This window comes from Devosia enhydra, from assembly GCF_900119845.1.
Lineage (GTDB): Bacteria > Pseudomonadota > Alphaproteobacteria > Rhizobiales > Devosiaceae > FPKU01.
Genome location: NZ_FPKU01000002.1, coordinates 343,381 through 398,929, shown reverse-complemented (window position 1 = coordinate 398,929; position 55,549 = coordinate 343,381). Strand labels below are relative to the sequence as shown.

The following is a 55,549-nucleotide window of genomic DNA, read 5'->3' as shown; positions in this document are numbered from 1 at the left end:
GTTCGCCGTCGGCGTCACCGCCATTCTGGGCAGCAAGGCGCTGCTGCCGTCCTCGACCCGTCATGTCGCGCGGCCGATGGTGGGTGTGCTGGCGGGCAGCGCCTTTACCGCCGAGATCGTCGCCATCATGGCGCTGTGGTGGCCGGTCATTCCCACCATCATCGTCTACACGCTGGTGACGGCGGGGCTGGGCACGCTCTTTTTCATGCGTGCCTGCCGCTATGACAAGCCGACCGCCATCTTTGCCGGCTTTCCCGGCGGGCTCAGCGAACTGACCATGGTCGGGGCATCGATGGGCGCCGATGTGCGGCGCCTCGCGCTCGTCCATACCGCGCGGGTCATCGTCGTCATCTTCTCGATCCCGCTGATCGTGCAGGCCTGGGTCGGCACCCCGCTCACCGGCACGGCTCCTGCCGCCGCAGCCGGGCACGAGGAGATCATCGGACTTCTCGATTGGGCCATCCTCATCGGCTGCGCCTTTGGCGGCTATCTCCTGCGCAAGCTGTTCCGGCCGCTGGGCGGCGCCATGGTCGCCGCGCTCGTTCTCAGCGCCATCGCCCATGGCACGGGGCTCACCGCCGCCCATCCTCCGGCCTGGCTCGTTGCCACGGTGCAGGTGGTAATCGGCGCCACCGTCGGCTCGCGGCTGGGAGGTGCATCGCGGGGAGAACTCGCCCGCAGCCTGATGCAGGGCGCCGTCTGGGCCGTCGCGCTCATCGCCATCGCCGCCCTCACCGCCTTCATCGCCACCCGCTTCCTGCCCTTCGACGCCCCGACATTGCTGCTCGCCTTCTCGCCGGGCGGGCTCGCCGAGATCACGCTACTGGCCTATGCCATCGGGCTCGAAGTGGCCTTCGTCGTTACCGCCCAGGTCTGCCGCGTCGTCGGCACGCTGGTGCTGGCGCCGCTGATTCTCACCCTGACCGGCGGGGGCAGTCCCCCAGCCGATCCGCCCTCCACGCCATCCCCCGCCGACCGCCAGAAAGAGGATTGACCATGACGCTTACCCGCCACCTCGTGCCGCGCGGCGCCGATGTCACGCTCGAAGTCTTGAAAGAGGGCGAAGGCCCGCTGGTCGTCATGCTGCCCTCGCTCGGGCGGCCGGCCACCGATTTCGACCCCATCGCGGCCGAAGTGGCAGCGGCCGGATACACGGTGCTGCGCCCGCAGCCGCGCGGCATCGGAGCCAGCGTCTCGGCCGAGCCGTGGCGCGACCTGCATGATTGCGCCGCCGATATCGCGACCATCATCGAAGCCTTTGGCGACGGCCCGGCCTTCGTCGCCGGCCACGCCTTCGGCAACCGTGTCACCAGAATGCTCGCCACCGACCGGCCAGACCTTATTTCGGGCATCTCGATCATCGCCGCCAATGTCGGCATCGCGCCCAGCGGCCCCAAGATGCGCGCCGCCATCCGCGCCAGCGCCAATCCCGACCTGCCCGCCGAGGAGCGGCTCGAGGCGCTCCGCTTTGCCTTCTTTGCGCCGGGCAACGACCCAACCGGCTGGCTTGAGGACTGGTATCCCGAGGTCCTCGCCGCCCAGCGCCATGCCGGCGACCAGACCCCGCGCCACGAGGATTATGCCGGCGGCAGCGCGCCGCTCCTCTATCTCCAGCCCGATACCGACCCCCTCGCCCATGTCGAGGATGCCGAGATCTTCAAGCGCGAGCTGGGCGACCGGGTGACGGTGGTCGTCATCCCCAATGCCAGCCACGCCGCCCTGCCCGAGCAGCCCGGGTTCATCGCCCGGGAACTCCTCGCCTTCATGGCCCGCGTCCATCCGGCGGGGCGGGCAGCATGACCGACCTCCGCTGGACCGAGCATCAGGGCGTCAGCCTCCACTACAAGCTCTCGGGCGAGGGCCGCAGCCTCGTGCTCATCCATGAGCTCTCGGGCACCAGCGACAGCTGGGACGAGGTGATCGCAAAGCTTGCGCCCGGCTACCGCATCCTGCGCGCCGACCAGCGCGGCACGGGGCTGTCGGAGAAGGTGCGCACGCCCTTTTCCATCGCCGACATGGCCGCCGATACCGCCGCCATCATCCGGGCCGCCCAGCTGCCCCCGCCCTACACCATCGCCGGCATCGCCTCGGGCGCCGCCATCGCGGTGGCGCTCGCTGCGCTGCTGGGCGGAAGCGTCGAATCCCTTCTGCTCTGCTCACCAGCGCTCAAGGCCAACCCCGAGCGGCGCGGCTATCTGCTCGGGCGGGCCGCCACGGCCCGGGAGGAGGGGATGCGCGCGGTGGTCGATCTCGTCTTCGAGCGCTCCTATCCGCAAAGCGCCATCACCGACCAGCATGTGCATGACGAGTATCGCGCCCGCTTCCTCGCCATCGACCCCGTCTGCTACGAGATGGCCAACCACATGCTGGCCGATGTCGATGTCAGCGCCGAGATGGCTGGGCTCGCCTGCCCCGTGCTGGTGCTGGCGGGCAGCAAGGACCTGCTGCGACCTGTCGCCCATGTCGAGGCCGATATCGCGCCCATCCCCGATCGCCGGCTCGAAGTGGTTAAGAGCGGCCACATCATGATCCTGCAGGCGCCCGAGGCTGTCGCGAGCGCGCTGTCGGGGCTCTACCAGGCGAGTGGGGAAAAGGCGTAGCCGGTCTCTTCCGTGCCGGTCACGCGCCCGCGATAGGGCCAGCCGAAATGCATCGGCATGATGAGGGCGCCGCTTTCGGCCGCCTCCCTGAGGAAGGCCCGGCGCGTCTCCCGTGCCCTCTCGGGCAGGATGCAGTAGCGCGTGTTGAGGTCGGGGAAGCGGATCTGCAGGGGGCTGTGGAAGATGTCGGCTGAAAACACCGCCCGCTCCCCCCGCTTGTCATCGAGCCAGAGCGCTGCCTGCCCCGGCGTGTGGCCCGCCGCGTCCATGACATCGAAGAGATGGAGCAGCCGCTCGCCGGGTCGATAGGTCTCGACGAGGCCAGCCTCGAGCAGCGGCACGACGCTGTCGTCCCAGGCCCCGCTGATGGCGCCCTGTTCGCCGCCCGTAACGCGCCCCCGCCAATAGTCGAGTTCCGCCTCGGGCACATGGTGGCGCGCTTTGGGGAAGGCGGGCACCCAGCGCCCGTCCTGCGCGGTGGTGCAGCCGCCCACATGGTCGGCATGCAGATGGGTCATCACCACATCCGTGACGGTCTCCGCCGTCGCTCCCGCGGCCTCGAGCCAGGCGCCGGCCAGCGTATTGAGACGGTTCTGCCGCGCCGCCGGCCGGTTCTTGCCATTGCCCAGCCCCGGATCGACGAGCACCAGCCGTCCCGGCGCCTCCACCATCCAGATCTGGGTGGTCACGACCAGCCGGTCGATGGAGGGCTGGTAGTGATGCGGCGCCAGCCAGTCGGCCTCGCCCGCCAGCGCCCGCGCATCGAGATCGGGGAAGAGGAAGGTCGGGTCATGGGTCGGGCCCGATGTCTCGAGCACGCGGGTGATGCGCATGTCCCCGAACACGAAGCTCTGGCTCAGCATGGCGACAGGTGTCCTTCAAAAACAAGAGGGCCGGCACCGCAAGGCGCCGGCCCGGTATCAACGGCGTCCGACGGTCAGCGCTTGACGATCTCAAGGCCGGCGGCCTCGAGAATGCCCGCGAGCTGCTCGGTATATTCGGCGACGAAGGCGCTGGTTTCCTCAGGCGTGGTGAATGCGGCCTCAAAGCCGTTCTCGCTCACGTAATCCTGCCACTGCTGGCTCTCGGTGGCCTGCCGGATCATGTCGCTGTAATAGGCGACGGCTTCGGCCGGCATGCCGGGAGGGGCGACGATGCCGCGGATCTGCGGCAGGTTGGGCACGTTGAGGCCGGCTTCGGTGAGGGTCGGCACATCGGGGAAGGTCGGCAGGCGCTCTTCGGAAACGGCCGCGATCACCCGCATGGCGCCGCTGCGCACCTGCTCGGCGGCTTCACCGGGCTCGACGATCATCAGATCGACATGCCCGCCCAGCAGCGCGGCCAGGCGCTCGCCGCCCGACGGGAAGGAGATGAACTGCCAGTCGGCGCCCGTCTCCATCATGATGAGCTGGCGCAGCACGTTCTCGCGGGCCAGCACCGAGCCGCCCGACTGGCTGAGCTTGCCGGGTTCGGCCTTGGCCGCCTCGATGAAGTCGCCCAGCGTCTGGTAGGGCGAATCGGCCTTGACTGCGATGAGGCCGGGCTCGCGGATGACGAGGGCCAGCGGGGTCATCGAGCTCAGCGGGTTGGTGGCCTCGGCCGAGACCAGCGGGTCGGTGATCCAGATATTGGTGAACACACCGAGCGTGTTGCTGGTGCCGGCCTTGCTCGCCACATAGGCGGCCGCCGTGGTCGAGCCGCCGCCGGGCTTGTTGGCCACCTGGATGCGCACAGGCGAGAGATTGTTGGCCTCGATCACCGAGATCAGCGCGCGGGCGAACACGTCATTGCCCGAACCCGGGCCGGCATGCACGGCGATCTCGAGCGGCCGGTTGGGCACGAACTGGGCCTGCGCCGCCGGAATGGCGGCAAGGCCGACGGCAACGGCCAGAGCCGGTGCGAAGAGGCTGGATAGTTTCATGGAAAACTCCTCCCAGAGTTGGGTTTGGTTTGGTCTCAGGCGCCTTCGCTGATGGCGCGAACGCGGAAGCGGTTGATGAAGCCCACCATCGGCAGGATGAGGATGATGGCGGCCCCGATCAGCAGGGTCAGCGAGATCGGTCGCTGGAAGAGGCTGGTGATATCGCCCTGCGACATCATCAGGGACTGGCGCAGCGCCCGCTCCATCGCATCGCCGAGCACGAAGCCGAGGATCAGCGGAGCGCTTGGGAAGCCGAGCTTGGCCATGAGGAAGCCCAGAAGCCCGAAGGCGGCGAGCAGCTCGACATCGAAGATGCGGCCCGAGACCGAATAGGCCCCGATGATGGCGAGCCCGAAGATCACCGGGAAGAGCACCCATTTGGGTACGCGCAGCAACTGGGCGAAGGCGGGCACCAGCGGCAGGTTGAGCAGCAGCAGCACCACATTGCCCACATACATCGAAGCCACGAGGCCCCAGAAGATATCGGGCGATTCGGTGATCATCAGCGGGCCGGGACGCACGCCCCACAGGATCAGCGCCGAAAGCAGGATCGCCGTGGTGCCGCCGCCCGGAATGCCCAGCGTCAGCAGCGGCACGAGCGCCCCACCGGTATCGGCATTGTTGGCGCCTTCGGGGGCCGCGAGACCCTCGGGGGCGCCATGGCCGAACATTTCCTTGCGTTTGGAAACGGCCTTTTCGATGCCATAGGCAATGAAGGAGGCGATGGCCGATCCGGCGCCGGGCAGAACCCCGATGACGAAGCCGGTGATCGAGCCGTTGACGAAGGCAAAGCGCGAGGCCTTGAGCTCCTCCCAGCTGGGCAGAAGGTTGCGGAAGCCCTTGGGCACCGGGATCAGCCGGCCTTCGGCCCGGTTCTGGATGGTGGTCATGATTTCGGCGATGGCGAAGACGCCGATCGCGATGACCACGAAATCGAGCCCGCCCAGCAGTTCGGGCCGCCCGAACGTGAAGCGCGACTGCGCGGTGAAGAGATCGATCCCGACCGTCGAGAGCCACAGCCCCACGAGCAGCGCCAGCAGGCCCTTGAGCAGCGAGGCGCCCGAGAGCAGCACCACCAGCGACAGGCCGAACACCATCAGCGCGAAGTATTCGGGCGAGCTGAACGACAGCGCGAAGCGCGCCACGGCCGGGGCCACGAGGGTCAGCAGCACGATGCCGACGGTGCCGGCGATGAAGGACGAGATGGCGGCGATGCCGAGCGCGGCGCCGGCGCGGCCCTTGAGCGCCATCTGGTAGCCATCGATGCAGCTGACAACCGAGCTCGATTCGCCCGGCATGTTGAGCAGGATCGAGGTGGTCGAGCCGCCATATTTGGCCCCGTAATAGATGCCCGCCAGCATGATGATGCCGCCGGCCGGATCCATGTTGAGGGTGAGCGGCATCAGGATGGCGATGGTCGCCGCAGGCCCGAGGCCGGGCAGGATGCCCACCACCGTGCCGAGGAAGCAGCCCAGAAAGCACCAGACGATGTTCTGGGGTTGCAGGGCGACGCCGAAGCCGTGGCCGAGCCCGTAGAGAATATCCATCGGCTCAGACTCCCAGCGGCCCTGCCGGCAGGTCGACCTGCAGCAGGATGACGAAGATGACGTGGAATGCCGCGGTGATCGCGACCGAGGCGAGGATCGCCTGCAGGAACGGGCGCTGGAACACGCCCTTGATCAAAACGAGGCAGAAGAGCGTGAAGGCGATGACGAACCCGACATGGGGCATGGACAGCGTTGCCACCACAAAGGCGGCCCAGGTGAACATCGCCCGCCCGATGCCCGGCCAGTCGATGGCTTCGCCCGGCGTGATGCCGCGCAGGATGCGCGAGACGATAAGGCCCAGCGACAAGGCGATCATCAGCCCGCCATACCAGACGGGAAAAAAGCCCGGCCCCGGGCCGCTGGGGCTCCAATAGGCATAGCCGGACCCGGTCACGAACACGAAGCCGCCCAACCCGGCAAGCGCCGCGCCGGCGATGACGTCACCGTCCCGCAGCAAGGTTTGAAAGCGCATTGTCGAAGACCTCCGCGGTTGATTATGCACTGCACGGCATTCATGTCAACATAATCGCCGTTCTTGTATGCAGGATTGGTTTTGACGTGGCAAATCAAGCCGCCTATGAATGGGGGCATCGCCTTAGCCCGGCCAGACGGACAGGAGCCGCCTTGACCAAGACCTCACGCAACAGCCTTCGCGACCAGATCGAGGGCGAGATCATCGGCGGGCAGTACCTGCCGGGCCAGAGGCTGGACGAGCTCTCCCTTGCCGAACGCTTCGGGGTGTCGCGCACCCCGGTGCGCGAGGCCCTGATGCAGCTGGCCTCGATGGGGCTGGTCGAGATCCGGCCGCGTCGGGGCGCCATCGTCGCCCAGATCGGCACTGAGCGGCTGATCCAGATGTTCGAGGTCATGGCCGAGTATGAGAGCATGGCCGGCCGCCTCGCCGCGCGCCGCCACACCGATGCCGATCGTGCCCTGATCTCGGAGCGGCACGCCGCCTGCGCCGATGCGGTCGAGCGCAATGACAGCGCCCGCTATTACGAAGAGAACGAGGCCTTCCACTTCGCCATCTATGCGGCGAGCCACAACGAGTTCCTGCGCGAGCAGGCGACCGCCCTGCATCGCCGGCTCAAGCCCTATCGGCGGCTGCGGCAGCGGTTTCGCAACCGCATGCATATTTCCTTTGCCGAGCATCAGCAGATCGTCGATGCCATCTTCGCCATGGATGGCGAGAAGGCGAGCGAGGTGCTGCGCAACCACATCATCATCCAGGGCGAGCAGTTCTCCGACTTCATCGCCTCGCTCCAGATGGATGTGCAGGCAAGGCAGGCGGGAAGCGGCCCGGCCTGAACCCGTTCATCGTCCCGAACGCGCGACGAGGTCGGCGGCCCGATCGTCATAGCTCTTTTCCCGCTCCTGGAAGGCCTTGAGACCCACCAGCGCGTAATAATCGGGCAGCGGCATCAGGGCATCGCCCAGTGCGTCGACCGACCCGGTCTCCGCAAGGCTTCCAATGGCGTTGCGCACCCCCTGGGCGGCGGCAAAGAGCGAGATCGAGGGCAGCGTCACCGCCGCAACGCCCAGTTCGCGCATGCCGGCCAGTCCGGTCGGATGCCGGCCGGCCGCCTGCGACAGGGTTGCGAAATGCGGGCCGGGGATTTCGGCGATCGAACGGGCGATCTGCTCGCGCGTATCGGCGCCCTGCGGCTTGGCCATGTCGACGCCGGCTTCGACAAAGAGCTGGCAGCGCACGATCGCGTCGTCGAGCCCGGTCAGCGACAGGCAGTCGGTGCGCGTGCCGATAAAGAAGTTCTCATCGGTGCGGGCATCGAGGGCGGCCATGATCCGGGCCAGCATGGTTTCGACCGGCACGACCTCCTTGCCCGGCAGGTAGCCGCAGCGATTGGGGAAGACCTGGTCGGAAAAGAACAGCCCCGCCGCCCCGGTCCGCTCGAAGGCCCTGACCGCCTTTGCGACATTGTGGACGCCGCCGAAGCCGGTATCGGCATCGATATAGACCGGCACCGAGACCGCATCGACGATGCGGCCATAGTGATCGGCCATGTCGCGCATGTTGGACTGCCCGCCATCGGGCTCGCCCATCATCGAGCCGATGCCGGCATAGCCGCCCGCCGTGATGGCCGGGAAGCCGGCTGCCTCGATGATGTGGGCCGAGAGCCCGTCATAGGCGCCCGGCATCACCAGCATGTCGGGCGCGGCGACGAGGTCCCGGAAGCGGCGGCGGCGGTCGGTCACGTGAATCTTCTCCGATTGCACAGATATTCACGTGTCTCAGGCGCACGCGGGCTCCAATCCTGCATACAGGATCGCAACCTGCGCACACAAGTCTACGAAAGGCGGGTCAGTCGTAGAGGGCGGCAAACATCCGGCGCAGCTCGGCCTTCTGAACCTTGCCCATGGCATTGCGCGGCAAAGCATCGACGAACAGCACCCGCTTGGGGCATTTGAACTTCGCCAGCCGACCTGAAACCGCCGCGATCACGGCCTTTTCGTCGCGCGCCGCGCCCTTTTCGGGCACGATGACGGCCGTCACCGCCTCGCCGAAATCCTTGTGGCTCAACCCGATCACGGCGCTTTCCACGACGCCCGGCAGCGCATCGATTTCGGCTTCCACTTCAATGGGATAGACGTTCAGTCCCCCGCTGATCACGAGGTCCTTGGCGCGCCCCACGATATGGACATAGCCCTTCTCGTCGATCTTCCCGAGATCTCCGGTGATGAAAAACCCGTCCGTCCGGAACTCGGCGGCGGTCTTTTCGGGCATGTTCCAATAGCCGGCAAAGACATTGGGCCCCTTGACCTCGATGCCCCCGATCTCGCCCGTCCCGAGCACCTTGCCGGTCTCGGGATCGGCGATGCGCAGATCAACGCCGGGCAGGGGAAACCCGACGCTGCCGGGAATGCGCTCGCCCTCATAGGGGTTTGAGGTGTTCATCCCCGTCTCGGTCATGCCATAGCGCTCGAGAATGGCTTCCCCGGTGCGCTCCTGCCAGGCGCGGTGCGTCTCGGCGAGGAGCGGCGCCGACCCGGAAACGAAAAGCCGCATCTTGCCAACGGCTTGCGGGGTCAGTCCGCGCTCGTCGAGCAGGCGGACATAGAAGGTGGGCACCCCCATGAGGATGGTCGCGCGATCCATCAGTCCCAAGACTTTGCCGGCATCGAAGCGGGAGAGGAAATGCATCGCCCCACCCGCCATCAGCAGGGTGTTGAGGGCAACGAACAACCCGTGGATGTGGTAGATCGGCAGGGCGTGAATGAGGATGTCATTGGCGGTGATACGCCAGTAATCCACCAGCGTTTCGGCGTTGCTGGCCAGATTGGCCTGCGTCAGCATCGCGCCCTTGGAACGCCCGGTGGTGCCCGAGGTGTAAAGGATCGCCGCCAGGTCCTGCGGCCCGCGATCGATATCGGCAAAAGTCTCGGCCTGGCCGTCGGCGAGGTCGGCCAGCGTGCCATCGCCCTTGCGCCCGAGCGTCACGATCCTGGCGCCGCCGGCAACGGCCGCCATCTCCACTTCGCGGGCCGGATCGCAGACGAAGACGGAAGGCGTCGCATCGCCGAGGAAATAGCCGATCTCCGCCGGCGTATAGGCGGTGTTGAGCGGCAGGAAGACCGCGCCGGCCCTGAGGCAGCCGAGATAGAGCATCACGACTTCAGGGGACTTTTCGAGCTGCGCGGCGACCCGATCGCCCGGCTTCACCCCCAGTCTGACGAGGGCATTGGCATAGCGGCCGGCCGCCGCGGCGAGATCGGCATGGCTCAGAACCTGCCCGCCGGCCAGCAGCAGTGCCGGAGCCTCGCCCTGTGCTCCTGCCGTCAGCCGTTCGTAAAGATAAGACCCCATCGCTCGCCTCCCTGCCGTTTCGCCGCTCGCCGGACCGGGCCTGCGGCGCTTTGCGCGCTTTTGGCGATAGGCCCTGATTCGCCGTCTCTTGTCGTGCTGTATGACAAGAAACGGGTGCAGCGTCAGACCGGTTCGCTCGCCTTGTCGCGCGTGCGCCAGGCGCCATCGCGCCATTCGCGCACGAGGATATTGATCGCTCCCGGCCCGATATCGATGAGGTTGTAGGCGTTGGATTCGCCCCGCAACCGGGTGGAAATGGCAGACGACGCCTGTGCCACGAGGATGGGCGCCACCGTCGACTGGCTCAGCCCCAGAGGCTCGCCCTCGCGGGCGTTTTCCGTGTGCCGGCGCACATAGGACAGGTGGAAATGGCCTGAAAGCACCAGCCGAACCCCGAGCCGCGCGAAGCATTCGAGCGCCTCGTCGGCCCGCTTCACCCGCTTGGTCTTCTGCATCATCGGCTCGGTGGGAAAGAGCAGGGGATGATGCGCCACGATCACCCGCACGGCATTGGGCGAGGCCCTGGAGAAACGCTCCTCGAGATCCTCGAGCTGGTCGCGCGAAATCGTGCCGTGCCCCCAGTTCCATTCGAGCCGGGCGCGCCGCGACGTGCGCATGCCCACCAGCACCACGCCGTCCATCTCGAGGAACGGCTCGGTCTCGCGGGCGATATAGTGGCGGTATAGCCCATAGGGGTCGAGGAAGCGGCGCAGGATATTGACCGCCGGCACGTCGTGATTGCCCGGCACGGCAAAGACGGGCGCGGTGAGGGTATCGAGGAAGGCGCGCGCCTGGCGGAATTCCTTGCGGGTGCCGACCTGGGTGAAATCCCCGCTCGCCACCACGAGATCGGGCGCCTGGGCGTTGATGTCGGCAGCAAAGCCTTCGGCCAGCAAGGGGTCGTGATGGCCGAAATGTAGGTCTGAGATATGCAGGATCTTCATGCGGCCTTGGCGGCTCCGATATCGATGGCCGTTTCGGCCGGCACGATGACGCTCAACGCCTTCTGGCGGATGCGGAAATCGAGGGGCGTGTGCACGGTTTCGATTTCCCCGTCCAGCATCACCTTGAGCAGCTTCTTGTGCGTGGTGATCGACACCGCCTCGACCGTATCGATGGTCAGCGCCTCGTCATCCTGCCAGCGCCCGAGCAGCATGCGGGTGGTGAGGCGGAAAACATCGGTGATGGTGAGATGGTGGACGACGTAGAGCGTCAGCGTGCCCTGGTCGAGGCTGCTGCGGGAAAAGAACTGGCCCATGCCCTCGTCATAGGAGTTGGACGCTACAGCGATGGCCTGGGCCCGTTCGATGCGCCGGGGCCCGTTATCGGCCTCGATGGCGACCGCCATGCGCCGCGCCCGCGCCAGCCGGCGGAAGAAATAGAGCAGGAAGCCGAACTTGGCCGTCGTGTCTTCCCGCCCCCTGATGCGCTCGCGACCCGCCGCGACGCCCGGAATGACCCCGATGACCACCTTGTGGAGGAAGATCCGGCCATTGACCTCGCCCACATCGATGCGATGGGTTTCCCCCGTCGCCAGCGCAGCGACGGCCCCGGGCAGGTCGAGGGGCACATGCAGGTCCTTGGCGAGGGCGTTGACGGTGCCGAGCGGCAGGATGGCGAGGCTCTTGTCGCTGTCGACCAGCGCACCGGCCAGCGCGGTGATCGTTCCGTCGCCACCCGCTGCCACGATGACATCGGCCTTGCCCTTGACCGCTTCGGCGATGCGCCGGTCGAGCGGCAGGTCGCGCCGGTCATCGATGGTTGCGGCAAGGCCCTGCGCGGCAAACAGCTGCTCGAGTTCGGCGGCGGTGACGCCGGTGGCATTGGCGGTCCCGGCGCTTGCGTTGAGCAGGACGTGATACGACTTGTTCTGCACGGTCGTCGGCTCCATCCAAATGGCTCCATCCCGGAAGGATCATCTCGGTTGGCCCAAGGAACGTGTGTCGACCCTCGGGCGTTGCGCGCAAAACTGGGGTAAAGCGTCACATGTTCCACAAAATCGTCGAATCGCATCACGCCAGGCGGGTCCGGGCCTTCATCACCGGCGAAGCGCCGCTGCTGGCGGCCATGGCCATCGTCACGGGCTTGCTGCTCGCCTTCCTGCAGATCGCCGACGAAATGGGCGAGGGCGGCCTCGAAGCTTTCGACACGGCCATCCTCATGGCCTTCCGCGATCCCGGCAATCTCGACAATGTCATCGGTCCGGCCTGGGTGCATGAGATGGTGCGCGACATCACCGCGCTCGGCAGCTTCGCGGTGCTGGGGATCGTGGTGGTGGCGGCCTGCGGCTATCTGCTGATGGCGGGCAAGCGGTCATCGGCGGTGCTGATCCTCGTCTCGGTGCTTGGCGGAACCCTTCTCAGCACCGTGCTCAAGATGGGCTATGACAGGCCCCGTCCCGACCTCGCCGTGATGTCGCACCAGTTTACGGCAAGTTTTCCGAGCGGGCATGCAATGCTCTCGGCGGTGACGTTCCTGACGCTCGGCGCCATCCTCGCCGGCATCGCGCCCAATCGGCGGCTGCAGATCTTCGCGGTGAGCGCAGCCATCCTCCTGACGCTGCTGGTGGGTACGAGCCGGGTCTTCATGGGCGTCCATTATCCCAGCGACGTGCTGGCCGGCTGGTCGATCGGTGCCGCCTGGGCGCTGTTCTGTAGCGCGGTGGCCATCGTGCTGCGGCGCCTGGGCAAGGTCGACGCGCCGGCCCATCATGATAGCGCCGCGCAGGCTGCCGGGGACAGTGCCGAGGGCTTTACGGCCCCGGACGCAGGGCGGCCATCATGACGAGCAGCGCCACAACGAGGATGCCGGCTGCGATCAGCACGTAGCGCAGCGGGAAGATGCTGCGCGTGGGGCGCGGATCGGCTGCGGGGGCGCGGCCGGTGCCGCCTCGCGGCAGCGCGTTGGCCTCAAGGGCGAGCTCCTGCCGGTCGGGCGGAAATCCGGCGGCCTCGGCATCGGCGGTGAGCGGGACGGCGGCGGGATCGGGGAAATCGACCTTGTCGCGGGTCTCGCCTTTGTCGATCCGCTGGCGCAGCTGTTCGGGCGTTTCTGTCATTTCGGGCTCCCTGCGCCGGCATCGGGCGCAAGGGAAGGACGTGGCTCCGACCGCGAGGTTCCCCCGGGCCCATCCTCTGCCAACCAGTCGAGCAGCCCGAGCGCGGCGGCGCGGCCGGTGGCCATGGAGGCGGTGAGGAGGTAGCCACCGGTCGGTGCCTCCCAGTCCAGCATCTCGCCGGCAACGAAGATTCCCGGCAGCGCCCTCAGCATGAAGCGCGGATCGACGCCGTCCCAGACGATGCCGCCGGCCGAGGAAATCGCCCTGTCGATGGGCTGGGTGGCGGTAAGCGGCAGCGGCAGGTGCTTGATGGCATGGGCAAGGGCCGAGGCGTCGAGCCCGGCCGCGTTGGGGACGCATTCACGCACCAGCCCGGCCTTGACGCCCTCGAGACGGGCGCCCTTGCGCAGGCGGTTGGCAAAGCTCGCCTGGCGCGGCTGGCGGGCAAATTCAGCGGCGAGCCGCTCGAGGGGACGGTCGGGGGCGAGATCGAGCGTGAGGGTGGCGGTGCCTTCGGCCGCGAGCCTTTCGCGCAGGCGCGCCGAATGGGCATAGACGAGGCTGCCCTCGATGCCCGAGGCGGTGACGACGAATTCGCCCGCAGCGGCATCGCCCGTGACCCGCACGGACTTGACCGGCGCCCCGGCGAAGCGCTCGGCAAAGATCGGGCTCCAGGGAACGCGAAAGCCGCAATTGGCGGGCTGGAAGGGCGCAATCGCGACGCCCTTTGCCCTGAGCCACGGCACCCAGACGGCATCCGAGCCCAGCCGCGGCCAGCTGGCGCCGCCAAGGGCGAGGAGCACGGCATCGAAACGCTCTTCCGTTGGCCCCGCAGGGGTCTCGAACAGCAGGGCGGAGCCGGCAAATCCCGTCCAGCGATGGCGCGTCTTTACGGCGACGCCCTGCTCCGCCAGTCGCCCGAGCCAGGCCCGCAGCAAGGGCGAGGCCTTCATCGCGGTGGGAAAGACACGGCCCGAGGAGCCCACGAAGGTCTCGATGCCGAGCTCCGTGCACCAGGCGGTGAGGTCGGCTGCGGTGAAGCCATCGAGGGCGTCGCGCAGGCGGGGCGCGGCGGGCCCGTAGCGGGTGACCAGCCGCTCGTGGGGCTCGGCATGGGTGATGTTGAGCCCCGACTTGCCGGCCATCAGGAACTTGCGCGCCACCGTGGGCATGGCATCGTAAACGATGACCGCGTGCCCATGGCAGGCAAGGGTTTCGGCCGCCATGAGCCCGGCTGGCCCCGCCCCGATGATCCCGATCCGTGCCATGCCTCCGCCTCCCGCCCGCGCCGTCAGAGCCAGCCCTTGCGCTTGAAGAAGAGGTAGGGCAGCGCCGCCGAGAGCACCATCAGCCCCAGCGCGAAGGGGTAGCCGAAGGGCCATGAGAGCTCGGGCATGATCTCGAAATTCATGCCGTAGATCGAGGCGACGAGGGTGGGCGGCAGGAAGACCACGGCCGCCACCGAGAAGATCTTGATGATGCCGTTCTGCTCGAGATTGATCAGCCCCAGCGTCGCATCGAGGAGGAAACTCAGCCGCCCGATCAGGGTGTTAGCGTGCTCGCCCAGCGCCGCCGCATCGCGCTGCACCGCCTTGAGCAGGGATTTAGCCTCCTTGCCGGCCGGCCCGATGCGGCGGCCCTGCGGCTCGACGGCCACGTGATAGGAGGAGAGCCGCCCCATGCTGACGAGGCTTTCCTTGACGAGGGTCAGCATCTCGGCCTTGCGCCCGATCTGCTCGATGAGAGTGCGCAGATCCTCGGTCTTCTTGCTGACCTTGCGTGTCTTGTTGCCGAAAACGCGGCGCGAGAGCTGGTCGATCTCGTCGCCGACGCGTTCGAGCGCATCGGCGGTGCGGTCGCCCAGGGCTTCGAGCAGGCCCACCATCACCTGCTCGCCATCGCCCGAAAGCGTCTCCTGCTGGCGCTGGGCGCGATTGCGATAGGCGGTGAAGGGGCGCGGATCGGCCCAGCGCACGGTGACGAGCGTGCGGGCCTTGAGGATGAACGTCACAGGCGCCTTAACCGGCTCGTCGCTGTCGAGATTGGCCAGCGCCGTCATGGTCATGAACTCGGCCCCGGCCTCCTGATAGAGACGCGATGAGAGCTCGATCTCCTGCATCTCGTCGCGCGAGGGAATGGCGATGCCCAGCCAGCTCTCGACCTGCCGATCTTCCTCGGTCGTGGGATTGAGCAGGTCGATCCACACCCAGTCGGCGGCCCCGGTGGCCCCGGGCGCCGTATCCTCGACGAGAAGCCCGTGGCGGCAGAAAAAGGCTCTGAGCATGGCGGGTCTCCCGAAAGTCTCGTGCCCGCGACATCTGGCACGGTGGGAGACCGACCGCAATGCAGCGAGCCCGCATCGCCGAAAGACCTGCGGGTTTGCCGCAGCCGGACGCGCCGGCAGGGCGTTGCCCATCCGGGTTTGGGAAAGGTTGGGCGGCCCGGCGAGACGGTTCGCCTCGAAGCGGGTGGTCCGCAGTATGGTGAGACTTGCGCCTCGCCGGGTGTTCGGGATTTTTGGCTTGGTCGGGATGCGAACGGGGCGTCTGGGCTATGTCCCCGGGTCCCGGGAGTGTTGAGCTCCCGTCCTGGCCTTGGCCCTCTGGCCATACACATCATCGACGGCCTGCAGGCCCGCGACCGGCCCCGCACCCGCATCCCACCCCGATCTTTGCCATTCGAGCCTAGCTCTCATGGCCTTCTCCCCTCAAATCGCTCCACTGGAGCGATTTGGCCTGCGGCACGGCTCGAAGTGTCGCGACACCGCCCGGGTAGGAGATGAGGCGCATTATGGCGGTGGTGGGTGGGGGTGGGGATAAGTTGGGGATGGGGGTGGTGCGCGCTGAGCAAAGTGGGAGGGGCGCAGGAGCGAGATAGCGCTGCGAGTGGGAAGGGGCGTTCGGTGTGCCCGGCCCTCGTCCTTCGAGACGCCCCTACAGGGGCTCCCCAGGATGAGGACCTCGGTAAATTGCGGGGGATCTCATGGTGAGGAGCGGCGCCAGCGCGGCGCGCCGGGTGAGGGGGCCTTGCGATCTTGCGTGGGGCGAGACCCCTCACCCTGGCCCTCTCCCCGGTGGGGAGAGGGGACGCGGGAGCCGAGATCGCGCTGTGAGTGGGAAGGGCCGTTGGGTGTGCCCGGCCCTCGTCCTTCGAGACGCCCCTGCGCCGAGCCATTCGCGCATAGCGCTCATAGCCTTCCTGCGCTCCGGTCGCTCCACCGGAGCGCCCGGTCCGTGCGGCTCGCTTGGAAGCCTCAGGATGAGGACCTCTGTGATTGTAGGTGAGATCTCGTGGTGAGGAGCGGCGCAGCCGCGTCGCGAACCATGGGGGAGGCCGCTGTTCTGCCCTCCGTCCCTCGAGACCCCCCGCGCGAAAAGCAAAAAGGCAGCCGTGAGGGCTGCCTTTTCGAAAAGCGTGGAGATCGCGGCGATCAGAAGTGGAAGTTGGCGCCGATCTTGATGGTCGAGACGGTGATCGCGGCATCGGCCGAGAAGGGAGCCGCGTCGTAGGAGGCGGTGCCCAGATCGTGGTAGAGATATTCGGCCTTGAGCGAGACGTTCTCGGCGACCATGGCCTCGGCGCCCAGACCGACGACCCAGCCGGTGTGGGTGGCGTTGCCTTCAAAGCTCGGGCCGCCCACGAAATCGATGCCCGTGGTGCCGCCGGCAAAGGCCACGCCGCCCGTCGCATAGACGAGGAAGGCATCGGCGGCAAAGCCGACGCGGCCGCGCAGGGTGGCGAGCCAGTCGATCGAGTTGTAGATGGTGCCGGGCGAACCGCCATTCGGGATCGAGCCATTGATGTCGGCCCAGGCGATATCGCCTTCGACACCGATCACGATGCCGCCGAGATCATGGTTGTAACCAGCCTGGACGCCCGCGACCCAGCCTTCGGTGTCGAACTCGGCCGAGCCGGTACCGCCGGCGGTGATGGTGCCATCAACGCTGCCGAAGCCGTAGCCGACATGGCCGCCGACGTAACCGCCGGTCCAGCTCATGGCAGGCGATTCGGGAATGAAGGGCTGCTGGGGAACGTAGAGGTCAGCAGCGTGAGCCGAGACGGTCAAAACGGCCAGGGTGGCGACCGAAGCGCCGAGCTTGAGAGCAATGTTCATCTTGGAAAAGTCCTGAGCTGACAGTGATACTGCCGCTTTTCTGCACCCTTCATGCCCAATTGCCAACCCATATAAGGCATCATTTCGACAACAAGACCCTCACTGTGGCCGTATGACAACAGCAGCGCTGAAAGATTAACAAGATGTTGCGGAGCGCCGATGGCACGATGTGCCGGCGTCTCTGGCGATAACTGCGCAAAATGAAAAAGACCCGGCGCGAGGCCGGGTCTTTTTCAGATCCAGATCCGTTACCGGACCCTTGTGGATGGTGGAGCCAATCGGAATCGAACCGACGACCTCTTGAATGCCATTCAAGCGCTCTCCCAACTGAGCTATGGCCCCGAAACCTGGGCACTTCGCTACGGTCCGAACCGGACCGCTTCGAAGCGGTGCCCCCTAATATTCAAGCTCCCGGAGGGATGCAAGGGGCAAAACGCACTATCTTTCGTCGTTGCCGCCCCCGACGTCGAAGTCGAGATTTTCATCCTCGTCCTCATCTTCCTCAAGGAAGACGTCGGCATCGTCGTCGCCGATATCCTCGACGTCCTCGACATCCTCGACATCGGGGATCTCGTCCTCGGCGGCATCCTCGGTCTCGGCGTCCTCGAGAGACACGATCTCGGGGGCGTTGGGATCGGCGGCCTCGTCGACCTCGACCTCTTCGGTTTCCTCGTCCTCTTCAGCCCGATAGCGCGGCACGCGCGCTTCGCTGAGCAGGAACACCTTGCCGCAATTGGGGCAGAGGATGGGATCGCGATTGAGGTCGTAGAACTTGGTGCCGCAATGCAGGCACTGCCGCTTGGTGCCGCGCTCTGAACTGGCCAATCTGGGTCCTCATCTGTAGGGGGTGCTGTGGTGGGTCCGGTTATTGCCAAAGCCGGGGACTGTCAAACGCTAAATGGTTCGCCAAAGCGGCCAAGACAGGGCCGGGCCGCGCGGCGCTGGGCGCTGGCCTCGGGCGGGGCGCCCGTGCTAAGCCGACCGGGCTTTCCATCGACCAGCGCCGACGGCCCACAGATGTCCCATTCCGCCAGCCCGCCCCGCCCCCTCCGCTCGGCCAAGGCCGCCCCGCTTTCGGGCCGCTTCCGGGTGCCTGGGGACAAGTCCATTTCCCACCGCGCCTTCATGTTCGGCGCCATGGCCGAAGGCGAGACGCTGATCGACGGGCTGCTCGAGGGCGATGACGTGCTGGCCACCGGCAAGGCCATGCAGGCACTCGGAGCCAGCATCGAAAAGCGCGGCGATCGCTGGCACGTGCACGGGCTGGGGGTCGGAGGCTTTCTCGAACCCAGGCACGATCTCGATTTCGGCAATGCCGGCACAGGCGCGCGGCTCACCATGGGGCTGGTGGGCGGCTATGGCTTTACCACGCGCTTTGTGGGCGATGCGTCACTGTCGAGCCGGCCGATGAAGCGGGTGCTCGATCCGCTGCGCGCCATCGGGGTGGAGGTGGTGGAGCACCATGACAACAAGCTGCCCATAGCGCTCCGGGGACCCAAGGCGCCGCTGCCGATCAGCTACCGGGTGCCCATGGCCTCGGCGCAGGTCAAATCCTGCGTGCTGCTGGCGGGCCTCGTCATCCCGGGCACCACGGTGGTGATCGAGCCGATCATGACGCGCGACCATACCGAAAAGATGCTCGAGGGGTTCGGCGCAGAGATTTCGGTCGAGACCGACAGTGAAGGGGTGCGCACCATCAGGGTGGAGGGGCTGCCAAAGCTCACCGGCCAGCACGTGGTGGTGCCGGGCGATCCGTCCTCGGCCGCCTTCCCGATTGTCGCCGGGCTCATCGTGCCGGGTGCCGACATCGTGATCGAGAACGTGCTGATGAACCCCACCCGCACCGGCCTCATCACCACCTTGCAGGAGATGGGCGGGGATATCGAACTCATCGACCAGCGGCAGTCGGGCGGGGAAGACGTCGCCGATCTGCGGGTGCGCCATTCGCGGCTCAGGGGCGTGACCGTGCCGGCCGAGCGGGCCCCCTCGATGATCGACGAATATCCGGTTCTGGCGGTAGCGGCCGCCTATGCCGAGGGCGAGACGCTGATGGAAGGGCTCGAGGAATTGCGGGTAAAGGAGAGCGACCGGCTCGCCGCCGTGGCGCGCGGGCTCGAGGTCAATGGCGTCGCGTGCGTCGAGGGGCCGGAGAGCCTCCTCGTGCGCGGCACCGGCCGGGTGGCGGGCGGGGGGGTGGTCAGGACCCATCTCGATCATCGCATCGCCATGAGCTTCCTCGTGCTCGGCATGGCCTCGGACCAGCCGGTGACGGTGGATGACGAGCGCATGATCGCCACGAGCTTTCCCGATTTCGTGCCCGGCATGACCCGGCTCGGCGCCGCCTTTACGCCAGGAACCGCGGCGTGATCATCGCGGTGGATGGCCCGGCCGCCTCGGGCAAGGGGACGCTGGCGGCGGCGCTGGCCCGCCATTACGGCCTGCCCCATCTCGACACGGGCCTGCTCTATCGCGCCGTGGGCCGGGCGATCGAGGCCTATTCCGATGCGCCCGATTTCGAGGCGCGCGCCATCGCGGCGGCGGGGGCGGTCGATACCGGCCATCTCGATCCGGCCATCCTTTCGGCCCAGCCCTATGGCGAGCTGGCGAGCCGGGTGGCGGTGATCGGGGCGGTACGCCAGGCGCTGTTCGATTTCCAGCGCCAGTTCGCGCTGCAGCCCGGCGGGGCCGTGCTCGACGGGCGCGACATCGGCACGAAAATCTGCCCGGAAGCCGATGTGAAGCTCTTCATCGATGCCGACAGCAAGGCGCGCATGGAGCGGCGGGCGCGCCAGTACGAGGCGCGCGGGCTCACGGTCAACCGCTACGAGCTCTACCACCAGATCGAGGCGCGCGACGCGCGCGACCGCGCCAATCCCAATGGCGGCTTCTTTCCGGCCCCCGATGCGCACTTGCTCGATACGACCCGATTGGATATAGAGGCCGCATTCCGCGCGGCCGTCGCTCTCGTCGACGGTGCCATGGCCCGCAAGGCCGGACCCTCCGGGGCTTCGTAAATCAACCCTTGCGGCCTGCCCCGGACGGTGCATCCCTGCCGGCCGCGACGAATGACATCATGAACAGAATAGATCGCGATCAGGTCCCGCGCGCCGGGTCGTCCGGCTCATCGCCGGCGACTGGACCTGATCCGGCTTTCATCGTTCCAACCCCCGCATACGGCGTGACTGGAGACCGATTTGGCACAGCAGACTGTGACGAAAGACGATTTCGAAGCCCTTCTGATGAATTCGTTCGTCGACAACGAGCCCTTGGAAGGGGCCGTGGTCAAGGGCCGTGTGGTGGCGATCGAGAAGGATCTCGCCATCATCGACGTGGGCCTCAAGACCGAAGGCCGCGTTCCGCTCAAGGAATTCGGGCAGGCCGGCCGTGACGGCACCATCCAGGTGGGCTCCGAGGTCGAGGTCTATGTCGACCGCGTCGAGAACGCCATGGGCGAAGCCGTGCTCAGCCGCGACAAGGCCCGTCGCGAAGAGAGCTGGGTCAAGCTCGAAGAGAAGTACACCGCCAACGAGCGCGTCGAAGGCGTCATCTTCAACCAGGTCAAGGGCGGCTTCACGGTCGACCTCGAAGGCGCCGTCGCTTTCTTGCCGCGCTCGCAGGTGGATATCCGCCCGATCCGCGACATCGCGCCGCTGATGAACGTGCCGCAGCCCTTCCAGATCCTCAAGATGGACAAGCGCCGCGGCAATATCGTCGTCTCGCGTCGCGCCATTCTCGAAGAGTCGCGCGCCGAGCAGCGTTCGGAAATCGTCCAGCAGCTCGAAGAGGGCCAGGTGGTCGACGGCGTGGTCAAGAACATCACCGATTACGGTGCGTTCGTCGACCTCGGCGGCATCGATGGCCTGCTGCACGTCACCGACATCGCATGGCGCCGCGTCAACCATCCCACCGAGGTGCTCTCGATCGGCGAGACCATCAAGGTGCAGATCGTTCGCATCAACCATGAGAGCCACCGCATCTCGCTCGGCATGAAGCAGCTTCAGGCCGATCCGTGGGAAGGCATCGAGGCCAAGTATCCGGTTGGCGTCAAGTTCACCGGCCGCGTGACCAACATCACCGATTACGGTGCGTTCGTGGAACTGGAGCCGGGCATCGAAGGCCTGATCCACGTTTCCGAGATGAGCTGGACCAAGAAGAACGTCCATCCGGGCAAGATCGTCTCCACCTCGCAGGAAGTGGAAGTGATGGTGCTCGAGGTCGATCCCGACAAGCGCCGCATCTCGCTGGGCCTCAAGCAGACCTTGCAGAACCCGTGGGAAGCGTTTGCCGACAAGTACCCGATCGGCGCCACCGTCGAAGGCGAAGTCAAGAACAAGACCGAGTTCGGCCTGTTCATCGGCCTCGATGGCGACGTGGACGGCATGGTGCACCTGTCGGACCTCGACTGGCAGAAGTCGGGCGAGATCGCTCTCGACGACTACAACCGTGGCGACATGGTCAAGGCCAAGGTGCTCGACGTCGATATCGACAAGGAGCGCATCTCGCTCGGTATCAAGCAGCTCGCCACCAGCGAAGTTGCCGACCAGGGCGGCGATGGCATCCGCAAGGGCTCGGTCGTCACCGGTACGGTGACCGAGGTCAATGACGGGGGCATCGAGGTCCGTATCGCCGACAGCGAGATGACCGCGTTCATCCGCCGCGCCGATCTCAGCCGCGATCGCAACGACCAGCGCCCCGAGCGCTTCGCCAAGGGCGACAAGGTCGATGCGCGCGTCACCCAGTACGACCGCAAGACCCAGCGCATCCAGCTCTCCATCAAGGCGCTGGAAATCGCCGAGGAAAAGGAAGCCGTGGCTGCCTATGGCTCGTCGGATTCGGGCGCTTCGCTCGGCGACATCCTGGGCGCCGCCCTCAAGGGCCGCGACAGCAACTGATCCTGATGACCGGGGACGCCGTGCTGGCGCCCCCGGATTTCTCCGGCCCCGGTACGCAGCTTCCCCAAGGGAGCCGCTGCCGGGGCCGATTGGTTTTGCGAGGGTGCCATCATGGCCCAATCCCCGGCCTTCGTCTGGCGCCCCATGGCTGCCGATGATCTGCCTGCCATCCAGGCCATCGCCGATCGCGTGCATCCCGATTTCTTCGAAGCGCCCGCAGTGCTGGCGGAAAAATTCGCGCTGGCGCCCGAGGGCTGCCGCGTGCTGGAAGCCGAAGCGGGCGGGCTTGCGGGCTATGTGTTTTCCCACCCCTGGCTGCGGGGCGCCGTGCCGGCGCTCAACGCTCCGCTCGGGGGCCTGCCCGAGACGGCCGATTGCTGGTACATCCACGACCTGGCGCTTCTGCCCCAAGCGCGCGGCAGCGGGGCGGCCGGGCGCTGCATCGCCGATCTTGTCGCCCTTGCGCAGAAGGCGGGAATGGCACGGATCAGCCTCGTGGCCGTCAACGGGTCGATCCCGTTCTGGAGCCGGCAGGGCTTTGGCGTGGTCGATGCCCCGCATCTGGCGCCAAAGCTCGCGGCCTATGAAGCGGCGGCGCGGCTGATGGAGCGGCCCGTCGGCTGAGCTTGCTTTTGCCGCAACCGGCGCGTAAGCGCCTTTCTGTCGCGTTGCCGGACGGACGCCCGATCCAGTGCGCCGCGAACCCTATCGTGTCTGCCATCAAGACCAGCGGGGCCTGCCATGACGTCTCCTTCCGATAGCGACGGCCCGCCGCCGCCCCAGTCAAACACCTGGGAGCGCGCCAGTTCGGGTGCCGGAGTGGCCCCCGACGCCGCTGCGACCGATGCCGCATTTGCGCCCGAGCCGCGGCACCAGACCGCTCATCTGCTTGCCGCGCTCGACCGGCTCCGGCGCTCGCGCCGGCTGTGGCGGGTGCTGTTCGTGGTGGCGCTGCTCGTGGCTGCCCTCGCGGCGACGGCCCGCTTTGCCGGGCCGGGGCGCGAGACCGGCGACCAGATCGCCCGCATCGGCATAGACGGCACCATCCTCACCGAACGCACGCGGCTGCGCACCATCGAGCGCATCGCCGAGGACGATCGGGTGAAGGCGGTGATCATCGACATCAATTCCCCCGGCGGCACCACGGCGGGCGGCGAGGAGCTCTATGAGGCGCTGTCGCGGCTGCGGGCCGAAAAGCCCGTGGTCGCGGTGATCCGCGAACTGGGTGCCTCGGCCGCCTATATGACGGCGATCGCCGCCGACCGCATCGTGGCGCGGCGGCTTTCGATCGTGGGCTCGATCGGGGTGCTCTACCAGCATGTCGATGCCGGCAAGCTCTTCGATACGATCGGCATCGACCTCGACAAGGTGGCCACCGGGCCGCTCAAGGCCGAGCCGTCCTTCGACGAACCGATCAGCCCGCCCGTGCGCCAGTCGCTGCAGGCGCTGGTCGATGATTCCTTTGCCTGGTTCGTCGACATCGTGGCCGAACGCCGCGGGTTGGAGCGGCCGGTGGTGCTGGGGCTTGCCGATGGCCGCATCATGACCGGGCGGGTCGGGGTGGAAACCGGGCTGATCGACGCCAATGGCGGGGAGCAGGAAGCCATCGCCTGGCTCGAGGCGGAGCGCGACGTGGCCGAGGACCTGCCCATCATCACCTGGTATCCGGTGCCATCGAGCCCGCTCGGCGATCTCGGCCAGTGGCTGGGTGGCCAGATGCGCGCGACAATCGGCCTTCCCGCCTCCGGACCGATCGCGCTTGACGGGCTGGTCTCGCTTTGGCAGGTTGGTCCGGCATGACGGGACCCGCACGGGCGGGGGAGGAAGGCCGGGGAGCGGCGATGATCAAGTCCGAACTGGTCCAGAAGCTTGCCGAGGAAAATCCGCATCTTTTCCAGCGTGATATCGAGAATATCGTCAACGCCATTCTCGATGAGATCGGCGATGCCATGGCACGCGGCGACCGCGTCGAACTCAGGGGCTTCGGCGCCTTCTCGGTCAAGAACCGGCCGGCCCGCGTCGGACGCAACCCGCGCACCGGCGAGCAGGTCGAAGTCGACGAGAAATACGTGCCGCAATTCAAGGCGGGCAAGGAAATCCGTGAGCGGCTCAACAACGCCTAGAGCGCTGCGAGGAAAAGTGGCGACGGTTTTCCGGTTCGGAAGCGCCGCACATCACGAGCATGAGTGGCTTTGCCGTTTCAACGAGACGGTGAAACGGTCCACATGCGGCGGAATGGCCGGAGAGCTCTTCCCATGATGAAGCGCATCGTGGGCTGGTTCATCCTGCTGCCGCTTTCGGCGGTGCTGATCGTGTTCGCGCTCGCCAACCGGCAGCTCGTGGTGGTCAATTTCAACCCCTTCATCGCTCCGCAGGAGCTGGCGGGCAGCGGCGCCGGGGTGCCGCTCTTTCTCGTCATCTTCGCGGTGCTCCTCATCGGGGTGCTGCTCGGGGGCATGGCGACCTGGTTCGCGCAGGCCCCGCACCGCCGCGAGGAGCGCCACTGGCGCCGCCATGCCGAGGTGCTGAGCCGCGACCTCGAATCGGCCCGGCGCAGCCCTGGCCTCGACGGGCGCTCCCTTCCCGGCCTCGACGAACTGGTCAGCAAACAGCAATAGCGGCACGATGAGCGATCCGGTCATCATCAAGATCTGCGGCATCAAAACCAAGGCGCTGCTCGATGCCAGCATCGCGGCGGGCGCCGACATGGTCGGCTTCGTGCATTTTGCGCGCAGCCCGCGCCATGTCGACATCGACACGGTGGGCGAACTGATCTCGCAGGCGCGCGGGCGCGTAGAAAGCTGCGTGCTTCTCGTGAACCCCGACAATACGCTGGTCGCCCAGGTGGCGGCGCTCGGCCCGGACTGGATACAGCTCCATGGGCCCGAAACGCCGCATCGCGTCGCGACCATCCGCGACGAGGCCGGCATCGCCATCATCAAGGCCTGCCCCATCGGCGGGCCCGAAGATGTGGTGGCGGTCAAGGGCTTTGCTGATGTCGCCGACCGCATCCTGCTCGACGCCAAGCCGCCCCGCCAGGCGGAGCGGCCGGGCGGGCTCGGCCACAGTTTCGACTGGTCGCTGCTCAAGGGGCTCGACCCCGACCTGCCCTTCATGCTCTCGGGCGGGCTGACGCCCGAAACGGTGGGCGAGGCGGTGCGCAGTGTGCGGCCGATGGGCGTCGATGTCTCGTCGGGGGTGGAAACAGCGCCGGGCGTCAAGGACGCCGCCCTCATCTCGGCCTTCGTGCGCGCCGTGCGCGACGCCGGCTGATCCGATTTTGACCACGCTCCTTTTACCAGAAGGCTTGCCATGACGACGGCGTTCAATTCCCTCCGCACCGGCCCCGACGAGCAGGGCCGCTTCGGCGTCTTCGGCGGTCGCTTCGTGGCCGAAACGCTGATGCCGCTGATCCTCGACCTGGAGGCGGCCTATCGCGCCGCCCGGGCCGACCCGGCCTATCTCGCCGAGCTCGATTATCTGGGCAAACACTATACCGGGCGCCCCTCGCCGCTCTATTTCGCCGAGCGCATCACCGAGCATCTGGGCGGGGCCAAGGTCTATTTCAAGCGCGAAGAGCTCAACCACACCGGCAGCCACAAGCTCAACAATTGCGTGGGGCAGATCCTTCTGGCCAGGCGCATGGGCAAGACGCGCATCATCGCCGAGACCGGTGCCGGCCAGCATGGCGTGGCTACCGCCACGGTCTGCGCGCGCTTCGGGCTGCCCTGCACGATCTTCATGGGCGCCACCGATGTCGAGCGGCAATGGCCCAACGTTCTGCGCATGAAGATGCTGGGCGCCGAGGTGCGGCCGGTGACGGCGGGCGCCGGCACGCTCAAGGATGCGATGAACGAGGCCCTGCGCGACTGGGTCACCAATGTCGAGACCACCTATTACCTGATCGGCACGGCGGCGGGCCCGCATCCCTATCCGGAGATGGTGCGCGACTTCCAGTCGGTGATCGGCACGGAAATCAAGGAGCAGATGCTCGAGGCCGAAGGCAAGCTGCCCGATGCGGTGGTGGCCTGCGTGGGCGGTGGCTCGAACGCCATCGGCACGTTCCACCCCTTCCTCGACGACAAGAGCGTCAAGATCTATGGCGCCGAGGCAGGCGGGCACGGCATCGATGTCGAGAACGGCCATGCCGCCTCGATGACCGGCGGGCGCCCCGGCGTGCTGCATGGCAACCGCACCTATCTGTTGCAGGACAAGGACGGGCAGATCCTCGAAGGCCACTCGATCTCGGCCGGGCTCGACTATCCGGGCGTCGGCCCCGAACATGCGTGGCTCAGGGATACCGGCCGGGTGACCTATGCGCCCATCACCGACAATGAAGCGCTCGAGGCGTTCCAGCTCTGCACGCGGCTCGAGGGCATCATCCCGGCACTGGAAACCGCGCATGGCCTGTCGCTGGTGATGAAGATCGCCCCGACCATGGGCAAGGACGAGACCATCGTGCTCTGCCTCTCGGGTCGCGGCGACAAGGACGTGGAGAGCGTCGGCCGGCATCTCGGCTTCGACGTCAAGCGGCAGTAGCGATTTCCGGGTGCGCGTAGCCTCTCTCGCTCCGCGCCTCCCCCGCTCAGCGCCCGGCTTGAGGCTCGGCGAGGGCGAACCAGCGGGCGGGATCGCCGAGGCGGGGATCGATGCGCCCATCCTGATCGTCCGGAGCCGCTGAGCCCGTTAGCGCGGCGAGCGCCTGGTGGGCAGCCTCCATGACAACAGACAGGTCCGGGGTGGCGGGCACCGGCTGGTTCTGGGCGGAGGCATCGCGCCACAGGCAGAGATCGGCAAAGCCGTGCCCGGCGCGTGTCGAGATGCCCCCGAAGGTCCAGCGGCCGGTCTGCGCGTTGACGCGATAGGCGGGCAGGAACGCGGCGCCATGCTCGGCGATGAAGCGCACGGCTCTCGCGATATAGTCGATCAGCCTGTCCTCAAAGAAGAAATTGACATTGAGCCGCACCCAGCCGGGGCGGTAGACGCCGAGCCCCTCGCCCACCAGCGCCGCATAATGGTCGGCCGCGTCGCGCCCGATGCCGAGCAGGTCATGGGCATAGGGCCCGGCGCAGGAGCAGCCGCCACGCGCCTGGATGCCGAAGAGATCGTTGAGCAGCGCCACGACGAAATTGGGATGCAGCAGCCGCTCGCCGCTGCGGATGTTGAACGAGAAGATCGCGAGTCGCTCCGTCTCGGCCGGACCCAGCACGGCGATGCCGGGGCAGTCGGACCAGGCCGCGCGGATGCGTGCAACGGCGCGCTGCTCGAGCGCCGAGATAGTCTCGTGCCCGATATCGGCCTTGAGCTGGAAGACGAGGCCGGCGCGGATATCGCCCATGACATTGGGGGTGCCGGCTTCCTCGCGGCGCTCGGCATCGGCGACGTAGCGGTGCGAATGGGCCGTGACGTATGACACGGTGCCGCCCCCCGGCATGGAGGGGACGGTGGCGGCGAGCAGAACGCGATCGGCGATCAGCACGCCCGAGGCGCCCGGGCCGCCCACGAATTTATGCGGCGAGACGGAGACGGCGTCGCAGGCATCGTTAGCCCCTAGGGCGGATTCGGCCATGTCGATGGAGAGATAGGGCCCGGCTGCGGCATAATCGGCGAGGAGCCAGCCGCCATGGGCGTGCAGCAGCCGCGCCAGCGGACGCAGCGGCGTGATGACGCCGGTGACGTTGGAGGCGGCCGAGAAGGCGCCGATCTTGACCGGGGCATCGGCATGATGGGCGAGCGCTTCGGCGAGGCTGTCGAGACAGGGCAGCCCGCGCCCGCAGAGCGGAATGCGCAGGACCTTGGCCCCGCATTCGCGCCAGGGCAGATCGTTGGAATGATGCTCATAAGGCCCGACGAACACCACCGGGGCCGGCCCGCCGCGCGGGGTGAGGAGGCGCACGAGCTTGTTGATGGCGCTGGTTGCACCCGAGCCGGTGAAGATCACCGCGTGCCGGTCATCGGCGTTGACCGCCTTGCGGATGGCGGCGCGGGCGCCTTCGCGCAGGGCGGTGGTCTGGAGCCCGGTATAGGAGGTCTCGGTGTGGGTGTTGGCATAGGTGGGCGCCACGAGCCGCGCCACCGCCTCTTCGATGAAGTCGAGGCTGCGGCCCGAGGCGGTGTAGTCGGCATAGACCAGCGGCTTGGGGCCGAACGGGCCGGGGATGCTGACCGTGTCGCCGACCAGGCTGTCGCGAATGCGGGCGAGAAGCGGATGGTCGGCCGGATCGGACATGGCAAGGGCTCCCTGAGCGAGGAATGCCATGCTACCGGAATTTATCAGCAGAGTACAGTATGCTCAGGAAATGCAGATTGAAGGCATATTATCTTGCCGGAACAGCCTGCGACGCAAGGCGGCCGAGCGCGAAGGGCGACAGGTCGATGGTGCTGCGGCCCTCGACCAGCCGCTCGGCCACCGCTTCGCCGATAGCCGCCGAATGCTTGAAGCCGTGGCCAGAGCAGGGCGACACGACCAGCACACCGGGAATGGCGGGGTGATCATCGATGAGAAAGGCGCTGTCGGGGGTGACGGTATAGATGCAGGTCACCGCCTTTTCAGCCGTGGCGCCGATGCCGGCGAGCCGCCCTTCGAGATGGGCGCGATACATGCGCGCTGAATCCTCGGCCGGAACGGCGCGGTCGATTGTTTCGGGCGGGGTGGGCGCGCCATAGAATTCGTCGGCGGTCTTGAAGCTCCCGGCCTCGCCGATGAGCGGGAAGCCATAGAAGAAATCATCGCCCGAGGCGCCATGGGGCCACATGAAGACCGGGCCGGACCGCCATGCCGCCTGCCAGTCGGGATCGACGGGAAACCAGTGCATCACCTGCCGTACCGGCTGAAGCAGCGCGGCAAAGGGCGGCCCCAGAAGCGGGCCGGCCCATGGCCCGGCCGAGACCACGACGCGGGCGGCACGGATCGGGCCCGTATCGGTTTCTAGCACCACATGATCGCGCTCATGACGCAGGGACTGCACCGTGCAGCCCAGCCCCAGCGTGGCGCCGGAGCGCTCGGCAAGGCGGAGATTGGCGGCAACGCAGGCCTCGGGCACGAGATAGCCGCCGCCTGGCTCGTAATAGCCCACCTCATCGTCGCTGGGCCTGAGATGGGGGAAGCAGTGGCGGATCTCGGCGGCATCGAGCATCTCGTGGGTGATGCCGAAGCGCCGCGCCGCATCGCGCGAGCGTGCGATGAAGCCGGTGCGGCCGGGCCGGGGCACCGCATCGTCGGCCCGCGAGATGATGATCGAGCCGATCTCGAAAAGCAGGCCCGCGTCGGTCTCGGCCTCGATGTCCCGCCAGATCTCGTGGCTGCGCCGCGCAAGTGGCACATAGGCCTCGCCCTCGCCGATGCCGCGCCGTGTGATGCGGCTCTCGCCATGGGTGGAGCCCATGGCATGGGGCGGGGCATACCGATCGAGCCCCAGCACCCGGACGCCGCGCCGGGCCAGTTGCAGCAGCGTGGCGCTGCCGGCCGCGCCCAGCCCCACCACGACGACGTCGAAACCTGTCACTGCGCCTTGTCCCTGCGCTCGAAATGATTGGCGAGCGCGAGGCCCGAGATGATGATGAGCACGCCCACCAGCGTCTGCCAGCTCGGGATTTCGCCGAAAGCGACGAAGCCGGCCGTCGAGGCAAAGACCACCGAGAGATAGGTGAAGGGCGACAGAACGCCGACGGCGGTGCTCTGATAGGCCTTGAGATAGAAGAACTGCGCCAGCTGCGCCATGACCCCGATCAGGAGCAGCGCCGGCCAGTCGCCCCAGGCGACCGGCTGCCAGAAATACCAGGCCGGCAGCCCCGTGAAGATGGCGAGCCCGACGGTATAGAACAGCATCATGGTCATGGTGTTCTCGGCCTTGAGGGCGCGGATCTGGATGGTGGCGAGCGAGCCGAACATCACCGAGGCGAAGGCCGCAACCAGCCCCCAGGACCATTCGGTGCTGCCCGGCGACACCATCAGCAGGGCGCCGCAGAGCCCGATGCCGGCGCCCAGCCAGCGCATCGGCCCGATCTTTTCGGCGAGCAGCACGAGGGCCAGCAGCATGACCACGATGGGCCGGATGAAGCCGATGGCATTGGCGAGCGCCAGCGGCAGGGCGGCAAGCGCAGCGAAATTGCCGGTGATCGCCACCGCGTTGCAGAAGACGCGGAAGATGTGCCGGCCGGGCCGCTGCGTGCCGGCGATGGCGGCGCGCTGCCGCCAGACGATGGGCAGGATCGCGACCAGCCCGACCAGCGAGCGGATGAACACCAGCTGGATGGCGGGATAGGTCGCGCCCTGGATCTTTACCACCACCGTCATGACGGTAACGATCGCCATGTCGGTCAACAACCAGATTATGCCCAGCCGGTCGGATGTCGGCTGGGGGGTTGTTGTGGTCATCTGCGCCTTTCGGGCTGAACGAGATTGGCCATGAGGCGGAAGGCACCCGGCACGAGATGATCCATCTGGTGATGCAACACCAGCGCACAGTGGGTATGTCGACCCGCTTCGATTTGAGCCGAAAGCAGGGCGCCGCGCAAGGGCGCTTCGCCGGCATCGGAGGCAGCAATCAGCGGTACATAGGCCTCATCCCACTCGGACGCGAAATAGAGGCCGCGCTCCTTGTTCCAGCCCGACCAATCGGCCGCAGTGATCACATTGGGGCCGTTGAGCAGCCTGTGATCGGGGGCAAGCACCGTGACCTCGGCATTGGGGTTGGTCACCCGCCAGCGCAGCGAGGGGTGACCCACCACAAGCCGGCGCGGCGGCACGCGGGCCGGATCCCAGCCATCGCCGGGGCGATGATAGAGGGTGACGAGGTGACCGCCCGCCTCGACCCAGCGATGCAGCGCCGGCAGCGCCGCCACCAGATCCGGCCGGAGGCCGAAGGCGAAGAGCCCGATGACGATGGTGGTATAGCGCGACAGATCGCCCGAGAGATCGGCCGCGCCCATTTCGGTGACGTCGAGCCCCATGCGCGGCAGCCAGAGGCCGACGCGATCGGCGCCGCCCCCGACATAGCCGATGCGCGCACCCTCGGGGAGTTCGAGGTCGAGCGCGAGCACATCGATGGTGGCCGGCACCGGGCGCACGATGCGCCCCACATGCGGATAGGCGAAGCGCTCGATGCGATAGGCGGGACGGCCATCGATCATCGGTTCGAGCCGCGTCGCTCCGGCCGGCAGGTTGGTGGGCGCGGTGATGGCGATGGACCCCGACCCGATGCCAGCCTGCCAGCCGGCCGGCGCAGAAAGGCTCAGGGCCGCGGCCGGGCCATCGACGCGCGCGGCGACCGACCAGTTGCGGCGCGGGTCGGCCGTACGGGCGATGATCGCGGGCGGATCGAGCAGCAGCGAGTGGGCCGGCACGATGGCGAAGGGCTCTTCGAGGTCGAAGCGGCCGAAGACACGGTGGCCGTCGATGGCCATTTCGACGGCGACCGACAGGGGCCCGTTGCCGCCGAGATTTTCGTAGAACGGCGGATAGGACGTCGTGAGGTCGGCGTGCTCGGAGACGGTGAGCGGAAACCGCGTCACCGAGGGGCTCTCATGCTCGGCTGGTCCGGTGACGATGCCGGCGCCGGCCCAGGGCCTGATGCGGATATCTGCGCCCTCGGGGCCATGGAGCCGCACCTTGAGGGTGGCGCTGGCGCCCGGCGGCGCGTTGGGCGGCTCGGCCCATGCCTCGACATCGATGCCCGCGGCGAGCAGCACGGCGGCGTCGATCTCGCTGATCTTGCGGGCGAGGCGATGGCGATGGGCCTCCGCCACGTCGCCCGAAAGCGCCTCATGGGCGGCACCGGTTTCGCTGGCGGCGCGCAGCAGGAGCGGCACCATGCGGGCGCCATCGGGGAAGGCGGCCTGCGCCTCATCGATGGCGGCCTGCGCCGCATTGAGCGAGGCGGCGGCGGCGGGCGAAACGCCTTCGAGGGACGCGAGCGACCCGATGGTGGCGGCGAGCCCGTCGCGGATATCGGTCTCGGGCGCATTGCCGCGCGGGCCGTGCTTGAGGTGCAGCGGCCAGGCGGTGGGCGATTCCGCCCGCCAATGGCCCATGCCCTGGCTGGCATGGTAATAACGCGAGAATTCCCCGATCTCGTCCCAGCTGGCGCCAGTGGCGGGATCGCGTCCGCCCGCCTCGACCACCATGGTGGTTTCGGGCGGGGGCACCTCGTCGTCATAGGTATCGCCAGCACCCGAAAAGGCCGGCAGGTAGTATTTGGCCACCGTCCAGGGCCTGAGGCCTTCCTCGAAATGCTCGGGGAAGGCATCGGGATCGGCGGCGAGGCCCAGAGCGGTCTCGGCCGCCTCGGTCATGGCGCGGTGGTGGCCGTGCTGGCCGGGCACATCGAGGAAAGTGGGGATGACGATATCGGGCCGCTCGGTGCGATAGGCGCGCACCAGCCGCTCGATGATCCTGTCACGCCCCCAGCGTTCGAGCGTATCGACACCGGATTTGGAGAAGCCGAAATCATGCACCGGGTCACCGGGGCCATGGCCCATCCAGTGCACGCCGGCATCGAGCTCACGCGCCGCCTCCTCCATCTCGCGCGAGCGCATGGCGGCGAGGGCCCCGGTGCGTTCGGGCCCGAGCGCGTTCTGCCCGCCTTCGCCGCGCGTCGAATTGGCGACGACCACGCGCAGCCCGTATTTGAAGCGGAAGGCGGCCATCAGCCCGCTGTCCTCGTCATCGGGATGCGCGCCGGTATTCATCAGCGTCAGCACCGATTGCAGGCGCGACAGCGCGTGGCTCAGCGCCACCAGGCGCGGACGGGCCCGGCGGCGGGCGATGCGATCTCGGGCTAGGCTCATCAGTTGGGCTCCGTATCGGCAGGGGCAAGCGGCCCGATAGCAAGATCGAGACGCGGCGTCAGGGTTTCCATCAGCGGCAGGGCCGCGGCGCCGAGCGCTGCCGTCCAGCGCCCGGTCTGGCCGCGCAGAACGCGCGGCACGGTGCGGTGCGGCCGGGCCGCAACCGAAATCGGCAGGGGTTCGAGCGCGGCGATCAGCGCATCGGTGAGGGCATCGGGCAGGGCCCCGCCCAGGATGATCGTCTCGGGATCGAGGAGGTTTTCGAGCATGCCCACAACCGGGGCGAGGTGATCGGCGGCTTCGGCGATCCAGTCCATCAGCACCGGATGGCGGGCCGCGAGCAGCGCATCGAGGGCGACGGGGCCGACATCGATGAGGCCTGCGGCAGCGAGCCGGTCGCGCAGGGCATAGAGCGAGGCATGCTGCTCGAGCCAGCCGCCGGCGGGCCGATCATTGCGCGGCCGGGTGGGGGTATGGCCGATCTCGCCGGCATTGCCATGCGCGCCCCTGAGCGGGCGACCCTCATGGATGATGCCGAGCCCGATGCCGACCCCGAAATAGAGGAGGCAGAAGCTCGAGAACGGCCGGCCGGCGCCGAAAAGCCGCTCGCCCACAGCGGCGGCGTTCGCATCGTTCTCGATCACCGCCATCGTGCCGGTGGCCTCTTCGATGAGCCCGCGCGGATCGATGCCGCTCCAGCCCGGCAGGGTGGCGGGGCCGACCGAGCTCATGCCATCGACCTCGAAGGGCCCGGGCATCACGACGCCAACGCCGAGCAGCCGGGCGGACCCGCCCTGGCGGCGCAGGGCGGCGATCTCACGCGAAAGATGCTCGACGACGATCTCGGGCCGCGTGTCGGCGAGAGGCGCTGTGCGCCGCGCCCTGACCCCGCCGCCCAGATCGAGCAGGACGGTGGCGATGCGATCGCCGGCGATCTCGACGCCCGCCGTCATCGGGCCTTCGGGGTTTACGGCGAACTGGATGGGGGGCTGGCCGCGCCCGGCGCGGCGGCGGCCCACTTCAACCAGCATGTCTTCGGAACAGAGTTCCTCGACGATATTGGCGACGGCCTGCGGGGTGAGGCGGGTGAGCCGCGCGATCTCGGTGCGGCCCAGCGCGCCATGCATGCGCACCACGTCGAGAACGACGCGGCGGTTATGCGATCTGTTGCGCTCCGGATTGGTGCCGATCGCCACGCGCTGGCGCGCGGCGGGGCGCTCCCTCGTGGTCATGGCAGCATTCCTTCCCGACCCGGACGATGGCGTCATGACGCGAATAACACAAGTAGATTATTTTATTGACAAGACGGCCCCGGCAGGTGAGCGTAGCCTCAAGGCAGTGGGTTCAGCTCCTGCCCCCGAGGGAAACGAACCGCAGCCGCCCGCTGTGGCGGCGCGGTCCATCACGGAGGTCTTCATGCGCAATCGGTTCCTCGCCGGCGGGCTCGCCGCCGGCATCAGCTTCCTGACGCTGTCGAGCGTGCAGGCGGTCGAAATCGAATACTGGCAGTATGTGTTTGACTCGCGCGTCAAGGCGATGGATCAGCTCATCGCCAATTTCCAGGCGGCCAACCCCGACATCACGGTTCGCCACCAGACCTTCCCCTATGCCGACTACCAGACCCGCGTGGTCGCGGCCAATGTCGCGGGCCAGGGCCCCGATGTGGTGCAGCTGTTCTATGGCTGGGTAGACAATTTCGTCGCCGGCGGCCTGATCCAGCCGCTCGATCCGGCCGTGTTCCCGCATGCAGAGATCGAATCCGATTTCTTCCCGATCGTCAGCGCCATGAAGCGCGGCGACGATTACTACGGCCTGCCGACCGCCGTGCGCTCGCTGGCGCTGTTTTACAACAAGAAGATCTTCGAGGAGAACGGGCTCGACCCCAACGATCCGCCCGATACGCTCGAGGAACTGGTTGCCGCCGGCAAGGCCACCGTCAAGCGCGATGGCGCCGGCAACATGACCTCGGCAGGCCTCGCCTTCGGTCTTTCCGCGCAGGACCATCACTGGTGGCGTGAAGTGCTGATCCGCCAGTTCGGCGGCCAGCCCTATTCCGACGATGGCCGCACCGTCACTTATAATGACGAGGCCGGCATCGAGGCCACCGCGTTCCTGATGGGCCTCGAGAGCGAGGAAAAGATCGGCGAGATCGGCTTCATGGACGAGCCGCAGGCCGCGTTCCGCGGCGGGCTTGCCGCCATGACCATCGACGGCACCTTCCGCCTCGGCGCCTTCCGCGCCATCGAAGGCTTCGAATGGGGCGTGACCGAGCTTCCGGCCAATGCCGAGGGCGTGCGCTCGAACTATGCCAGCTACTTCGCCAACGCCATCGGCGCCCGCGCCCAGGGCGAGGAACTCGAAGCTGCCCAGAAGTTCCTGCAGTATATCAGCTCCGAAGAAGCCATGGCCGTGTGGCTCGAAGTGGTGGGCGAACTCCCGGCCCGCCGTGCCGCCGCGCTGACCGAGACCAACCTCGCCGACCCGATCTACGGGCCGTTCCTGCGGGCTCTGGACTATTCGCGCACCACGATCTTCGTGGACGAAATCGCGCAGCGCCAGGTGGCGCTCGATCTCGAAGCCCGCATCAAGCTGCAGAACCAGCCGGTGGCCGAGGCCGTGGCCGAAGCCGCCCAGCAGGAGCAGGCCATTCTTGACGAGTTCTACTCCCGTTGAGCCGCGCCATGGCTGATACAACCGCAGATCCGGCCCCCAAGGGCCGGATCTGGGACAAGCTGACGATCGGGCAGAAGCGCGTGGTCTGGGCGTGGGTCTTCCTCGCCATTCCCATCGTCTTCTTCGTCGTCATCCGCTTTTACCCCACCTTCTGGGCCTTCTGGCTGTCGCTGACCAATTGGGACCTGATGCGCCCCGCGCGCTTCATCGGGCTTGCCAACTACCAGCGACTGCTGAACGATCCGGCCTTCTGGCAGGTGTTCCGCAACACCTTCGCCTATCTCATCATCGGCACGCCGATCAGCCTGCTGTTGTCCTTCGTGATCGCCTATTACCTCGATCGCGTCCGGTTCATGCACGGGTTCATCCGCGCGCTCTATTTCGTGCCCTTCCTGACCACGGCTGCTGCCATGGCCTGGGTCTGGCGCTGGTTCTACCAGCCCGTGCCGATCGGCGTGCTCAACAACATCCTCGCCTCCATCGGCCTGCCGGCCCAGCCCTTCCTGCGCTCGATCGAGCAGGGGCTGCCCTCGATCATGGTCACCGCCATCTGGGCGGGGCTGGGGTTCCAGATCATCATCTTCATGGCCGGTCTTCGGGCCATCCCGCAGACCTATTACGAAGCGGCGCGCATCGACGGGCTCGGCGAATGGCCGATCCTGCGCAAGATCACGCTGCCGCTGCTCAAGCCGACCACCGTCTTCCTCGTGGTGTTTTCCTCGATCGGGTTCCTCCGGATCTTCGACCAGGTCTACAACATGACCACGAATGATCCGGGCGGTCCGCTCAACACCACCAAGCCGCTGGTGCTGATGATCTACCAGACGGCCTTCCAGTCCTATGCCATGGGCTATGCAGCGGCGCAGACGGTGGTGCTGTTCACCATCCTCCTGATCGTCTCGCTCCTCCAGCTCTGGGTCCTGAGGGAACGCAAATGACCACTGTGGCCGACCCGCAGGCGGCGGAGCACCGGCTCAATCGCGCCGCGATCCGCCCGGGCCGCATCATCACCTGGACGCTGCTGTTCATCGGCGGCGTCATCATGGTGACCCCGCTGCTCTACATGCTCTCGACCTCGCTGAAATCGGCTGGCCAGATCTACGATCTGCAGCTCATTCCGGCCAATCCGACGCTGAACAACTATATCGCCGTCCTCTCGGACGGGCGGTTCATGCGCTGGTTCTTCAATTCGACCTTCATCGCGGTCTGCTCGACGCTGTCGGCGGTGTTTTTCGACTCGATGGTCGGCTACACGCTGGCCAAGTTCCAGTTCCGCGGCCGCTTCCTCGTCTTCATCGCCATCCTGTCCACCCTGATGATCCCCACCGAGATGCTGGTGATCCCGTGGTACCTGATGAGCGCGCAGCTGGGCTGGATCAACACCTATTGGGGCATCATGTTCCCCGGCATGATCACCGCCTTCGGCGTGTTCCTGATGAAGCAGTTCTTCGAGAGCGTGCCCGATGACTTCCTCGAAGCCGCGCGCATCGACGGGCTCAACGAGTTCCAGATCTGGTGGAAGGTGGCCATGCCGCTGGTGACCCCGGCGATCTCGGCGCTCGCCATCTTCACCTTCCTGGGCAACTGGACGGCCTTCTTCTGGCCGCTGATCGTCACCAACAGCCGCGAGCTCTACACTCTGCCGGTGGGCCTCTCGAGCTTTGCGGTGGAACAGTCGATCCAGTGGGAAATGATCATGACGGGTGCGGCGCTCGCCACCATCCCGACGCTGATCGTGTTCCTCGTGCTGCAGCGCTATATCGTGCGCGGCGTCATGCTCGCAGGCCTCAAGGGATGACCATGACTGACCCAAGGCTTGCCGATACCAGCCGGTTCCCCGACCCGGTCTATACCGAAACCGTGCTCCGTCCGCTGTTCGACGGGGCCAAGGACCATCACGTCGAGAGCTTCCGGCGCATCGACAGGGCCCATCTGGTGATGCTGGCGGAAACCGGCATCCTCAGCGCCGAGCAGGCTTCGGCCATCGCCGGGGCGCTGGTGTCGATCGATGCTGAGCTCGACGTGCCGGCCCTGACCTATACGGGCGAGGTGGAGGACTTTTTCTTCCTCATCGAGAAAGAGCTGAAAAAGCGGATCGGCCCCCATATCGGGGGCCGGCTGCACACGGCGCGTTCGCGCAATGACATCGATCACACGCTGTTCAAGCTCGGGCTCAAGGAGCGCATCGACGTGCTGCTGGGCGAAGCGCTCGGCCTGCTCGAGGCGCTGGTCGCGGCGGTGGAGCGCGAGAAATCCACGCTCATCGTCGCCTATACTCATGGGCAGCCGGCCCAGCCCTCGACGCTCGGCCACTACCTCGCCGCCGTCACCGAGGTGATGGTGCGCGATATCGAGCGGCTTGAGGCGGCCCGCGCCATCGTCGATCTCTCGCCCATGGGCGCGGCGGCGATCACCACGTCGGGCTTCCCGATCGACCGGGTGCGGATGGCCCAGCTTCTGGGCTTTTCAGCCCCGCTCAACAATTCCTATTCCTGCATCGCCGGAGTCGACTACACGACGGCGACCTACAGCGCCATCGAACTGATGTTCCTGCATCTGGGGCGCCCGATCCAGGACCTGCAGTTCTGGACGAGCTTCGAGGTCGGGCAGATCTATGTGCCCAACGCGCTGGTGCAGATCTCCTCGATCATGCCGCAAAAGCGCAATCCGGTGCCGATCGAGCATCTGCGGCACCTCTCGAGCCAGACCATGGGCCGGGCGCGCGCGATGCTCGACATCATGCACAACACGCCCTTCACCGATATGAACGACAGCGAGGGCGAGAGCCAGGGCTTCGGCTATGGCGCCTTTGCCAGCGGCGGCCGGGTGCTGCGGCTGCTCGCAACGCTCGTCGCCCAGATCCGGGTCGATCCGGCCCGGGTGCGCGCCAACATCGCCAAAAGCTGCATCACCATTACCGAACTGGCGGATTCGTTGGTGCGGGAGGCCGGGCTGTCGTTCCGGCAGGCCCATGAGATTGCCGCCCATGTGGCGCGCAAGGTGGTGGCGGTGGGCGGCAGCCTCGAGGAGGGCTATGGCCCGTTCCGTGAGGCCTTTGCCGAGCATACCGGCCGCGAGGCCGATATCGGCGAGGATGCGTTCCGCCGCATCGTTTCGCCCGAGCATTTCATTGCGGTGCGCGCGCGCCTGGGCGGACCTGCCCCCGAAGCGCTCGATGCCTCGCTTTCCCTTTACACTCAAGCGCTTGCGGGCTTCCGCGATCGTGCTGCGGCGCGTGCCGCGCGCGAAGCCGCAGCCGCCGCCGAACTGGCGCAGCGCTTTTCTGCACTTTCTGGAGGGCAATGATGGCCACCATCACGCTTGAAGGCCTGAGCAAGGTCTATGGCAAAGGCGTCAAGGCGGTCCGCGAGATCGACCTCGACATCGCCGATGGCGAATTCGTAGTGCTGGTCGGCCCCTCGGGCTGCGGCAAATCCACGACGCTGCGCATGATCGCCGGGCTCGAGGAGATCTCGGGCGGCACGCTCAAGATCGGCGGGCGCGTGGTCAACATGCAGGACCCCAAGCAGCGCAATATCGCGATGGTGTTCCAGAACTACGCGATCTATCCGCACATGACGGTCCGCCAGAATATCGGCTTCGGGCTCTATACCTCCAAGCTCGACAAGGCGCAGAAGAACCAGCGCATCGATGCGGCGGCCGAGACGCTGGGGCTTACCCCCTATCTCGAGCGTCGGCCGGCGGCGCTTTCGGGCGGGCAGCGGCAGCGCGTGGCCATCGGCCGCGCCATGGTGCGCGATCCCGTCGCCTTCCTCTTCGATGAGCCGCTCTCGAACCTCGACGCGCAGCTGCGCGCCCAGATGCGCATTGAAATCAAGCGGTTGCACCAGCGGCTCGGCACCACCATCGTCTATGTGACTCATGACCAGGTGGAGGCGATGACGCTCGCCGACCGCATCGTGGTGATGCGCGACGGCGACATCCTGCAGGTCGGTTCGCCCACCGAGCTTTACGAGAACCCGGTCGATATCTTCACCGCGCGCTTCATCGGCAGCCCGGCGATGAACCTGTTGCCGGCGACCCGGACCGCTGGCGGCGTCACCATCGACGGCACCTCGGTGCAGGTGGCCCTGCCGGCCGGCGGCGGGGACAAGTTGCTCATCGGCGTGAGGCCGCATGAATTCGTGGTCGATCCCAGCCGCGCCGGCCAGCCGGGTGCCTTTGCGGTCGAAGGCGTCGTCGATGCCGTCGAGCCGCTCGGGCCCGAAACGCTGGTGCATATCAAGGTCGGTGCAACCGAAGCGATCGCCACCGCGCCGGGCCGGGTCGTGCCGGCGGTGGGCCAGACGGTGACGGCGATGGCGCAGCCGGGCAGCCTGCATCTCTTCGATGCCAAGACCGAGAAGGCCCTGCCGCGGCCCTAAGCGACTGAAGCACTGCTACAATCCAAGCTCGGCCGTGGCCTCCCTGAGGGCACGGCCGAAGCGTTCCAGCCCCTCGCTGCGCCCGGCGCCGGCCCTCAGCGTCAGCCCCACGGCGCCGCGCGTGTCGGTGGTGTCGACGGGCAACGCGACCAGGGTGCCCTCCTCGAGGTCATTGGCGACGACGCCTTCGGAAATCACCCAGACGGCGTCGGACTGGCGCAGGAACGAGCGGCCGAAGGAATCCGAAACGGTCTCGATGGCGACCGGCAGTTCGGCGATACCGGCGGCCAAAAATAGCCTTTCGACGAAGGGCCGGATGATCGCCCCGCGCGGCGGCAGCAGCACGGGATAGGCCGCAAGCGCTGCGATTTCAAAGGGTTGCGCGGTGAGCAGCGGATGGCCGCGCCGCACCGCGAAGCGCACCTGCTCGGAATAGAGATACTCGAAACTGAGCCCCGCCATCTGTTCGGGGGCGGCGAGGCGGCCGACGACGAGGTCGAGATCGCCGCGGCGCAGGGTGTCGAGCAGGAAGCGGTTGTCGCCCGTGAGGATCATCAGGGACTGACCCTCGGCGATGGCGCGGAAGCGGTCGACGGCCCCCGGCATCAGGCGGGCCGAGACGGTGGGCAGCGCCCCGACACGCAGTGGCGGCAGGCTCGTGACGGCGCCGGGCGCCACTGCATCGGCCCCCTGACGGATCGCGGCGAGGCCGATTTCCGCATGCCGCAGAAAGACTTGGCCGCGCGCGGTGAGCCGAACGCCACGCCCGTCGCGTTCGACGAGATCGGCGCCCAGCGCCATTTCGAGCTCGCGCAGAGTACGGGTGACGGCGGGTTGGCTGACATTGAGCGCCTCGGCCGCACGGCCCACGCCGCCCTGCCGGGCGACGGCGATGAAGGTGCGCAGGTGACGCAGGCGGATATGCGGGTCCATGCCCATTCATACCATGCCTGTTATGAATGGGCGCAAGACTCTGATTTTACACCCGTGAAATACCGGTCCATTCTCGTGGCAGGGAGATGAAATTCTATGCAATTCGCACGGATCAACGGCGTGGTGCTGCACCACCAGCTGTTCGGCGCCGGCAGCGGTCGACCGGTGCTGGTTTTCGCCAATTCGCTGGGCACCGATTTCCGCATCTGGCGCGACGTGATCGTGCGACTGGCCGGTGAGTTCACGATCCTCACCTATGACAAGCGCGGGCATGGTCTCTCGGACCTGGGCGCTCCGCCCTACACCATGGACCAGCATGTGGATGACCTCTCCGGGCTCATCGACCATTTGGAGCTGGGGCCCGCGATCATCGTCGGGCTCTCGGTGGGCGGGATGATCGCGCAGGGGCTCCTAGAGCGGCGTCCGGACCTGGTGCGCGGCCTCGTGCTCTGCGACACGGCCCACAAGATCGGCGATGCGACACTGTGGAACGGGCGGATCGACGCGGTGATGGGCGATGGCGGGATCGCGGGCATCGCCGATGCGATCCTTGCCCGCTGGTTCACCGCCCGCTACCGCGCCGAGGAGACCGAGGCGATGGCGGGCTGGCGCAACATGCTCGTCCGCCAGCCGGCCGCGGGATATGCCGGCACCTGCGCGGCACTGCGCGATGCCGACTACACCGACTTCGTCAAAACCATCGCCGTGCCGACCCTCTGCGTCGTGGGCGACGAGGATGGTTCGACCCCGCCGGACCTCGTTCTGGCGCTCGCACGGCTCATTCCGGGCGCGCGCTATGAAGTGATCCCCGGCGCGGGCCATATTCCACCGGTGGAGCAGCCGGCGCTGCTTGCCGACATGATCCGGGCCCTTGCGGCCCTTGTACCTTCCGGAGCCAGCCAATGACCGAAGCGGCGGTCGACCGTTTGAGCCAGGGCATGAAGACGCGGCGCGCCGTGTTGTCCGACGCCCATGTGGAGCGCAGCGAGGCCGGCAAGACCGAGCTCGACGCGCCCTTCCAGGTGCTGATCACCGAGGCGGCCTGGGGCCATGTGTGGTCGCGGCCCAACTGGAGCAAGCGCGAGCGCTCGATGGTGACCATCGCGCTCCTCGCCGGGCTCGGGCATTATGAGGAAATGGCGATGCATATCCGCGCCACGGCCCGCACGGGGGCGACCGAGGAGGATGTGCGCGAGGCGCTGCTGCATGTGGCGATCTATGCCGGTGTGCCGGCGGCCAACCATGCCTTCAAGATCGCCAAGCAGGTCTATGCCGAAATGGGACAGGGAGAGAGCGCATGACGGAGTTCGGCATCAACACCCCGCCCGAGACCGGTGCCTTCCTGCCGCGCGACCGCAACTGGCATCCGCCGGCTTTCACCCCGACTTACAAGACCTCGGTGGTGCGGGCCCCGCAAAAAGCGCTGATCTCGTTCGACAATTCGCTGTCGGAAGTGACCGGCCCGCGCTTTGGGCACAACCTCATCGGGCCCAATGACAACGACCTGATCATCAACTTCGCCCGGCCCGGCGAAATGGCCATCGGGCAGCGCATCATCGTGCATGGTCGCGTGCTCGACGAGCGTGGGCGGCCGGTGCCCGGCGTCCTGGTGGAATATTGGCAGGCCAATGCCGGTGGCCGCTACCGGCACAAGAAGGAAGGCTACCAGGCGGCGCTCGACCCCAATTTCGGCGGCTGCGGGCGCTCGATCACGGCAGAGGATGGCTCGTACTGGTTCCGCACGGTCAAGCCCGGCGCCTATCCCTGGCCCAATGGCGTCAATGACTGGCGGCCGGCCCATATCCACTTCTCGGTGTTCGGATCGGGCTTTGCGCAAAGGCTGATCACCCAGATGTATTTCGAGGGCGACCCGATGCTCAAGCTCTGCCCCATCGTCAACACCATCGCCGACCCGGCGGCGATCGAGGCGCTGGTGGCGCCGCTCGACATGTCCAACACCGTGCCGATGGATGCGCGCGCCTACAAGTTCGACATCATCCTGCGCGGGCGCCGCTCGACGCCCTTCGAAAACCGGCGGGAGGGCAATTGATGCCGCAGCCCCTCAACCTTCTCAAGGAAACCCCGTCCCAGACCGCCGGGCCCTATGTGCATATCGGGCTGACGCCGAATTTTTGCGACATCACCGGCGTTTACCCCGAAGACCTCGGCACGGTGATGGTGGGCGAGGCGACCAAGGGCGAACGCATCACCGTGACGGGCCGGATCTTTGACGGCACCGGCACGCCCCTGCGCGACGGGCTCATCGAGATCTGGCAGGCCGATGCGTCGGGCCGCTATCCCGGCCCGACCGACCCGCGCGGCGGCGCCGATCCGCATTTTACCGGCTGGGGCCGCTGCCCCGCCGATGGCGAGACCGGGGTCTATCGGTTCGAGACCATCAAGCCCGGTCGCGTGCCGTGGCCCGACGGGCGGATGCAGGCGCCACACATCAGCTTCTGGATCGTGGCGCGGGGCATCAATCTGGGGCTCAACACGCGGCTTTACTTTCCCGAGGAGAGCGCCGCCAATGCCGAGGATCCGCTTTTGAAGCGGCTCGAGCATCAGGCGCGCGTACCGACACTTGTGGGCAAGCGCGAGGGCCAGACGATCACCTTCGACATCCACCTGCAGGGTCCGCAGGAAACGATCTTCTTCGATATCTGAGGATTGACCCACGGCATGAGCCTGTCGGCCTTCGACCACCCGATCCTGAGTGCGATGCTCGGCGACCCCGAGATCGCCGCGCTGTTTTCGGTCGAGGCCGAAATCGGCGCGCTGCTGCGCTTCGAACGGGCGCTGGCAGAGGTGCAGGCCGGGCTGGGGCTGATCCCCGGCGAGGCGGCCGACGGCATTGCCCGCGCGATCGAAGGTTTTGTTCCCGATATCGCGGCGCTGGCGAGGGGCGCGGCGAGGGATGGCGTGGTGATACCGGCGCTGCTCGTGCAACTGCGCGAACGGCTGGAGCCCCGCCACCGGCAATGGCTGCATTGGGGCGCGACCAGCCAGGACGCCATCGACACCGGGCTGGTGCTGCGGCTGAAACCGGCTTTGGCCCATCTCGATGCCCGGCTGGGCGCGGTGATCGCTGCGCTCGAGACACTGGAGCGGCGCTTCGGGGCCCGCCCGATCATGGGCCGCACGCGGATGCAGGATGCCCTGCCGATACCGGCCGGGCACCGTATCGCCGCCTGGCGCGGACCGCTGGAGCGGCTTTCGGAGAGGCTGCCCGCGATCGGGCAGGCGGTGCTTCGGGTGCAGCTCGGAGGCCCCGTGGGCACGCTCGAAAGCGCCGGCGGCAAGGCCGAGGCGCTGCGGCAGGGACTGGCGGGGGCGCTCGATCTCAAGGCGTCGCCACGCTCGTGGCAGGCCGAGCGCGACGGGCTCGTGGGGCTGGCGCTGTGGCTGGCGGAAGTCTCGGCGAGCCTCGGCAAGCTGGGGCAGGACATGGCGCTGATGGCGCTCGACGGCTCGCTGGCGATTGCCGGCGGGGGCGGCTCGTCGGCGATGGCCCACAAGGCCAATCCCGTGCGCGCCGAGCTTCTGGTCAGCCTTGCGCGCTACAATGGGGCGCTGGCGCCCGCGATGCTGGCCGCCATGACAAACGAATTCGAACGCTCCGGCGCCACCTGGACGCTGGAATGGCTGACGCTGCCGCAGATGCTGGCCACGACCGGAGGCGGGCTGCGGCTTGCCGGCGAACTGGTCGGCCAGGTGACGCGGATCGGCACGGAGGGGGAGAGAGACGATGGATAACACGATGCCGGGACGCCTCGTGGGCGGGCTGGCGCGCTGGGTGGCGATCGCGGGAGGCGTGATCCTGATCGTGATCACCGCGACCACGGTGATCTCCATCATCGGGCGCGGGCTGATCTTTGCCGGGCTCAAGCCGATCCCCGGGGACTACGAACTGGTGGAAGCGGGCGTCTTCTTTGCCGTCTTCAGCTTCATGCCCTGGTGCCAGTATGTGCGTGGGCATGCCGATGTGAACATCGTCACCAATTTCATGTCGCGGCGCGCCAACGCGTTCATCGACATCATGGCCAACCTGCTGATGCTGGGGGCGGCGGTGTTCCTCGCCTGGCGGCACTGGCTGGGCATGCTCGACAAGCAGCGCTACATGGAAACCACCTTCATCCTGCGCATCCCGCTCTGGTGGATCTATGCCTCGGGCATGGTGGGGGCGATCACCTTCATCATCGTCTCGGCCTATTGCGTGGCCCGCGCCACCCATGAGTTCCGCCATCCCGAGGCGCGGCCGCAGATGATGGGAGCTTCGCATTGAGCAACGTCGCCATCGGCTTGACATCCTTCCCCATCCTGCTCGGCCTCATCTTCCTGCGCGTGCCCATCGGGCTCGCCATGCTGCTGGTGGGGATCGGCGGCAGCTACATGATCACCGGCTCGTTGAACCCGATGCTGGCGCAGTTCAAGTCGCTGACCCACGCCACTTTCTCGAATTACTCCTTCTCGATCATTCCGCTGTTCCTGCTGATGGGGCAGTTCGCGGCGTTGGGCGGGCTGTCGGCCGCGCTGTTCAAGGCGGCGGCGGACTGGCTCGGCCATCGCCGGGGCGGGGTGGCCATGGCGGCCATCGGCGCCTGCGCCGGGTTCGGAGCGATCTGCGGCTCCTCGCTCGCCACGGCGGCGACGATGGGGCAGGTAGCGCTGCCGGAATTGCGCAAGCACGGCTATTCGGGCCGGCTCTCGACCGGCACGCTGGTAGCCGGCGGTACGCTGGGCATCCTGATCCCGCCCTCGGTGATTCTGGTCATCTATGCCATCCTCACTGAGCAGAATATCGCCAAGCTCTTCATGGCGGCCTTCGTGCCCGGCATCCTCGCCGCCATCGGCTATCTCATCACCATCGCGATCTATGTGCGCTTCCGGCCCGAGGATGCCGGCAGGTTGCCCCGCGTGCCCTATCGTGAGCGCTTTGCCAGCCTCATCAACATCTGGCCGGTGCTGCTGGTGTTCTTCCTCGTGGTCGGGGGCATCTATTTCGGCTGGTTCACGCCCACCGAAGCGGCCGCCATCGGGGCGGCGGGCACGGGCATCATCGCCATCGCCAATCGCGGGCTCAACTGGGCCAATTTCAAGCAGGCGCTGCTCTCGACCGCCTCCTCGACGGCGATGATCTTCCTCATCGTTCTGGGTGCGGCGGCGCTCAACAGCTTCCTCGCGCTCTCGCAGCTGCCGCAGGCGTCGGCCGAATTCGTCACGAGCCAGGGCCTCAATCCGTGGCTGGTGCTGAGCATCATCCTGCTGTTCTACCTCGTGTTTGGCTGCGTGATGGATTCGCTCTCGATGATCCTTCTGACTGTGCCGATCGTCTTCCCGATCGTGACGGCGATGGATTTCGGCCTGCCGCCGGAAGAGTTCGCGCTCTGGTTCGGCATCCTCATCCTGATCGTGGTGGAGGTGGGGCTCATTACCCCGCCGGTGGGGATGAACCTCTTCATCATCAACTCGATGGCCAGGGACGTGCCGATGAGCCAGACCTATCTGGGCGTGCTGCCCTTCGTGGCTTCCGATCTCTTGCGCGTGGTGATCCTCGCGGCATTCCCGGTGATCACGCTGTTTCTCGTCAGGTTACTCTATTGAAGGACAGGGCCATGATGCGCACGCAGGTGGCGATCATCGGATCGGGGCCGGCCGGGCTGCTGCTCGGGGCGCTTCTGGGCAAGGCGGGCATCGACACTGTGATCGTGGAGGCGCGCTCACAGGCCTATGTGGCGGCGCGCATCCGGGCCGGGGTGCTCGAGGAGGGCACGACGCGGCTGCTTCAAGCCGTCGGCTGCGGGGCGCGGATGAAGGTCGAGGGGCTGGTGCATGAGGGCTTCGGGCTGGCCTTTGCCGGCCGGCAGCACCGCATCGACCTGCCCGCCCATGCCGGCGGGCGCACGGTGACCGTCTACGGCCAGACCGAGGTGACGCGCGATTTGATGGCGCATCGGGCTGCGCAGGGCTGGGCGAGCGTCTACGAGGCGGCCAATGTGGCGCTGCATGATTTCGGGGGCGAGGCGCCCAGCGTCACCTACGAGAAGGACGGGGTGACGCACACCATCGCCTGCGATTTCATCGCCGGCTGCGACGGCTATCACGGGGTGAGCCGGGCGAGCGTGCCGGATGCGGCCAAGGCACTCTACGAACGGGTCTATCCCTTCGGCTGGCTCGGGGTTCTGGCCGACGTGCCGCCCGCCGACCACGAGCTGGTCTATGCCAACCATCCGCGGGGCTTCGCGCTCTGCTCGATGCGCTCGATGACACGCTCGCGCTATTACGTGCAGGTGCCCACCTCCGACAAGGTGGACGCCTGGAGCGACGATGCGTTCTGGGACGAACTGCGCCGCCGGCTGCCCGAGCGGATCGCCGATGCGGTGACGCCGGGCCCTTCGATCGAAAAATCGATCGCGCCCTTACGCTCCTTCGTTTGCGAACCGATGCGGTTCGGACGGCTGTTCCTTGCCGGTGACGCGGCCCATATCGTGCCTCCGACCGGGGCCAAGGGGCTCAACCTCGCGGCCAGCGACGTGCATTATCTCTCGCAGGGCCTGATCGAGCATTATGGCGAACGCTCCGATTCCGGCGTCGACGCCTATTCGGGTCGCGCGCTGTCGCGCATCTGGAAGGCCGAGCGCTTCTCGTGGTGGATGACCTCGACGCTGCACCGCTTCCCGGACACCGACAGTTTCGGCCAGCGCATGCAGGAGGCCGAACTCGACTACCTGACCCAGTCGGCGGCGGCGACATCTTCGCTTGCGGAGAACTATGTCGGCCTGCCTTACTGAGCCGGACGAGCGATTACCGGGCAGGGGCCGCCGCAGCCCCGGCCAAGGACAGTCAGCAATGCGGCGTGGGAGGACAAAGATGAAGAGACGTTCTGTTGTGCTCGGCGGCCTCGCCGGCAGCCTTGTCGCCGGCCTGATGCTGGCCGGTTCGGCCCAGGCGCAGGAGGTGACGCTGCGCGTGCACCAGATGCTGCCTGCCCAGGCTACCATTCCGGCCAAGGCCATCGAGCCCTGGGTCAAGCGGGTGGAAGAGGCCTCGGGCGGGCGCATCAAGTTCGAGCTCTATCCGGCCATGCAGCTGGGCGGCGCGCCGGCCAATCTCTATGACCAGGCCCGCGATGGCGTGGTCGACCTGATCTGGACGGTGCTGGGCTACACGCCGGGCCGCTTCCCCAAGGCCGAAGTCTTCGAGATGCCGTTCCTCGTGACCACGGGCGAAGCCACTTCGGTGGCCTTCCAGCGCTTCGTGGAAGAGAACGCCATGGACGAGTTCGAAGGCGTCAAGCTCATCGCCGTGCACGCGCATGGGCCGGGGCTGTTCCACTCGATCGATCCGATCACGAGCCTCGAAGATCTGCGCGGCATGAAGATCCGCGGCGGCTCGCGCGTCATCAACGACATGCTGACGCGGCTGGGCGCCGAACCGGTGGGCATGCCGGTGACGGGCGTGCCCGAAGCGCTCTCGAAGGGCGTGATCACCGGCACGACGATCCCGTGGGAAGTGACGCCCTCGCTGCGCGTGGCCGAACTGGTCAAGAACCACACCGGCTTTTCGGGCGAGCAGGGGCTCTATACCCAGACCTTCGCCTTCACCATGAACCTCGACGCCTACAACAACCTGCCCGACGACCTGAAGGCCATCATCGATGCCAATTCCGGCGTCGAGACGGCGCGGGCCTTTGGCCAGGCCATGGATGGCGGCGACCAGGCCGGCCTCAAGATCGCGCAGGATGCCGGCAATTCCATCGTGACCCTCGACGAGGCCGAGACGGCCCGCTGGAAGGAAGTGGCGCAGGCCACCATCGACAACTGGGTGAGCCAAATGGATGCCTCGGGCGTCGACGGACGGGCGCTTTACGATCGGGCCGTCGCATTGGTGGCCGAGGAGACCGCCCGCTGAGGGCCTGTCGCGTTTGCTGACGCTGCATAGACAGAAGGGGAGGCGCGAGCCTCCCCTTTTTGCATCCTCAGTTGAGGAAGATCATGATGATGATGATCAGCCAGATCGGAATGCCGAGGAGCCAGAGGCCCAGTGCCTTGAACATGTCTATCTCCAGGAATGAGGGGCGGAGGGGCGCGGGGCCCGCTCCGCACAGTGATCAATAGCGGCGGAAGACGTCGGCGAAGACGGTCTGCTCGTCGCGGTGACGACCACCCATCGAGGCGGCCCACCAGGCGCCGGCGGCACTGACGAGCAGCGAAGCGGCGGCGAGGAAGGCGGCGATGATGCCGGTGCGACGAGCGCGGTCGGCAGCCTCGAGAGCCGTGGCCTTGGCCTCCTCGAAGCGGGTGAGGGCGGCATCGACACGGGCCTCGGCCTCGGCCTGCGGCAGGCCGGTCTGGCGGGCGACGAGGCTCGCAAGATAGGTGCTGTCCTCATCGGAGACTTCGCTCGTGGCGGCGTTGAGGAAGATGCGACCGACTTCGCCGCGGGTATCCTCCGAGACCGGCACGGCGAGAACCGAAGCGGGGGCTGTGGCGACGGGCGCGGTGACCGCCGGAGTGGTGGAGGCAGGCGTGCCGGGCGTGCCCTGAGCCGGGGTCGCAGGGGCCGCAGCGGCGGGTGCCGCGGCGACATCGGTGACCACGGGAGCACGGAACAGCGTATCGATCAGATAGGCATTGGGATCGAGCCCGTCTTCGCCGGCGATATTGGACGCGGCTTCGACGGCTGTGCCCGTGGCGTTGGAGATGGCGGTGACGGCAGCACCGACGCCGCTGGCGGCAATGACCGCACCGACGACCAGGGCGCCGGCCCAGACGAGCACGCCATGGGCGCCATCGCGCACATCGCTTTCATGCTCGGTGGCGTCATGGAACCGGCGACGCAGCCGGCCGGTGAGATAGGCGCCGCTCATGAAGCTCGAAACCTGCACCCAGAGCAGCCAGCTGGCGGCGGCGATGGCGATGGCGAACGGAGCCGCGCCCTCGCGGGCATCAAACGAGGTGAAGCTCAGCCCGATGGCCGAGCCGAATGTGAGCAGAACGAGGGAAATGGCCGAGGCCAGCACGATGCCGGCGATGATCGCCGGCCAGTCGACATAGGACGACTGTTCCTTGCTGTTTTCGGCGATTACCACCGTGTCGGCGGGAGCATTGATGGTCATGGGCGTGCCTCCTCTTCGGGTCGGCGGTTCATGCGAGGCCGATGAAGGACAGGATGGCCATGACGATGACCACGAGGCCGACGAGATAGATGATGCCGTTCATGGGAAACCCCTTGTGACGCGTTTGTGATGACTCTCCAAACCGTCGCTGTCGGCATTTGGTTGCCCCCTTGCCGCAATTTTGGGCAGGCGATGGCAGAAAAAGGGCGGCAAAAAGGGCGGGCACCGCTCGGCACCCGCCCCTGACATAGTCGCAAGACCCGATCAGAGCGCGTCGGTGATCTCGGTGGTATAGGCGCCGGTGGGCTCCTTGGTGATGATCTTCTGGTCGAGCAGCGCCTTTTCGGTGCGCTCGTAAGCGGTGAGATCGAGGGCCGGATCGTTGACGTCGATGAGCTTGCCGACTTCGCTCATCATGTAGATCTGGTTTTCGAGGATCTGGGCGCCGGACTCGTCATTGTCGAGCACGATCTCTGCGGCTTCCTCGGGGTTCTCGATGGCATACTGCCAGCCCTTCATCGAGGCGCGCACGAAGCGGACCATCTTGTCCTTGAAGGCGGCGTTGGCGAGATTGGGCTCCATGACGTAGAGCCCGTCCTCGAGCAGGTCGTTGTCCATCTCCGAATAGTTGAAGATGACCAGCTTGTCGGCGGTGAAGCCGGCATCGGCAGCCTGCTTGAGCTCGTTATAGGTCATGACCGAGATGCAGTCGGCCTGCCCGTCGATCAGCGCCGAGACGTCGAAATTCTGCTTGAGGACTGTGACCCCATCCGGCCCGCCCTCGGTGGAGAGCCCGAGCTTGTTCATCCAGGCCATGAAGGGATATTCGTTGCCGAAGAACCAGACGCCGAGCGTCTTGCCGGGGAAGTCGGCTTCGGTCTGCACCGGGCCATCCTTGGGGCAGATCATGAGCAGGCCCGAGCGCTTGTAGGGCTGGGCGATGTTGACCAGCGGCGCGCCCTGGTCGCGGGCGGCGAGCGCGCCACCCATCCAGGCCACCGCCACATCGGCGCCGCCACCGGCCAGAACCTGCTCGGGCGAGATATCGGGGCTGCCAGGCTTGATGGTGATGTCGATGTTTTCCTCGGCGTAGAAGCCCTTGTCCTTGGCGACGAAATAGCCGGCGAACTGGGCCTGCGGAACCCATTTGAGCTGGAGGGTGACCGGATCGGCCGCCAGCGCCGGCAGCGTTGAGAGCGCCAGCGCCCCGGCGGCCAATCCCAGAAGAAGCTTCCTCATATCGACGTCCCTTTCCCGATTGCTACGCCCGACCCCTGCGGACGGACGGATGCCAGAAGGTGACTGCCCGTTCGACAAGGGCGATCACGAAGTAAAAGAGCGAGCCTGCCAGCGCCGCCACCGCGATCTCGGCCCACACCAGAGGCAGGTTGAGCTTGCCGATCTCGGAGGACATGCGAAACCCCATGCCCACCACCGGCGAGCCGAAGAATTCGGCCACGATGGCCCCGATCAGCGCTAGAGTCGAGTTGATCTTCAGGGCGTTGAAGATGAAGGGCGCGGCGGCCGGCAGGCGGAGCTTCAAAAGGCTCTGCCAGGGGCTGGCGGCATAGGTGCGCATCAGGTCGCGCTCGATGGCGCTGGTGGCCTCGAGGCCGGCCAGCGTGTTGACCAGCATGGGAAAAAACGTCATCGCCACGACGACGGCGGCCTTCGAATGCCAGTCGAACCCGAACCACATGACGAGGATGGGCGCGATGCCGACAATGGGCAGGGCCGAGACAAAATTGCCCAAGGGCAGCAGCCCGCGCCTGAGGAAAGGCGAGCGATCGACGAGGATGGCGACGATAAAGGCCGAGCCGCAGCCGATCGCGTAGCCGATGAGCACGGCGCGCAGGAAGGTCTGCTGGAAATCGGCCCAGAGGCGGCTGGTATTGTCGAGAATGGCGGTCCCGATGCCCGAGGGCGGGGGCAAAAGCACGGGCGAGACATTGCCGCCGCGCGTCCCCGCCTCCCAGACCAGCAGGATGACGGCGCCGAAGGCGATGGGGATGAGTGCGCCGAGCACCGGGCTGGGCGCAGCTTTCGCCCGCAGATCGGCGGAGAGCCGTTCGGCAAAGAGCCAGGCCAGTACCCACACGGAAGCGAGCATGGCCCAGAACCCGGCCCGCGCCGCCTCGATGCCGGGGAGGATCGAGAGCAGGATGAGCCCGCCCACCGTGGCCAGCGTGCCCGGAATGGCGGCGGGCAGGCGATGCCGGTACCAGAAGATGAAGATCAGCGAGACGAGGCAGAAAGAGATGACGGGGGAATAATCCCAGGATTGCCGCACCCAGCCATCGGTGGTGACGAAGGGCAGGACGATAATTGCGCCCAGCAGCAGGGCTGCAGCAAGGGTGAGGAGGGTGGAAAGCCGCGTCATGCCGGGCGCGCCCCCATGCGGGCGGTGACCCATCGCTCGCCCAGCCCAACCAGCATGACGAGCGTGCCCGACATCACCGCCGCGACCACCAGCGCGGCCCAGATCTGCACCGTCTGCCCGTAATAGGAGCCGGCGAGCAGCCGCGCCCCGAGCCCGGCGCCCCCGGCCGGCAGTTCGCCGACGATGGCGCCCACGAGGCTGGCGGCGATGCCCACCTTCATCGAGGCAAAGAGATAGGGCATGGCCATGGGCCAGCGCAGCTTGGCAAAGACCTGCGCGCGGGCGGCCGAATAGGTGCGCATCAAATCGAGCAGGATGGGCTCGGGGCTGCGGAAGCCCTTGACCATGCCCACCACCACCGGGAAAAAGCTCAGATAGGCCGAGATCAGCGCCTTGGGCAAAAGCCCCTCGATGCCGATGGCGTTGAGCACGACGATCAGCATGGGCGCGATGGCAAGGATCGGCACGGTCTGGCTGGCGATGATCCAAGGCAGCATCGAGCGGTCGGCGGCGTCGTTATGCACGATCAGCACCGCGAGCCCGATGCCGAGCGCGGTGCCGATGACAAAGCCCAGAAGCGTCGCCGAAAGCGTCGCCCAGCCATGGTAGACGAGGCTGCGGCGCGAGGTGACGGCCTGTTCGACCGTGGTCTTCCACACTTCGGTCGCCACCTGATGGGGCGCCGGCAGCATGGGCTTGTCCATGTTGAGCAGGTCGCCCACGACCTGCGTGACCGGAGGCATCGGAACGCCGGTGCGCTGGTAGAGGCCTGCCTGCCGATCCCAGTTCATGCCCAGCGCGGCGACGTACCAGAGCACCAGGAGCGCGCCGAGCACGATGAGGATGGGGCCGAGACTGCCGGAACCGCGGGTCTTGCCGTGCGCCATGCCTAGTGCTCGCAGCACGGATCGGCCCAGCGGCCGTCGCGGAAGGCGCGGCCGGTCATCGCGCCGCCCCCTGGATAAACGAGACGGCGAGCCCGACCGTCTTGCGCGCATGAGCATCGCGCATGGTGATCCGGAACCCTGCCAGACCTGCACGTTCGTTCGGGCCGATCTTGAATTGCAGATCGAGCAGGGTCGGGTGGATGATATTGGGACCCCGATACGGGCCCTCATAGCAGGGCCCGGAATGCACTTGCCGCGATCCGTCGGGATCGAAGGCCTCGATACCGCAGGTGATCGTCACGACGCCGTTGCGTGGCTCCGCATTGCTGAACATCAGGGCCAGCGCGCCCTGCCGACCCGGCGGGAAATGCGACTGGCCCGACACGCGCGGCGTCTGCGGACGCGCGAACATCGCGTACCAGTCGAGGTGGTCGGTGACCATCGCGATGCCGGTGAACTGCCCATCGCTGGCCTTGTCCGCACCTACGGGCTCGGCGGATTGAGCCAATGCCGGAAGCGCCAGAACAACGAGCAGCAGGCAAAGCAGCAGCCTCATCAGCTTTCCTCGTAGGAATGGCCGGCCCTGAGGCCATCGCGGACGCGGGCGGCGAGGCGCAGGAATTCGGGGGTTTCGCGGATATCGAGCGGGCGCTCGGCCGGCAGGTCGCTGTCGATGACATCGATGACGCGGCCGGGGCGCGGGCTCATCACCACGATGCGGGTGGAGAGATAGACCGCCTCGGGGATGGAATGGGTGACAAAGCAGATGGTCTTGCCGGTGGCCGCCCAGAGCTTCAGGAGTTCGGCATTGAGATGATCGCGCACGATCTCGTCGAGGGCGCCGAAGGGCTCGTCCATCAGCAGCAGGTCGGCATCGAAGGCCAGCGCGCGGGCAATCGAGGCGCGCTGCTGCATGCCGCCCGACAATTGCCAGGGGAACCGATCGGCAAAGCCCTCGAGATTGACGAGCGCGAGGGTACGGGCGATGCGGGCCTGCTGCTCGGCGCGGGGGATACCCATGACCTCGAGCGGCAGGGCGATATTATGCGCGATAGTGCGCCAGGGCAGCAGCGCCGGGGCCTGGAAGACATAGCCATAGGCGCGCTTGAGCCGCGCCTCTTCGGGGGTGAGCCCGTTGACGGTGATGCTGCCTGAAGTCGGCTGCTCGAGATCGGCGATGACGCGCAGGAACGTGGTCTTGCCGCAGCCCGAGGGGCCGATGAAGGAGACGAAATCGCCCTTGCCGATATCAAGATCGACATCGGACAGCGCCACCACCTCGCTCTCGCGCGTCCTGTAGGTGAGCCCGAGGCCCTTGGCGGAGACGACGGGGGTCATTGGGCTGATTCCGGCGGGAGCAGCAGGATTGTCGCGTGGGGCAAGGCCCCCTCACCCGGATGGCAAGGGCCATCCGACCTCTCCCCCGAAGGGAGAGGTGAAGGGGTGGGGTCCGGCGGGAGCAGCGCTTGGGGCGAGGGCCCCGCATCCACAGGGAGAGGTGAAGGGGGGCGGGCGAAGCGGAGGTGGGGCGAGGGGGCCTGGGCGAGGCGGGCGGCGATGACGGTCATCACGCCTTCGGGATTCTTGAGGACATCGCTGTTCCAGAACCGGATTACCTCGTAGCCGTGAGCGGCAAGGGCAGCGGTGCGGCGGGCATCGGCGGGGTTGTCGGCATGCTGGCCGCCATCGAGCTCGATGACGAGATTGGCCTCCCGGCAGGCGAAATCGACGATGAAGGGCCCGACCGGTTGCTGGCGCACGAATTTATGGCCCAGCATCTGCCGGTTGCGCAGATGCTGCCAGAGCCGGTGCTCGGCATCGGTCATGTTCTGGCGCAGGGCGTGCGCGGCGCGGGCGGCGAAGCGTGTCTTGAGGACGCTCATCGTGGCTGGTCCTCGTCATGACATTTGTCCGTGGGGCAAGGCCCCCTCACCCGGATGGCAAGAGCCATCCGACCTCTCCCCCGAAGGGAGAGGTGAAGAGGGGTGACATTGCGTTTCACCCCTGGCGAGGTGTCGAGAGGGGCCGGGGTACCTCTCCCTCTGGGGGAGAGGTCGGGCTTTGCGGAGCAAAGGCCGGGTGAGGGGGCCTTCGACAAGGGCGCGGGATTTGCGGTTCTGATGATCAGATCACGCGCTGCAAGCTTGCCCATATTGCCCTCGAGCAAGCGGCAAGGCCCCCTCACCCGGATGGCAAGAGCCATCCGACCTCTCCCCCGAAGGGAGAGGTGAAGAGGGGTGACATTGCGTTTCACCCCTGGCGAGGTGTCGAGAGGGGCCGGGGTACCTCTCCCTCTGGGGGAGAGGTCGGGCTTTGCGGAGCAAAGGCCGGGTGAGGGGGCCTTCGACAAGGGCGCGGGATTTGCGGTTCTGATGATCAGATCACGCGCTGCAAGCTTGCCCATATTGCCCTCGAGCAAGCGGCAAGGCCCCC

54 protein-coding genes and 1 tRNA gene (1 of these 55 cut by a window edge) are annotated in these 55,549 nt (G+C 67.0%); 28 read left to right on the top strand and 27 right to left on the bottom strand.

Going from position 1 to position 55,549, the window contains the following annotated elements:
• The 3 genes in view from BT183_RS11040 to BT183_RS11030 are tightly spaced (at most 2 nt apart) and all read left to right on the top strand, a layout consistent with a single transcriptional unit that may run on beyond the window.
• A protein-coding gene (locus BT183_RS11040; protein ID WP_072342769.1) for an AbrB family transcriptional regulator crosses the window boundary here: on the top strand, positions 1-994 show its 3' portion. It extends 122 nt beyond the left edge of the window; only the last 994 of its 1,116 coding nucleotides appear in the window; the start codon falls outside the window, past its left edge; its stop codon occupies positions 992-994.
• 2 nt (positions 995-996) lie between these two features.
• Positions 997-1,800, top strand: a complete 804-nt coding sequence (locus BT183_RS11035) for an alpha/beta fold hydrolase (RefSeq protein WP_072342766.1) — start codon at positions 997-999, stop codon at positions 1,798-1,800.
• Positions 1,797-2,600: an alpha/beta fold hydrolase gene (locus tag BT183_RS11030; RefSeq protein WP_072342763.1), complete on the top strand. Its 804-nt coding sequence runs from the start codon at positions 1,797-1,799 to the stop codon at positions 2,598-2,600. Before BT183_RS11035 ends, BT183_RS11030 begins: the two co-directional genes overlap by 4 nt.
• On the opposite strand, the gene BT183_RS11025 is transcribed toward BT183_RS11030, so the two are convergent.
• From BT183_RS11025 to BT183_RS11010, 4 genes are all read right to left on the bottom strand, one after another.
• Complete coding sequence (locus tag BT183_RS11025; RefSeq protein WP_143145765.1) at positions 2,573-3,463, bottom strand: MBL fold metallo-hydrolase; 891 nt, start codon at positions 3,461-3,463, stop codon at positions 2,573-2,575. The genes BT183_RS11030 and BT183_RS11025 overlap by 28 nt on opposite strands.
• 74 nt (positions 3,464-3,537) lie before the next feature.
• Positions 3,538-4,521 (bottom strand): Bug family tripartite tricarboxylate transporter substrate binding protein, encoded by a 984-nt coding sequence (locus BT183_RS11020; RefSeq protein ID WP_072342760.1) that lies wholly within the window; start codon positions 4,519-4,521, stop codon positions 3,538-3,540.
• A 35-nt stretch (positions 4,522-4,556) separates the two neighbouring features.
• Entirely contained in the window at positions 4,557-6,068 is a 1,512-nt protein-coding gene (locus BT183_RS11015) for a tripartite tricarboxylate transporter permease (protein WP_072342757.1), read from the bottom strand.
• A 4-nt stretch (positions 6,069-6,072) separates the two neighbouring features.
• Positions 6,073-6,540 (bottom strand): tripartite tricarboxylate transporter TctB family protein, encoded by a 468-nt coding sequence (locus BT183_RS11010; RefSeq protein ID WP_072342754.1) that lies wholly within the window; start codon positions 6,538-6,540, stop codon positions 6,073-6,075.
• Positions 6,541-6,692: 152 nt separating this feature from the next.
• Between BT183_RS11010 and BT183_RS11005 the strand changes: the two genes are divergently transcribed.
• On the top strand, positions 6,693-7,376 hold the full coding sequence (locus BT183_RS11005) for a GntR family transcriptional regulator (protein WP_072342751.1): 684 nt from the start codon (positions 6,693-6,695) through the stop codon (positions 7,374-7,376).
• Between the two features lie 6 nt (positions 7,377-7,382).
• On the opposite strand, the gene BT183_RS11000 is transcribed toward BT183_RS11005, so the two are convergent.
• The 4 genes from BT183_RS11000 to BT183_RS10985 all read right to left on the bottom strand — a co-directional run bounded on the left by BT183_RS11000 (position 7,383) and on the right by BT183_RS10985 (position 11,782).
• The gene (locus tag BT183_RS11000; RefSeq protein ID WP_084603455.1) at positions 7,383-8,282 is read right to left on the bottom strand and encodes an isocitrate lyase/PEP mutase family protein; all 900 of its coding nucleotides are present in this window, start codon (positions 8,280-8,282) and stop codon (positions 7,383-7,385) included.
• 106 nt (positions 8,283-8,388) lie between these two features.
• The gene (locus BT183_RS10995) at positions 8,389-9,891 is read right to left on the bottom strand and encodes a malonate--CoA ligase (protein ID WP_072342744.1); all 1,503 of its coding nucleotides are present in this window, start codon (positions 9,889-9,891) and stop codon (positions 8,389-8,391) included.
• Positions 9,892-10,013: 122 nt separating this feature from the next.
• Positions 10,014-10,835 (bottom strand): metallophosphoesterase family protein, encoded by an 822-nt coding sequence (locus BT183_RS10990; protein WP_072342741.1) that lies wholly within the window; start codon positions 10,833-10,835, stop codon positions 10,014-10,016.
• Positions 10,832-11,782: a diacylglycerol/lipid kinase family protein gene (locus BT183_RS10985; RefSeq protein ID WP_072342738.1), complete on the bottom strand. Its 951-nt coding sequence runs from the start codon at positions 11,780-11,782 to the stop codon at positions 10,832-10,834. Before BT183_RS10985 ends, BT183_RS10990 begins: the two co-directional genes overlap by 4 nt.
• 95 nt (positions 11,783-11,877) lie before the next feature.
• On the opposite strand from BT183_RS10985, the gene BT183_RS10980 reads away from it, so the two are divergent.
• On the top strand, positions 11,878-12,675 hold the full coding sequence (locus BT183_RS10980) for a phosphatase PAP2 family protein (RefSeq protein ID WP_072342735.1): 798 nt from the start codon (positions 11,878-11,880) through the stop codon (positions 12,673-12,675).
• Here BT183_RS10980 and BT183_RS10975 read toward each other — a convergent pair.
• From BT183_RS10975 to BT183_RS10950, 6 genes are all read right to left on the bottom strand, one after another.
• Positions 12,644-12,949, bottom strand: coding sequence for a hypothetical protein (locus BT183_RS10975; protein ID WP_072342732.1), 306 nt, complete (start codon positions 12,947-12,949; stop codon positions 12,644-12,646). The genes BT183_RS10980 and BT183_RS10975 overlap by 32 nt on opposite strands.
• A complete protein-coding gene (locus BT183_RS10970) occupies positions 12,946-14,217 on the bottom strand; it encodes a TIGR03862 family flavoprotein (protein WP_072342729.1) in 1,272 nt (423 codons plus the stop codon). Before BT183_RS10970 ends, BT183_RS10975 begins: the two co-directional genes overlap by 4 nt.
• 23 nt (positions 14,218-14,240) lie before the next feature.
• Positions 14,241-15,233: a magnesium/cobalt transporter CorA gene (corA, locus tag BT183_RS10965; protein ID WP_072342726.1), complete on the bottom strand. Its 993-nt coding sequence runs from the start codon at positions 15,231-15,233 to the stop codon at positions 14,241-14,243.
• 1,146 nt (positions 15,234-16,379) lie between these two features.
• Positions 16,380-17,063, bottom strand: a complete 684-nt coding sequence (locus tag BT183_RS10960; protein ID WP_072342723.1) for an outer membrane protein — start codon at positions 17,061-17,063, stop codon at positions 16,380-16,382.
• A 266-nt stretch (positions 17,064-17,329) separates the two neighbouring features.
• Positions 17,330-17,405 (bottom strand) — tRNA-Ala (locus tag BT183_RS10955).
• 96 nt (positions 17,406-17,501) lie between these two features.
• The gene (locus BT183_RS10950; protein ID WP_072342721.1) at positions 17,502-17,888 is read right to left on the bottom strand and encodes a TIGR02300 family protein; all 387 of its coding nucleotides are present in this window, start codon (positions 17,886-17,888) and stop codon (positions 17,502-17,504) included.
• A 192-nt stretch (positions 17,889-18,080) separates the two neighbouring features.
• Here BT183_RS10950 and aroA point away from each other — a divergent pair, with 192 nt between their 5' ends.
• The 9 genes from aroA to trpB all read left to right on the top strand — a co-directional run bounded on the left by aroA (position 18,081) and on the right by trpB (position 26,494).
• Positions 18,081-19,430 carry a 3-phosphoshikimate 1-carboxyvinyltransferase gene (gene aroA, locus BT183_RS10945; RefSeq protein ID WP_072342719.1) on the top strand — a complete coding sequence of 450 codons (1,350 nt, stop codon included), beginning with the start codon at positions 18,081-18,083 and terminating at the stop codon, positions 19,428-19,430.
• Entirely contained in the window at positions 19,427-20,077 is a 651-nt protein-coding gene (locus BT183_RS10940) for a (d)CMP kinase (RefSeq protein ID WP_072342717.1), read from the top strand. Before aroA ends, BT183_RS10940 begins: the two co-directional genes overlap by 4 nt.
• 180 nt (positions 20,078-20,257) lie before the next feature.
• Positions 20,258-21,955, top strand: a complete 1,698-nt coding sequence (gene rpsA, locus BT183_RS10935; protein WP_072342715.1) for a 30S ribosomal protein S1 — start codon at positions 20,258-20,260, stop codon at positions 21,953-21,955.
• A 111-nt stretch (positions 21,956-22,066) separates the two neighbouring features.
• The gene (locus BT183_RS10930; RefSeq protein WP_072342713.1) at positions 22,067-22,579 is read left to right on the top strand and encodes a GNAT family N-acetyltransferase; all 513 of its coding nucleotides are present in this window, start codon (positions 22,067-22,069) and stop codon (positions 22,577-22,579) included.
• 117 nt (positions 22,580-22,696) lie between these two features.
• Entirely contained in the window at positions 22,697-23,755 is a 1,059-nt protein-coding gene (gene sppA, locus BT183_RS10925; RefSeq protein WP_084603454.1) for a signal peptide peptidase SppA, read from the top strand.
• 41 nt (positions 23,756-23,796) lie between these two features.
• Positions 23,797-24,078: an integration host factor subunit beta gene (locus tag BT183_RS10920; protein ID WP_072342711.1), complete on the top strand. Its 282-nt coding sequence runs from the start codon at positions 23,797-23,799 to the stop codon at positions 24,076-24,078.
• A 132-nt stretch (positions 24,079-24,210) separates the two neighbouring features.
• Complete coding sequence (locus BT183_RS10915) at positions 24,211-24,573, top strand: lipopolysaccharide assembly protein LapA domain-containing protein (RefSeq protein ID WP_072342709.1); 363 nt, start codon at positions 24,211-24,213, stop codon at positions 24,571-24,573.
• Positions 24,574-24,580: 7 nt separating this feature from the next.
• The gene (locus BT183_RS10910) at positions 24,581-25,228 is read left to right on the top strand and encodes a phosphoribosylanthranilate isomerase (RefSeq protein WP_072342707.1); all 648 of its coding nucleotides are present in this window, start codon (positions 24,581-24,583) and stop codon (positions 25,226-25,228) included.
• A 39-nt stretch (positions 25,229-25,267) separates the two neighbouring features.
• Positions 25,268-26,494 (top strand): tryptophan synthase subunit beta, encoded by a 1,227-nt coding sequence (gene trpB, locus BT183_RS10905; RefSeq protein WP_072342705.1) that lies wholly within the window; start codon positions 25,268-25,270, stop codon positions 26,492-26,494.
• Positions 26,495-26,540: 46 nt separating this feature from the next.
• Here trpB and BT183_RS10900 read toward each other — a convergent pair whose 3' ends face one another.
• The 5 genes from BT183_RS10900 to BT183_RS10880 all read right to left on the bottom strand — a co-directional run bounded on the left by BT183_RS10900 (position 26,541) and on the right by BT183_RS10880 (position 33,975).
• On the bottom strand, positions 26,541-28,184 hold the full coding sequence (locus BT183_RS10900; protein WP_072342692.1) for an aminotransferase class V-fold PLP-dependent enzyme: 1,644 nt from the start codon (positions 28,182-28,184) through the stop codon (positions 26,541-26,543).
• An 88-nt stretch (positions 28,185-28,272) separates the two neighbouring features.
• Positions 28,273-29,460: an N-methyl-L-tryptophan oxidase gene (solA, locus tag BT183_RS10895; RefSeq protein ID WP_072342689.1), complete on the bottom strand. Its 1,188-nt coding sequence runs from the start codon at positions 29,458-29,460 to the stop codon at positions 28,273-28,275.
• Positions 29,457-30,332, bottom strand: coding sequence for a DMT family transporter (locus BT183_RS10890; RefSeq protein ID WP_072342686.1), 876 nt, complete (start codon positions 30,330-30,332; stop codon positions 29,457-29,459). The genes solA and BT183_RS10890 overlap by 4 nt, the downstream gene beginning before the upstream one ends.
• Positions 30,329-32,743, bottom strand: a complete 2,415-nt coding sequence (locus tag BT183_RS10885; RefSeq protein ID WP_072342683.1) for a PIG-L family deacetylase — start codon at positions 32,741-32,743, stop codon at positions 30,329-30,331. The genes BT183_RS10890 and BT183_RS10885 overlap by 4 nt, the downstream gene beginning before the upstream one ends.
• Positions 32,743-33,975 (bottom strand): ROK family transcriptional regulator, encoded by a 1,233-nt coding sequence (locus BT183_RS10880; protein ID WP_072342681.1) that lies wholly within the window; start codon positions 33,973-33,975, stop codon positions 32,743-32,745. The genes BT183_RS10885 and BT183_RS10880 overlap by 1 nt, the downstream gene beginning before the upstream one ends.
• A 184-nt stretch (positions 33,976-34,159) precedes the next feature.
• On the opposite strand from BT183_RS10880, the gene BT183_RS10875 reads away from it, so the two are divergent.
• Genes BT183_RS10875 through BT183_RS10855 form a run of 5 tightly spaced genes read left to right on the top strand, consistent with a single transcriptional unit; the run spans position 34,160 to position 39,801 of the window.
• On the top strand, positions 34,160-35,416 hold the full coding sequence (locus BT183_RS10875; protein ID WP_072342679.1) for a sugar ABC transporter substrate-binding protein: 1,257 nt from the start codon (positions 34,160-34,162) through the stop codon (positions 35,414-35,416).
• Positions 35,417-35,424: 8 nt separating this feature from the next.
• Positions 35,425-36,354 carry a carbohydrate ABC transporter permease gene (locus BT183_RS10870; RefSeq protein WP_072342676.1) on the top strand — a complete coding sequence of 310 codons (930 nt, stop codon included), beginning with the start codon at positions 35,425-35,427 and terminating at the stop codon, positions 36,352-36,354.
• Entirely contained in the window at positions 36,351-37,214 is an 864-nt protein-coding gene (locus tag BT183_RS10865) for a carbohydrate ABC transporter permease (RefSeq protein ID WP_072342674.1), read from the top strand. Before BT183_RS10870 ends, BT183_RS10865 begins: the two co-directional genes overlap by 4 nt.
• On the top strand, positions 37,211-38,722 hold the full coding sequence (gene argH / locus BT183_RS10860; protein ID WP_072342671.1) for an argininosuccinate lyase: 1,512 nt from the start codon (positions 37,211-37,213) through the stop codon (positions 38,720-38,722). Before BT183_RS10865 ends, argH begins: the two co-directional genes overlap by 4 nt.
• On the top strand, positions 38,722-39,801 hold the full coding sequence (locus tag BT183_RS10855; RefSeq protein WP_072344606.1) for an ABC transporter ATP-binding protein: 1,080 nt from the start codon (positions 38,722-38,724) through the stop codon (positions 39,799-39,801). Before argH ends, BT183_RS10855 begins: the two co-directional genes overlap by 1 nt.
• 15 nt (positions 39,802-39,816) lie before the next feature.
• Here the strand turns inward: BT183_RS10855 and pcaQ are convergent, their stop codons facing one another.
• A complete protein-coding gene (gene pcaQ / locus BT183_RS10850; RefSeq protein ID WP_342078869.1) occupies positions 39,817-40,734 on the bottom strand; it encodes a pca operon transcription factor PcaQ in 918 nt (305 codons plus the stop codon).
• A 96-nt stretch (positions 40,735-40,830) separates the two neighbouring features.
• Here pcaQ and pcaD point away from each other — a divergent pair, with 96 nt between their 5' ends.
• The 9 genes from pcaD (at position 40,831) to BT183_RS10805 (ending at position 48,642) form a co-directional block, all read left to right on the top strand.
• A complete protein-coding gene (gene pcaD, locus BT183_RS10845; RefSeq protein ID WP_072342666.1) occupies positions 40,831-41,640 on the top strand; it encodes a 3-oxoadipate enol-lactonase in 810 nt (269 codons plus the stop codon).
• A complete protein-coding gene (gene pcaC / locus BT183_RS10840; RefSeq protein WP_072342664.1) occupies positions 41,637-42,035 on the top strand; it encodes a 4-carboxymuconolactone decarboxylase in 399 nt (132 codons plus the stop codon). Before pcaD ends, pcaC begins: the two co-directional genes overlap by 4 nt.
• On the top strand, positions 42,032-42,784 hold the full coding sequence (pcaH, locus tag BT183_RS10835; RefSeq protein WP_072342661.1) for a protocatechuate 3,4-dioxygenase subunit beta: 753 nt from the start codon (positions 42,032-42,034) through the stop codon (positions 42,782-42,784). The genes pcaC and pcaH overlap by 4 nt, the downstream gene beginning before the upstream one ends.
• On the top strand, positions 42,784-43,398 hold the full coding sequence (pcaG, locus tag BT183_RS10830) for a protocatechuate 3,4-dioxygenase subunit alpha (protein WP_072342659.1): 615 nt from the start codon (positions 42,784-42,786) through the stop codon (positions 43,396-43,398). The genes pcaH and pcaG overlap by 1 nt, the downstream gene beginning before the upstream one ends.
• Positions 43,399-43,413: 15 nt before the next feature.
• Positions 43,414-44,487, top strand: coding sequence for a 3-carboxy-cis,cis-muconate cycloisomerase (locus BT183_RS10825; protein ID WP_072342657.1), 1,074 nt, complete (start codon positions 43,414-43,416; stop codon positions 44,485-44,487).
• A gap of 4 nt (positions 44,488-44,491) precedes the next feature.
• Positions 44,492-45,016 (top strand): TRAP transporter small permease, encoded by a 525-nt coding sequence (locus tag BT183_RS10820; RefSeq protein ID WP_244545311.1) that lies wholly within the window; start codon positions 44,492-44,494, stop codon positions 45,014-45,016.
• Positions 45,013-46,335 (top strand): TRAP transporter large permease, encoded by a 1,323-nt coding sequence (locus BT183_RS10815; RefSeq protein WP_072342651.1) that lies wholly within the window; start codon positions 45,013-45,015, stop codon positions 46,333-46,335. The genes BT183_RS10820 and BT183_RS10815 overlap by 4 nt, the downstream gene beginning before the upstream one ends.
• Before the next feature lie 14 nt (positions 46,336-46,349).
• On the top strand, positions 46,350-47,522 hold the full coding sequence (gene pobA, locus BT183_RS10810) for a 4-hydroxybenzoate 3-monooxygenase (RefSeq protein WP_072344603.1): 1,173 nt from the start codon (positions 46,350-46,352) through the stop codon (positions 47,520-47,522).
• Between the two features lie 79 nt (positions 47,523-47,601).
• Positions 47,602-48,642, top strand: a complete 1,041-nt coding sequence (locus BT183_RS10805) for a TRAP transporter substrate-binding protein (protein WP_072342649.1) — start codon at positions 47,602-47,604, stop codon at positions 48,640-48,642.
• A gap of 199 nt (positions 48,643-48,841) precedes the next feature.
• Here BT183_RS10805 and BT183_RS10800 read toward each other — a convergent pair whose 3' ends face one another.
• The 7 genes from BT183_RS10800 to BT183_RS10765 form a co-directional block, all read right to left on the bottom strand.
• Positions 48,842-49,849, bottom strand: a complete 1,008-nt coding sequence (locus BT183_RS10800; protein ID WP_072342647.1) for a hypothetical protein — start codon at positions 49,847-49,849, stop codon at positions 48,842-48,844.
• Positions 49,850-50,113: 264 nt separating this feature from the next.
• Complete coding sequence (locus tag BT183_RS10790) at positions 50,114-51,088, bottom strand: ABC transporter substrate-binding protein (RefSeq protein ID WP_072342642.1); 975 nt, start codon at positions 51,086-51,088, stop codon at positions 50,114-50,116.
• Positions 51,089-51,110: 22 nt separating this feature from the next.
• A complete protein-coding gene (locus tag BT183_RS10785) occupies positions 51,111-52,229 on the bottom strand; it encodes an ABC transporter permease (RefSeq protein WP_072344600.1) in 1,119 nt (372 codons plus the stop codon).
• Complete coding sequence (locus BT183_RS10780; protein WP_072342639.1) at positions 52,226-53,116, bottom strand: ABC transporter permease; 891 nt, start codon at positions 53,114-53,116, stop codon at positions 52,226-52,228. Before BT183_RS10780 ends, BT183_RS10785 begins: the two co-directional genes overlap by 4 nt.
• Positions 53,117-53,171: 55 nt before the next feature.
• Complete coding sequence (locus BT183_RS10775; protein ID WP_072342636.1) at positions 53,172-53,672, bottom strand: hypothetical protein; 501 nt, start codon at positions 53,670-53,672, stop codon at positions 53,172-53,174.
• The gene (locus tag BT183_RS10770) at positions 53,672-54,454 is read right to left on the bottom strand and encodes an ABC transporter ATP-binding protein (RefSeq protein WP_072342634.1); all 783 of its coding nucleotides are present in this window, start codon (positions 54,452-54,454) and stop codon (positions 53,672-53,674) included. Before BT183_RS10770 ends, BT183_RS10775 begins: the two co-directional genes overlap by 1 nt.
• Positions 54,451-54,999: an endonuclease domain-containing protein gene (locus BT183_RS10765; RefSeq protein WP_072342631.1), complete on the bottom strand. Its 549-nt coding sequence runs from the start codon at positions 54,997-54,999 to the stop codon at positions 54,451-54,453. The genes BT183_RS10770 and BT183_RS10765 overlap by 4 nt, the downstream gene beginning before the upstream one ends.
• Positions 55,000-55,549 lie beyond the last annotated feature (550 nt).

Bases quoted from the DNA above. Each gene is read 5' to 3' on its own strand.
- BT183_RS11035 (WP_072342766.1), top strand. From the start codon at position 997: ATGACGCTTACCCGCCACCTCGTGCCGCGCGGCGCCGATGTCACGCTC.
- BT183_RS11030 (WP_072342763.1), top strand. From the start codon at position 1,797: ATGACCGACCTCCGCTGGACCGAGCATCAGGGCGTCAGCCTCCACTAC.
- BT183_RS11025 (WP_143145765.1), bottom strand. From the start codon at position 3,463: ATGCTGAGCCAGAGCTTCGTGTTCGGGGACATGCGCATCACCCGCGTG.
- BT183_RS11020 (WP_072342760.1), bottom strand. From the start codon at position 4,521: ATGAAACTATCCAGCCTCTTCGCACCGGCTCTGGCCGTTGCCGTCGGC.
- BT183_RS11015 (WP_072342757.1), bottom strand. From the start codon at position 6,068: ATGGATATTCTCTACGGGCTCGGCCACGGCTTCGGCGTCGCCCTGCAA.
- BT183_RS11010 (WP_072342754.1), bottom strand. From the start codon at position 6,540: ATGCGCTTTCAAACCTTGCTGCGGGACGGTGACGTCATCGCCGGCGCG.
- BT183_RS10995 (WP_072342744.1), bottom strand. From the start codon at position 9,891: ATGGGGTCTTATCTTTACGAACGGCTGACGGCAGGAGCACAGGGCGAG.
- BT183_RS10990 (WP_072342741.1), bottom strand. From the start codon at position 10,835: ATGAAGATCCTGCATATCTCAGACCTACATTTCGGCCATCACGACCCC.
- BT183_RS10985 (WP_072342738.1), bottom strand. From the start codon at position 11,782: ATGGAGCCGACGACCGTGCAGAACAAGTCGTATCACGTCCTGCTCAAC.
- BT183_RS10980 (WP_072342735.1), top strand. From the start codon at position 11,878: ATGTTCCACAAAATCGTCGAATCGCATCACGCCAGGCGGGTCCGGGCC.
- BT183_RS10975 (WP_072342732.1), bottom strand. From the start codon at position 12,949: ATGACAGAAACGCCCGAACAGCTGCGCCAGCGGATCGACAAAGGCGAG.
- BT183_RS10970 (WP_072342729.1), bottom strand. From the start codon at position 14,217: ATGGCACGGATCGGGATCATCGGGGCGGGGCCAGCCGGGCTCATGGCG.
- corA (WP_072342726.1), bottom strand. From the start codon at position 15,233: ATGCTCAGAGCCTTTTTCTGCCGCCACGGGCTTCTCGTCGAGGATACG.
- BT183_RS10960 (WP_072342723.1), bottom strand. From the start codon at position 17,063: ATGAACATTGCTCTCAAGCTCGGCGCTTCGGTCGCCACCCTGGCCGTT.
- aroA (WP_072342719.1), top strand. From the start codon at position 18,081: ATGTCCCATTCCGCCAGCCCGCCCCGCCCCCTCCGCTCGGCCAAGGCC.
- BT183_RS10930 (WP_072342713.1), top strand. From the start codon at position 22,067: ATGGCCCAATCCCCGGCCTTCGTCTGGCGCCCCATGGCTGCCGATGAT.
- sppA (WP_084603454.1), top strand. From the start codon at position 22,697: ATGACGTCTCCTTCCGATAGCGACGGCCCGCCGCCGCCCCAGTCAAAC.
- BT183_RS10920 (WP_072342711.1), top strand. From the start codon at position 23,797: ATGATCAAGTCCGAACTGGTCCAGAAGCTTGCCGAGGAAAATCCGCAT.
- BT183_RS10915 (WP_072342709.1), top strand. From the start codon at position 24,211: ATGATGAAGCGCATCGTGGGCTGGTTCATCCTGCTGCCGCTTTCGGCG.
- BT183_RS10910 (WP_072342707.1), top strand. From the start codon at position 24,581: ATGAGCGATCCGGTCATCATCAAGATCTGCGGCATCAAAACCAAGGCG.
- trpB (WP_072342705.1), top strand. From the start codon at position 25,268: ATGACGACGGCGTTCAATTCCCTCCGCACCGGCCCCGACGAGCAGGGC.
- BT183_RS10900 (WP_072342692.1), bottom strand. From the start codon at position 28,184: ATGTCCGATCCGGCCGACCATCCGCTTCTCGCCCGCATTCGCGACAGC.
- BT183_RS10890 (WP_072342686.1), bottom strand. From the start codon at position 30,332: ATGACCACAACAACCCCCCAGCCGACATCCGACCGGCTGGGCATAATC.
- BT183_RS10885 (WP_072342683.1), bottom strand. From the start codon at position 32,743: ATGAGCCTAGCCCGAGATCGCATCGCCCGCCGCCGGGCCCGTCCGCGC.
- BT183_RS10880 (WP_072342681.1), bottom strand. From the start codon at position 33,975: ATGACCACGAGGGAGCGCCCCGCCGCGCGCCAGCGCGTGGCGATCGGC.
- BT183_RS10875 (WP_072342679.1), top strand. From the start codon at position 34,160: ATGCGCAATCGGTTCCTCGCCGGCGGGCTCGCCGCCGGCATCAGCTTC.
- BT183_RS10870 (WP_072342676.1), top strand. From the start codon at position 35,425: ATGGCTGATACAACCGCAGATCCGGCCCCCAAGGGCCGGATCTGGGAC.
- BT183_RS10865 (WP_072342674.1), top strand. From the start codon at position 36,351: ATGACCACTGTGGCCGACCCGCAGGCGGCGGAGCACCGGCTCAATCGC.
- argH (WP_072342671.1), top strand. From the start codon at position 37,211: ATGACCATGACTGACCCAAGGCTTGCCGATACCAGCCGGTTCCCCGAC.
- BT183_RS10855 (WP_072344606.1), top strand. From the start codon at position 38,722: ATGGCCACCATCACGCTTGAAGGCCTGAGCAAGGTCTATGGCAAAGGC.
- pcaQ (WP_342078869.1), bottom strand. From the start codon at position 40,734: ATGGACCCGCATATCCGCCTGCGTCACCTGCGCACCTTCATCGCCGTC.
- pcaD (WP_072342666.1), top strand. From the start codon at position 40,831: ATGCAATTCGCACGGATCAACGGCGTGGTGCTGCACCACCAGCTGTTC.
- pcaC (WP_072342664.1), top strand. From the start codon at position 41,637: ATGACCGAAGCGGCGGTCGACCGTTTGAGCCAGGGCATGAAGACGCGG.
- pcaH (WP_072342661.1), top strand. From the start codon at position 42,032: ATGACGGAGTTCGGCATCAACACCCCGCCCGAGACCGGTGCCTTCCTG.
- pcaG (WP_072342659.1), top strand. From the start codon at position 42,784: ATGCCGCAGCCCCTCAACCTTCTCAAGGAAACCCCGTCCCAGACCGCC.
- BT183_RS10825 (WP_072342657.1), top strand. From the start codon at position 43,414: ATGAGCCTGTCGGCCTTCGACCACCCGATCCTGAGTGCGATGCTCGGC.
- BT183_RS10820 (WP_244545311.1), top strand. From the start codon at position 44,492: ATGCCGGGACGCCTCGTGGGCGGGCTGGCGCGCTGGGTGGCGATCGCG.
- pobA (WP_072344603.1), top strand. From the start codon at position 46,350: ATGCGCACGCAGGTGGCGATCATCGGATCGGGGCCGGCCGGGCTGCTG.
- BT183_RS10805 (WP_072342649.1), top strand. From the start codon at position 47,602: ATGAAGAGACGTTCTGTTGTGCTCGGCGGCCTCGCCGGCAGCCTTGTC.
- BT183_RS10800 (WP_072342647.1), bottom strand. From the start codon at position 49,849: ATGACCATCAATGCTCCCGCCGACACGGTGGTAATCGCCGAAAACAGC.
- BT183_RS10790 (WP_072342642.1), bottom strand. From the start codon at position 51,088: ATGAGGAAGCTTCTTCTGGGATTGGCCGCCGGGGCGCTGGCGCTCTCA.
- BT183_RS10785 (WP_072344600.1), bottom strand. From the start codon at position 52,229: ATGACGCGGCTTTCCACCCTCCTCACCCTTGCTGCAGCCCTGCTGCTG.
- BT183_RS10780 (WP_072342639.1), bottom strand. From the start codon at position 53,116: ATGGCGCACGGCAAGACCCGCGGTTCCGGCAGTCTCGGCCCCATCCTC.
- BT183_RS10775 (WP_072342636.1), bottom strand. From the start codon at position 53,672: ATGAGGCTGCTGCTTTGCCTGCTGCTCGTTGTTCTGGCGCTTCCGGCA.
- BT183_RS10770 (WP_072342634.1), bottom strand. From the start codon at position 54,454: ATGACCCCCGTCGTCTCCGCCAAGGGCCTCGGGCTCACCTACAGGACG.
- BT183_RS10765 (WP_072342631.1), bottom strand. From the start codon at position 54,999: ATGAGCGTCCTCAAGACACGCTTCGCCGCCCGCGCCGCGCACGCCCTG.